General features: G+C 42.9%; 36 protein-coding genes and 1 tRNA gene. 5 read left to right on the top strand and 32 right to left on the bottom strand.

The genetic code is table 11. The features are described from left to right. Positions 1-13: 13 nt before the first annotated feature. From WKT01_RS03355 to glf, 9 genes are all read right to left on the bottom strand, one after another. Positions 14-1,303 (bottom strand): glycoside hydrolase family 3 protein, encoded by a 1,290-nt coding sequence (locus tag WKT01_RS03355; RefSeq protein WP_340311442.1) that lies wholly within the window; start codon positions 1,301-1,303, stop codon positions 14-16. Then, positions 1,293-2,120, bottom strand: a complete 828-nt coding sequence (locus tag WKT01_RS03350) for a lectin-like protein (protein WP_117974127.1) — start codon at positions 2,118-2,120, stop codon at positions 1,293-1,295. Before WKT01_RS03350 ends, WKT01_RS03355 begins: the two co-directional genes overlap by 11 nt. A 12-nt stretch (positions 2,121-2,132) precedes the next feature. After that, on the bottom strand, positions 2,133-2,774 hold the full coding sequence (locus tag WKT01_RS03345; protein ID WP_117974030.1) for a zinc ribbon domain-containing protein: 642 nt from the start codon (positions 2,772-2,774) through the stop codon (positions 2,133-2,135). 42 nt (positions 2,775-2,816) lie between these two features. Further along, positions 2,817-3,083 (bottom strand): zinc-ribbon domain-containing protein, encoded by a 267-nt coding sequence (locus tag WKT01_RS03340; RefSeq protein ID WP_117974028.1) that lies wholly within the window; start codon positions 3,081-3,083, stop codon positions 2,817-2,819. Positions 3,084-3,262: 179 nt separating this feature from the next. Beyond that, positions 3,263-3,910, bottom strand: a complete 648-nt coding sequence (locus WKT01_RS03335; protein WP_117974026.1) for a zinc ribbon domain-containing protein — start codon at positions 3,908-3,910, stop codon at positions 3,263-3,265. Between the two features lie 32 nt (positions 3,911-3,942). Continuing rightward, on the bottom strand, positions 3,943-4,590 hold the full coding sequence (locus WKT01_RS03330) for a zinc-ribbon domain-containing protein (RefSeq protein ID WP_117974024.1): 648 nt from the start codon (positions 4,588-4,590) through the stop codon (positions 3,943-3,945). Positions 4,591-4,601: 11 nt separating this feature from the next. Continuing rightward, positions 4,602-5,624 (bottom strand): hypothetical protein, encoded by a 1,023-nt coding sequence (locus WKT01_RS03325; RefSeq protein WP_117974021.1) that lies wholly within the window; start codon positions 5,622-5,624, stop codon positions 4,602-4,604. A gap of 77 nt (positions 5,625-5,701) precedes the next feature. After that, positions 5,702-9,439 (bottom strand): S8 family serine peptidase, encoded by a 3,738-nt coding sequence (locus tag WKT01_RS03320; RefSeq protein WP_059068002.1) that lies wholly within the window; start codon positions 9,437-9,439, stop codon positions 5,702-5,704. Positions 9,440-9,491: 52 nt separating this feature from the next. Beyond that, positions 9,492-10,592, bottom strand: coding sequence for a UDP-galactopyranose mutase (gene glf / locus WKT01_RS03315; protein WP_117974020.1), 1,101 nt, complete (start codon positions 10,590-10,592; stop codon positions 9,492-9,494). 182 nt (positions 10,593-10,774) lie between these two features. Between glf and WKT01_RS03310 the strand changes: the two genes are divergently transcribed. Together WKT01_RS03310 and WKT01_RS03305 are read left to right on the top strand one after the other, a co-directional pair. Further along, complete coding sequence (locus WKT01_RS03310; protein ID WP_117974018.1) at positions 10,775-12,007, top strand: 6-phosphofructokinase; 1,233 nt, start codon at positions 10,775-10,777, stop codon at positions 12,005-12,007. A gap of 234 nt (positions 12,008-12,241) precedes the next feature. Beyond that, positions 12,242-12,315, top strand: a tRNA-Arg gene (locus tag WKT01_RS03305). Between the two features lie 110 nt (positions 12,316-12,425). Here WKT01_RS03305 and trpS read toward each other — a convergent pair. Continuing rightward, a complete protein-coding gene (trpS, locus tag WKT01_RS03300; protein ID WP_117974016.1) occupies positions 12,426-13,511 on the bottom strand; it encodes a tryptophan--tRNA ligase in 1,086 nt (361 codons plus the stop codon). 458 nt (positions 13,512-13,969) lie between these two features. Between trpS and WKT01_RS03295 the strand changes: the two genes are divergently transcribed. Then, positions 13,970-14,266: a helix-turn-helix transcriptional regulator gene (locus WKT01_RS03295; RefSeq protein WP_147337194.1), complete on the top strand. Its 297-nt coding sequence runs from the start codon at positions 13,970-13,972 to the stop codon at positions 14,264-14,266. A 57-nt stretch (positions 14,267-14,323) separates the two neighbouring features. Here WKT01_RS03295 and WKT01_RS03290 read toward each other — a convergent pair whose 3' ends face one another. The 10 genes from WKT01_RS03290 to WKT01_RS03245 all read right to left on the bottom strand — a co-directional run bounded on the left by WKT01_RS03290 (position 14,324) and on the right by WKT01_RS03245 (position 23,779). Beyond that, positions 14,324-14,998 (bottom strand): phosphatase PAP2 family protein, encoded by a 675-nt coding sequence (locus WKT01_RS03290; RefSeq protein ID WP_059067990.1) that lies wholly within the window; start codon positions 14,996-14,998, stop codon positions 14,324-14,326. Positions 14,999-15,127: 129 nt separating this feature from the next. Continuing rightward, positions 15,128-15,943, bottom strand: coding sequence for a glycerophosphodiester phosphodiesterase family protein (locus tag WKT01_RS03285; protein ID WP_059067983.1), 816 nt, complete (start codon positions 15,941-15,943; stop codon positions 15,128-15,130). Positions 15,944-15,952: 9 nt separating this feature from the next. Next, positions 15,953-16,876 (bottom strand): diacylglycerol/lipid kinase family protein, encoded by a 924-nt coding sequence (locus tag WKT01_RS03280; protein ID WP_117974014.1) that lies wholly within the window; start codon positions 16,874-16,876, stop codon positions 15,953-15,955. A gap of 16 nt (positions 16,877-16,892) precedes the next feature. Continuing rightward, entirely contained in the window at positions 16,893-17,507 is a 615-nt protein-coding gene (locus tag WKT01_RS03275; RefSeq protein WP_059067978.1) for a TetR/AcrR family transcriptional regulator, read from the bottom strand. 135 nt (positions 17,508-17,642) lie between these two features. After that, complete coding sequence (mutY, locus tag WKT01_RS03270; RefSeq protein ID WP_267304057.1) at positions 17,643-19,376, bottom strand: A/G-specific adenine glycosylase; 1,734 nt, start codon at positions 19,374-19,376, stop codon at positions 17,643-17,645. A 140-nt stretch (positions 19,377-19,516) separates the two neighbouring features. After that, a complete protein-coding gene (locus WKT01_RS03265; RefSeq protein ID WP_059067974.1) occupies positions 19,517-20,344 on the bottom strand; it encodes an amino acid ABC transporter ATP-binding protein in 828 nt (275 codons plus the stop codon). Further along, positions 20,328-21,038 (bottom strand): amino acid ABC transporter permease, encoded by a 711-nt coding sequence (locus WKT01_RS03260; RefSeq protein WP_059067972.1) that lies wholly within the window; start codon positions 21,036-21,038, stop codon positions 20,328-20,330. The genes WKT01_RS03265 and WKT01_RS03260 overlap by 17 nt, the downstream gene beginning before the upstream one ends. Before the next feature lie 77 nt (positions 21,039-21,115). Next, positions 21,116-22,000 carry a transporter substrate-binding domain-containing protein gene (locus WKT01_RS03255; RefSeq protein WP_059067970.1) on the bottom strand — a complete coding sequence of 295 codons (885 nt, stop codon included), beginning with the start codon at positions 21,998-22,000 and terminating at the stop codon, positions 21,116-21,118. A 111-nt stretch (positions 22,001-22,111) separates the two neighbouring features. Continuing rightward, complete coding sequence (locus WKT01_RS03250; RefSeq protein ID WP_340311441.1) at positions 22,112-22,939, bottom strand: undecaprenyl-diphosphate phosphatase; 828 nt, start codon at positions 22,937-22,939, stop codon at positions 22,112-22,114. A 12-nt stretch (positions 22,940-22,951) separates the two neighbouring features. Further along, positions 22,952-23,779, bottom strand: coding sequence for a Cof-type HAD-IIB family hydrolase (locus tag WKT01_RS03245; protein WP_282924003.1), 828 nt, complete (start codon positions 23,777-23,779; stop codon positions 22,952-22,954). 217 nt (positions 23,780-23,996) lie between these two features. Between WKT01_RS03245 and WKT01_RS03240 the strand changes: the two genes are divergently transcribed. Further along, the gene (locus WKT01_RS03240) at positions 23,997-25,079 is read left to right on the top strand and encodes a cell wall hydrolase (RefSeq protein WP_340311440.1); all 1,083 of its coding nucleotides are present in this window, start codon (positions 23,997-23,999) and stop codon (positions 25,077-25,079) included. A 195-nt stretch (positions 25,080-25,274) separates the two neighbouring features. Here the strand turns inward: WKT01_RS03240 and WKT01_RS03235 are convergent, their stop codons facing one another. The 7 genes from WKT01_RS03235 to WKT01_RS03205 all read right to left on the bottom strand — a co-directional run bounded on the left by WKT01_RS03235 (position 25,275) and on the right by WKT01_RS03205 (position 33,697). Beyond that, entirely contained in the window at positions 25,275-26,141 is an 867-nt protein-coding gene (locus tag WKT01_RS03235; RefSeq protein WP_340311439.1) for an Rpn family recombination-promoting nuclease/putative transposase, read from the bottom strand. A gap of 640 nt (positions 26,142-26,781) precedes the next feature. Beyond that, positions 26,782-27,423: a beta-phosphoglucomutase gene (gene pgmB, locus WKT01_RS03230; protein WP_059067963.1), complete on the bottom strand. Its 642-nt coding sequence runs from the start codon at positions 27,421-27,423 to the stop codon at positions 26,782-26,784. Between the two features lie 10 nt (positions 27,424-27,433). Continuing rightward, a complete protein-coding gene (locus WKT01_RS03225; protein ID WP_059067962.1) occupies positions 27,434-28,255 on the bottom strand; it encodes an alpha/beta hydrolase in 822 nt (273 codons plus the stop codon). A 12-nt stretch (positions 28,256-28,267) separates the two neighbouring features. Further along, entirely contained in the window at positions 28,268-30,565 is a 2,298-nt protein-coding gene (locus WKT01_RS03220) for a glycoside hydrolase family 65 protein (RefSeq protein WP_340311438.1), read from the bottom strand. Between the two features lie 58 nt (positions 30,566-30,623). After that, positions 30,624-31,472, bottom strand: a complete 849-nt coding sequence (locus tag WKT01_RS03215) for a carbohydrate ABC transporter permease (RefSeq protein ID WP_059067960.1) — start codon at positions 31,470-31,472, stop codon at positions 30,624-30,626. Next, positions 31,472-32,341, bottom strand: coding sequence for a carbohydrate ABC transporter permease (locus WKT01_RS03210; RefSeq protein ID WP_205408533.1), 870 nt, complete (start codon positions 32,339-32,341; stop codon positions 31,472-31,474). The genes WKT01_RS03215 and WKT01_RS03210 overlap by 1 nt, the downstream gene beginning before the upstream one ends. Before the next feature lie 102 nt (positions 32,342-32,443). Next, positions 32,444-33,697, bottom strand: a complete 1,254-nt coding sequence (locus WKT01_RS03205) for an ABC transporter substrate-binding protein (protein WP_117973992.1) — start codon at positions 33,695-33,697, stop codon at positions 32,444-32,446. A 322-nt stretch (positions 33,698-34,019) separates the two neighbouring features. On the opposite strand from WKT01_RS03205, the gene WKT01_RS03200 reads away from it, so the two are divergent. Beyond that, complete coding sequence (locus WKT01_RS03200; protein ID WP_117973990.1) at positions 34,020-34,397, top strand: TnpV protein; 378 nt, start codon at positions 34,020-34,022, stop codon at positions 34,395-34,397. 65 nt (positions 34,398-34,462) lie between these two features. Here the strand turns inward: WKT01_RS03200 and WKT01_RS03195 are convergent, their stop codons facing one another. From WKT01_RS03195 to WKT01_RS03175, 5 genes are read right to left on the bottom strand one after another with little or no spacing between them, the layout of a single operon-like run. Continuing rightward, positions 34,463-36,784, bottom strand: a complete 2,322-nt coding sequence (locus WKT01_RS03195) for a DEAD/DEAH box helicase (RefSeq protein ID WP_340311437.1) — start codon at positions 36,782-36,784, stop codon at positions 34,463-34,465. Then, positions 36,781-37,470, bottom strand: a complete 690-nt coding sequence (locus WKT01_RS03190) for a hypothetical protein (protein ID WP_117973986.1) — start codon at positions 37,468-37,470, stop codon at positions 36,781-36,783. Before WKT01_RS03190 ends, WKT01_RS03195 begins: the two co-directional genes overlap by 4 nt. Positions 37,471-37,480: 10 nt before the next feature. Next, complete coding sequence (locus WKT01_RS03185; protein WP_117973984.1) at positions 37,481-39,667, bottom strand: DEAD/DEAH box helicase family protein; 2,187 nt, start codon at positions 39,665-39,667, stop codon at positions 37,481-37,483. Between the two features lie 3 nt (positions 39,668-39,670). Then, a complete protein-coding gene (locus WKT01_RS03180; protein ID WP_117973982.1) occupies positions 39,671-41,293 on the bottom strand; it encodes a site-specific DNA-methyltransferase in 1,623 nt (540 codons plus the stop codon). Positions 41,294-41,312: 19 nt separating this feature from the next. Further along, on the bottom strand, positions 41,313-42,236 hold the full coding sequence (locus WKT01_RS03175) for a Fic family protein (RefSeq protein ID WP_117973980.1): 924 nt from the start codon (positions 42,234-42,236) through the stop codon (positions 41,313-41,315). Positions 42,237-42,347: the final 111 nt, after the last annotated feature.

Here is a 42,347-nt window from a genome sequence, read left to right as displayed (position 1 = left end):
TTTTTTATGAATACTATAGTTTTAATTTTAACTCTATAATCCTTTTGACCGATTCATCCAGGCGCTCCTCTGAAATTTCTCCGCTGGCCACCGCACTTAAGATTCCCTCGTATGCGCCATAAAAATCTGCCGGCATTAAAATCATATCTACGCCTGCTTTTACCGCCTCTGCCGCTGCTGTATCCGAGGAATAATTTGCGGAGATTGCTCCCATATTCATGGCATCTGTGACAATGATCCCTTCATATCCCAGCTCCTTGCGCAGAATGTCTGTCACCATATTTCCAGAAAGCGTTGCCGGTGTGCCCTCTCCTGTTATTTCCGGCACCGTTATGTGCCCTATCATAACGAATTCACTTCCCGCTTCTATACCTGCCTGAAAAGGAAGGAATTCGCACTCTCTAAGTTCTTCCGGACTCCTCGCCGCATAAGCAAAACCCTCATGCGAATCTTCGGCAGTCCCGCCATGTCCCGGAAAATGTTTCAAAGCTGTGCAAATACCTGCGCTATGAAAGCCCCGCACAGCCGCTGCTGTCATATCGGACACAAGCTGTACATCCGATCCAAAGGAACGATACCGGACAACTGTGTTCTCCGGATTCAGCCATATATCCGCATCCGGCGCAAAATCCAGGTTAAAGCCATATTCTGCCAGACAACCACCTATATAAGCCCCAGTCTCATATGCCTTCATCGGATCACCGGTACTTCCTACATCGCTCATGTTCCCCCTATTTTCCACAGGGAACGTCTCATTTCCCGCGATCCTTGCGACTGTCCCGCCTTCTTCGTCTACCGCGAGAAAAGGCTTTAATCCAACCGCATTGATACTCATTCCCTCTATCGTATGATTCAGCTCAGTGATCTGCTCGGGAGATACGATATTTCCCTGCATCATGATAAAACCGCCTACCGGATAAGATGCGAATGCATTTTGCAATACGTCTCCCGCCTGCGTTAAAACTTCTTCCTGGGTCAATGTCTCCGGCGTAATGATAAAAAGCTGCGCCGCTTTTTCTTCCACTGTCATTTCCAAAAGAATTCTTTCTGCTTCAGATACGCTTTTTTTCGGCTGTTGTATCTCCTCGTTCTCTTTTTTCTCCGGTCGTTTTTCCTGCGTATGCCCGCTGTCTTTTGTTGTCTTCGGGCGGGATCCTACAGAAGATGTTTCTGCGCTTTTCTCTATGATCTCTCGGATACTCATTCCAATCACCACTATGCAGATCAGGCACAGCAATACTGCCGCAAAAATAAGAAACTTCCTCTTTTTATCCTGCTTCTTCTTTCCTTTATCAGTCTTCATACTCACAGATATATCCTATTTTCCCGGAAAAATCAGGTGCTACAGCCAGAATATCGTTCGGCACGTCGTTAAAGACCCATTCCCCGCTGCCCTGATAGTAAAAAATATCCAGACAGTCTTCTTCCGTCGTTCCATCCTTAAAACTCGGCTCGTTATCCATCCACTCATTCGCGCACCAGTATGTGTCCGTATTGATCTGCTCCCCATACAGCTCATTTTTCTCATTCACCCAATAATATTCTTCGGAACCCGGATTCCGTCTTCCTCCGATCCGAAATTGGATATCCTGCATATTTAGCCTAAGTATCTCCGACAGGATCATATCATATTCTTCTTTACTGTTTATGCGGGCAAGATACCCTCCCGCATTTAAACAATACTGGTATGCCTCACTCCATGTACAATCCGAAATAAAGAGTTCATATCTGTGGACTCCGCCTTCTTCAGAATCATACACTTTTTTCTCTTCTGCCGGCTCCTTTTTATTCTTGTCCTCATCTGCTTCTTTTAAATCCTTTTTATCCTCATCCTCTGGATCTTCTTCCTCTTTCCCGGAATCTTTTGTTGTTTTCTTGTCTGCGTCCGGCGCTCCTTTATACTCTTCTATCCGGGCAGACAATTCTTCTTTCGAATCTTTCACATGGTATTCGTCTGTCACGATCCATACGCAGATACCAGCTAAAATCCCCAGTATAAGAACCAAAGAAACTATGACTGCCGGAAGTTTTGACTTCTTCTTTTTTACCAGAGACGCGCCGCACTTTTCACAAAAAACATCCCCTTCATTGACAGGGCTGTTACATTTCGGACATCGCATGTTTACTCCTCCCTATCCTATCGGTGTTCCACATCCCGTACAGAACTTTTGCCCCTCTTTTAATTCCTTTCCGCAATTCGGACATACGGATTTCTGCACTTCCTCCTGCGCCTGCTCATATGGCTGTGCTTCTGTATATGCCTCTGTCTGCGCCTCTGCGTCTACTACCTCTTTTTCTACTTTAGCGCCGCAGTTCACACAGAATACCTGCCCTTCTTCCAGAAATGCGCCGCAAGAACTGCAAACTCTTCCAGATGGAGCCTGCTCAGGCGTTTCTGCAGTTTGCTCTGGGAGTTCTATTTTGGCTCCGCATACATTACAAAACTTCGAATCCTCCGAAATCTCCGCATTACAATTTGGGCAAAAAATCGTGCCTTTGATCTTGCGCAGCTGTTCTTTTAATTCCTCTGCCTGTATATCTAACTCTCGAATCCTTGCCGCCACTTCTGTGCCAGTAGGTATGATATCCTGTCCCTGCTCTGCACAAAAGTCATAGTATGCCCTTCCAAGCTGCTCAAAAGCTTCCTTTTTCTGGCTTTCCAGCCCCCGCAGATTTGCTGATATCTTTACAGAATCTGTTGCTTCTTTTGTCTTTTGCAGTGCCCCCTGTCCAAACATAGAAATTTTCTTATCCAAATCATTTAAAAATGCCATTTCATGTATCCTCCTCTTCCCTGTAAATTTTCTGTTCTTCTTTTATCCTATCTTTCTTCCACATCCTCCACAGAAAACAGCCCCCGGTTCGAGTACAGCTCCACATCCGGGACATATGCCGGTATCTGCCTGTGTATCCTCAACTTCCTCTATTGCCCTCTTTAGCCTAGTAATCCTGTCAAAAAGAGAAAGAAGCTGCGGCAGCGGATCTTCAAAACCGCCTTCATAATATTCTTTTCCTAATTCCAGATATGCTTCTTTTAACGCATTTTCCAGTTCTTCTCTTTTCTCTCTTTCTTCGCTGCTCATGTGCCTCGCCTCCTTACTTTAGGATTTATGATACCATTATTCTATATGCCGGTCAACCAACCCTTACGCACCTTTTCCATATCTTTTCCCTCCTCATAGCAGCCTGCCCGAGTCATGGGATCTTCCCCTTTCTATACGACAAAAACCTGCCGGATCCACTCCGGCAGGCTCATCCGTTTTTAGAAACTTGATGGACTTAAGTACCATTTTCCGTCTACCTTGATCACAGTCAAAGTTTCTTCTGAATCTTCCTCTTCCTCTCCGTCCACATAAACTGTAAGCGTTACGTCCAACTCTCTCGCAGCTTTAATATCCTCCCGGATATTATAGTAATCTTTCAATTCATCTTTTATGTCTTTGATGTCGTCTTTGTCCAGCTTTTCGTTGTCTTCAATCTTATATTTGAATTCCAGATCTTCGTCTTCATATTCCTCGTCTGAGAACATATACTCAAATTCTTCTTCCATCATGTCTTCCAGATCTTTTCTGTCCACGCCCATCTCGTCTTCCAAAGCCTCGATGGTTTCATCGGAAAAAGCAGACAAGATCATCTCTCCGTCCTGTTCTTCCACACCTTTGATCAGATTTTTAATTGGTTTTTCGTATCCCTTTCCAAACACGGTCTTTCCCAACACCACGGCCAGGATGATCACCACGACCGCGATCACCGCGATCAGTCCGATGGCAAGATACGGCGGCTTCTTTCCCGTCTTTACCTGCCCGGTTTCTCCGTTATTCCCTGCATTTGCATTTCCTGCAGATGCACCGCATTTTGGACAGAATTTTGCCCCCTCCGCTATCTGCGCGCCACAATTTTTACAAAACATCCTCTTTTCCTCCTGTTTCCCTTTTTTGTATTTTAATATTCAAAGCTTCCCCAGTTTAGATACCATTTCCCGTCCACTTTGATCACTTCCATTGTAACATCCACTTCGTCTTCTTTGTCGCCGTCCTCGTAAATGGTAAACGCGACTTCCAGTTCCCGCGCCGCACTGACATCCTCCCGGATGTCCATGTACTCCTTTAATTCCTTTTCGATATCTTTGATGTCATCTTTATCCAGTTTCTCATTGTCTTCGATCTTATATTTTATTTTAATATCTTTTCCTTCCAGTTCTTCGCTCGTCAGCGCATAGATAGCATTCTTTTCCCAATATTTTTCCAGTTTTCTGCCTTCTAAACCATAGTTGTCCTCCATCTTTTTGACCGTCTTTTCACTGTAAGCAGATAAGATCTTTTCGCCGTCTTCCTGCTCGATCCCTTTTACAAATGCTTTCAGCGGCTTTACATAGCCTCTGCCAAACAAAAATTTCCCTGCCAGCAGCAACACGATCACGCCTAACACAATTGCGCCGATCGCCAGATACGGCGGTTTCTTAGCAGACTGGGTCTGCGCATTGGAACCACTTTGCTGACTGCTATTGCCGCCGTCTGCTGCCGGTGTTCCACATTTAGAACAAAATTTTGCCCCCTCTTTTATCTGTGCTCCACAATTTTTACAAAACATATAAGTCCCTCCTATACTAAAGTAAATATATTTTCTTTATTTTTTATATATATTTTGGTTCCTCTGGGAACATAGTACTTACGTCCTTTTCCCAGCGGCTGTCCGCTTTCCAGAAATACTGTCTTCACCGCGAACGGCGCCACACAGTATTGTCCCTCTTCCGCTTCATAGCGGACAGATACGAGCGCCTGCGGACTCTCAAAAGTACTTAAGACCGCGCTTTCTTCTGCCCAGAGGAAGAAGATCTCCGGCACGCCTTTTAACGCATAGCGCTTTCCGCTGTGCAGACCGGCCTCCCCGCATATTTCCCCGGAAAATCTTTCTGTATCTTTTCCGCTTTCTTCCTGCTCCTGTATAAAAGCCGCACGTTCCTTTTCCTGCTCTTCCTCAAACAGCTCTTCTTTTAACATCTGCTCTGTCTGTCCGGGAAACTCCATTTTTTCTGTCTCATATTCCGGGAATGTATCCTCCATATAAGGCATCGCGATCGTTTCCTCTTCCGCTCCGAAGACTTCTTCCATCTCCGGCTCTGCATCCTCTTTTCCCCTGCTCCACAGTAAAATCCCGATCAGTGATAAAAGGAAAAGAAACACATAACATACGGCAAAGATCAAAAATGTCAGGATCTGCAGTTCAACCGCATTTTCCTTTCCCACGAGCAGCGCTGTCTTTTCCATCTCTTTTAAGGAACCACAAAGCAAAAACAAAATTCCTCCAAGCGCCGCGCCGTCTAAGATACTTGAGATCATCCCGACCACATAGGGAATGCGTCCCGGCAGTATCGCAATGAGAAAAGCGCCCAGCAGAATCGCCAATACAACGCCTGCTATCCCCCATATAGAACTTTCTGTATACGTCCGCACAGCCGAAAACAACAGTTCTTCTGCTTCTGTCCCCGTATAAAAGCCAAGTCCCGTTTTAAAGATCTCCAGAAAAGACAATCTAAGAGTCCCGATTTTCACAAATGGTACAAAGCCCAAACCCACGGTCCCTGCCGCTAAAACAGCTATGATATACTTTAATTTTTCTTTCATGCCTGCATCCACCTCCCTGTCCCTTACATATTATACTGGATTCTATCTGGTTTTTCCATCTTTTTCAGCACTTTCTTTTATTGTGTTTTTTTCTTTTTCTTCCAATGACGCAGCGCCAAAATACCGAGCAGAGCAAAAATAACTCCTGCCGCTCCAATGATCACATAGCGTATCCAGCTGTGATCTATCAGTTCTCCATTTTCATTTTCTCCTGCCCTGTATTGCAGGTCATATCTGCCGTCTCCGTCTTCATCCACTTTGAGTACAGTCTTAGAAGCATTTTCTGCCACTGTATCGATCTTTGTATCCTCGTTGATCTCTATATCTTCAAATTCCCGGAAATCGGCATATTCGCCATCCTCGTCCATGAAACCGATCGTATAATCCATGCTGCCGTCTCCGGTGCCTTCTATCTGTACGTCATATTTTGTGCCTTCTTTCAAACGGAGGATCTTCACCCTGTCATCTTCCTTAGCAGCCTCTTCTGCACCAGTGTCCCCGATCTGTGTTTGACCGAAGAAGCCACTTCTCTCTTCACCGGCGCTTTCTTCTTGAACGCTTTCTCCGGCATCTCCTTCTTCAAACGTCAATGTACCAAAAGCGGTCCTGGTATTGAAGTCTTCTTCCTTGGAACTCAGTGTCTCTCCGCCGGATCTCACAGTCACATCCACTGGGCAGGCAATCTTAATATATATATACTGCTGGCCATTGATCGCATCCGCGATATCCTCAAAGAAGAATACCAGATTCTCTGCGTCATCCACTTCATAGTGATGTCCCTCGCTTGCGATCTGAGACAACAGCGACTGCGCCGCCGCTTTATCTTCTGACTCCAGGCTGCTGAAAAATCCCAGTGTATAAATCTCAATATCCTCTCCTTTCAGAGAATCTGCATAGGATATGAGCTCTTCCCCTTGTTTTCCATCGTTTGGCATGCCGTCGCTCATCAATACGATGCTCTTCTTCTTTGCGCTGCTGTAGGAAAGCATCTCTTGTGCCGTGCTTAAGCCTGCCTCTATATCCGTGCCGCCGTTTGCCCGGATACTATATGCCGCCGCTTCCAGAAAGCTCTGGTCTTTTGAAAAATCCGAGCGCATAGCTGCATCATTATTGTATGTTACGATACCAATACTCGCATCTTCCTTAAGAACCGTATCTACAAATTTCAGCGCCGCCTCCCTTGTTTCTTCGATCGGCACTTCAGAGGAACTGCCTTCTGCTACAGACTCCGCCATACTTCCGGAGTTATCCAGTACAAGTACAATATCCCTTTCCTCTGACATATCCCCATTGCCCGGCGTCAATTCCCCGTAGTCCATCTCTTCCGCCTCAAAGGCATAGTCCAGTACACATTCTGCTGGCTGTTCACTTCCTTCATACGCTATCGTACCTGTGATCTCGATGGTCTGTCCTAAGAGCTGGCCGCTGGACGGATCGATCCTGGCTGTCACCGCCGCCTTCTCATACGCAAACCCGTCGTCTTGAAGCAGCTGTGTCAGCGTAGTCCCTGCGGCTGCCTCCAGGGATTCCCGGCTCAGCCAAAAAGTGATCTCGTCTCCGTCTATTGCGCCATCCAAAAGAGAAGATTCCTGCAGATTGAAGAAATCAAAAATCTCCGGCTGTATCTCCTGCTCCATCTTCTGCTCTGTCGGCTCCGAGTACACATAGGACGCTACCCCCTTGGCATACGTCATCTCCCAAGAGGTATATTCCTTTCCGCTGCTGTATCCTTCTCCTTTCAGCCGGACACTGCTTATATCCTCTCTGTCATAATCGGAGATCTCGGTCTCCATCTGTGCGTTGATCAGGACCGTATCCCGATCACTGCCGTCAGGAACCTGTATTTCCATATCCAGATATACATTTTCCGTCCATTTGCCTTGCACTGTCGTGACCTTGGCTGCTTTTATATACTTTTCATAGATCCCTTTATCTGTATTTTCTGCTTCTATTCCCAGCGCCTTTTCCACAGCCTCCCCCACATTCAGAAGTGGAAGCGCATCTTCTTTGGAAGCTTCTGTTGCTTTATTCGGAGCGACCTGGGTCTGGGCGGTGTCCAGAAGTATACCCTTGATCTGCGCGCCGCTTAAGCCGGGCTGCGCGCCCCAGACTGCCGCAGCAGCGCCTGCAGTGATAGGCGCCGCCATAGAAGTCCCGGACATTTCTCCATATTTGCCTTTGACCGTACTGTAAATATCATCCCCCGGCGCCGCCAGCGTAGTCCTGTCTCCATAATTGGAAAAATCACAGAGTGTATATTCCCCGTCCTTATTTGGCCGCTCTGCCGCCGCCACGATGATGATCCGGTCCAGTATCGCCTGCGGCTCTACCTTTCCCCCGAAAGTTTCACAGTTTTCTTCTGTTACATTACAGAAAAGACCGTTATTTTGAGAATCATATCCTATGTCTTCTGCATTTCCGTTTCCTGCGGACTGTACGATCACAAAATCATATCCCCTTATAAGTAAAGCGGACATATACGCGGATGCTCTTGCGCCATGAGCCCATCGCTGTTCATCGCTGAGTATATCGCTCCCCGTCTCTTCCTTCAATCCTCCCGGGCTCAGTCCCTGGGATAAATTCACGATCGTGCGGGCGCCGCCTTCTTCTACAGAAGCGACTATCCCAGACAGAAGAGAACTGGTTGTATCCCATCCACCTTCTTTTTGCTGCGCATCTGACGGCTGCAGGTCCCAGCCCAGCATCCTGGCATTGGGCGCCACCCCTGCGATTCCCTTCTCATTATCCATGGCAGCGCCAATCAGCCCACTGACATGCGTCCCGTGATCGCTTTCGGAAGGAACATTCAGTTCTTCGTTGAGCAGAGTGATCGATAGGTCCTCATGTCCGGCATCCACGCCACTGTCTACGACTCCTACACTGACAGGAGACAGTTCCTTTCTGTGGTCCCAGGCAGCCGGTGCGTCGATTGCCTCCGCCCACCAGTTATTTCCGGAAGGAGCATCCACATCCCATGTATTATCTGTCCACAGCGCATTATACCAATATTTTCCAAATGGATCGTTGGGCTCATAATTCGATGTCACAGGGGCTGCCAGATCTGTCGTCGCCTCCTGCACGCCTTCCATCTGGCGGACTTCTTCGCAAAGGGCTTCCAGCTCCGCATAAGAGGAGGCTTCCACCCGGATCATCATGAGATCGATCACTTCTTCTTCCCCTGCGGCTTCTCCGTTCAGCGCCTCTACTACCGCCTGTTTATCATCCTTAGAAGTATCCGGCTCAAAGAACACCATGACGATATTGTTCACATAGAAGATCCCCGTCTCCTCATCCTGCGAGATATCCTCCTGCGTGTAGTCATACGGCGCAGCGCTCCCTCCCTCTTCCGGGGAAGGATCCGGACTGCTCATTCTGTCCATGATAAAAACCGCGCCTGCGGCGAGCAGACATACTACAAATACAGTACCGGCGATCAACGCAGGGATCATACGTTTTCCCGCCTTCTTTCCTGCAATCGCCATAAACAAAAGGATCCAGAAAAACAGCCAGGTCAGCCACACACCCTGCAGCATTCTAAATTCTGATACGCAAAACAAATATGCCGCTCCATAGTTAAGAGCCGCCGTAACCAGCAGAAAAGACATGCCAAGGATCCCCAGCACTGCCGCCAGACAGGTAAGCAGTACATGCAGGATCCTGTTTTTTATAAAACTTCCGCCAAATAAAATCCCCACCGGAACAACCGCAAACACAACAAAGGTAAACCCCCAGCGGTTCAGCTCGCCGCCCAGGGGAACAAACGCCAGTCCAAGCAGCGCAAGGACCGATACGATCCGCAAACTCATCTTTCTCATTCCCTTTTCCTCTTCTTCCTCTCTTTTATATCCCGTTTACCTTCTTATACACTTAAACGATCTCTTCGACTTTCGCAAGCGCCGCGGCGACGACTTTATCCATATCATAATATTTATACTCGCCGAGACGCCCCCCAAAGACAACGTCCCGCTCTTTTACCGCCAGCTTTTTATACGCTTCATAGAGCCGCTCATTCTTCTCGTCATTCACCGGATAATACGGTTCCATTCCGACTTTCCACGCAGAAGAATACTCTCTGGAAATAACCGTTTTCTCCTGTTTTCCGAAAGCGAAATGTTTATGCTCTATGATCCGGGTATAGGGAATCTCCCTTTCTGTATAATTGACGACCGCATTCCCCTGATAGTTCTCACAGTCCAGCACCTCTGTCTCAAACCGCACAGAACGATATTCAAGAGCGCCCAGACAATACTCGAAATATTCGTCGATCATGCCTGTAAAGATCACCTTCTCCGCAATTTGGGGCTGCTCCTTTTTCAGAGCAAAGAAATCGGTTCCCGTCTTTACTTCTATACCGTCTAACATTCTTTCTACGACAGCGGTATATCCGTCCACCGGTATGCCTTGATAACGATCATTAAAATAGTTATTATCGTAAGTAAAGCGAAACGGAAGCCGCCGGATGATAAATGCCGGCAGTTCTTTACAGTCACGCCCCCATTGCTTCTCTGTGTACCCTTTGATCAGTTTCTCATAGATATCTCTGCCGCCGAGAGACAATGCCTGTTCTTCCAGATTCTTTGGATCGGTGATCCCGGATTCTTCGACCTGACTTTGGATAATGTCCCTCGCTTCCTGTGGTGTACGTATCCCCCACATTTTGCTGAATGTATTCATATTAAATGGAAGATTATATAATTCATCTTTATAAACCGCGATCGGAGAATTGATATAGTTATTAAACTCTGTAAACTGCTTCATATATTCCCAGATTTTTTTATCAGACGTGTGAAAAATGTGCGCTCCGTACTTATGAACTTGGATCCCTTCTATTTCTTCACAATAAATATTTCCTGCGATGTGCTCTCTTTTGTCGATCACAAGACAGCGCTTATTTCTCTTTGTCAGTTCATGCGCCATAACCGCACCATACAGTCCCGCGCCGACGATCAGATAGTCATACTTGCTCATCTTCTCTTTTCCTTTCCAATATGGGATTGTTTCACACTCGTGAAACATCTGAAAATATTATATCATTTTTTTCGCTTGATAATTTTCGTCATTTTAACGATTTATTCCATTTATGCGTTTACAAATTAGGCAAAATGCACTAAAATATAAATTAATAATCTATTGAGACGGAGGTATTCTACATGAAAGGAAACATAATCGTTGGCCAATCCGGCGGACCCACTGCCGCGATCAATTCCAGCCTTGCAGGCGTATACCGTACTGCAAAAGACAGGGGCGCTGAAAAAGTATACGGCATGCTTCACGGAATACAGGGACTGATGCAGGAACGATACATCGACTTGTCCACATTTATTACCAATGAACTGGATGCCGAACTTCTAAAGCGTACGCCGGCGGCATTTTTAGGTTCCTGCCGTTATAAACTGCCGGAGATCCATGAAGACAGGGAGGTATATGAAAAGATCTTCAAAATTCTGGATAAATTAAATATCGAGGCATTCATCTATATCGGCGGCAATGATTCCATGGACACGATCAAAAAACTGTCCGACTATGCCATCGTAACCGGACATCCTACACGTTTTGTCGGCTGTCCTAAAACAATCGACAATGACCTTGCCCTGACCGATCATACTCCTGGCTATGGCAGTGCCGCGAAATATATCGGCACTTCTGTAAAGGAGATCATCCGTGACAGCTTCTGCCTGGAATATAAAAACGGACTTGTATCGATCGTGGAGATCATGGGACGAAACGCAGGCTGGCTGACAGGCGCCGCAGCGCTGGCAAAAGGCGAAGACTGTTCCGGTCCCGATCTTATCTATCTGCCTGAACTTCCCTTTGATATAGAGACGTTCGGCAATAAGGTGAAAGAACTTCTGAAGCAGAAACCTTCTGTCGTTGTGGCAGTCTCTGAAGGGATCCGCCTCGCTGACGGACGGTATGTATGCGAACTGGGACAGAGCATTGATTTTGTAGATGCATTTGGACATAAGCAGCTGTCCGGTACAGCGAATTATCTGGCAAGTTATATTGCCGGAGAGATTGGCTGCAAGACGCGAGCCATCGAATTAAGTTCCCTGCAGCGTTCCGCTTCTCACTGCGCATCCCGTGTAGATATCCTGGAAGCATATCAGGTAGGCGGAGCCGCAGTAAAAGCCGCAGATGAAGGCGATTCCGGCAAGATGGTCGTTCTCAAGCGCCTGTCCGACGATCCTTATCAAAGCGGAACAGAGGTAAAAGACGTACACAAGATCGCCAATGATGAAAAATTAGTTCCAAGAGAGTGGCTGAATGAAGAAGGAACTTATGTGACAGATGAATTCGTCAACTATGTACGGCCGCTGATACAAGGAGACGTGTCTCCTATCATGGTAGACGGAATTCCAAGACATCTGTTCCGTTCTTATTAATTTTTTCAGTTATGTATAAAAGTACGCCGGGCAGGAAAAAGAGTGCCTTGCCCGGCGCTTCTATTCATTTCCTGGCTGCATATACGGACTATAGATATCAGACTGCAAATATTGGGTGAATTTGACAAAATAAAAATTTGCTGCAGAAAAATAAATAATTTTTCTTCCGGTACTTGACAACATCCATGCAATATTATATACTAATATCTGCTGTGAACGAAACATTTCACATGTGTGCGATTAGCTCAGCTGGATAGAGCGTCTGGCTACGGACCAGAAGGTCGGGAGTTCGAATCTTCTATCGCACGTAGAAAAAACTGTTCTGAATTTCAGAACAGTTTTTTTATTGCATAAAATGTGGAACTGTCATGAATCTCTTTTCACACAGTCCCACTTAAAATATGTTCTCTTCTGCCGTTTATTCAGCAAACCTTTCTGCCTGCATAGCGATCAACTCTTGATCTTCAAAATAATTGATCTTCATTGCCTCTTTTACATCATGTAATGTCTGCGCAGCAGTCTCTTCCGCCTTTTCGCTCCCCTTTTTCAAAATCTCATATACATATGGTATATCTTTCTGATATTCTTTCCTGCGATTACGGATCGGTTCTAATTCTGCCTGCAGTACTTTATTTAAGAAACGCTTCACCTTCATATCTCCTAAGCCGCCACGTTTATAATGTGCCTTCAGTTCATCCAGGTCTGTATAGTCCGGCAAAAATTCTGGAAAATACTCTGGTCTGCAAAATGCGTCCAAATACGTAAAGACAGTGTTGCCTTCCAGTTTTCCCGGATCCTCTACACGGATATGTTCCGGATCCGTAAACATACTGAATACTTTCTTCTGTATCTCTTCTGGCTCCTCTGACAGATAGATGCAGTTGCCCAGTGATTTACTCATCTTTGCCTTACCGTCTGTTCCCGGCAGCCGCAGACATGCCTGATTCTCCGGCAGAAGGATCTCCGGCTCCACCAACGTATCCCCATACACGGAATTAAATTTCCGCACGATCTCTTTTGTCTGTTCCAGCATCGGCAGCTGATCCTCTCCTACGGGAACTGTCGTCGCCTTAAATGCCGTGATATCTGCTGCCTGGCTGATCGGATAAGTAAAAAATCCTACCGGGATACTTGCTTCAAAATTCCGCATCTGTATCTCCGACTTCACCGTTGGATTTCTTTGAAGCCTTGATACTGTAACCAGATTCATATAATAAAAGGACAACTCACACAATTCCGGTATCTGAGACTGAATGAACATTGTACATTTCTCCGGTTCCAGACCACAGGCAAGATAATCCAATGCCACCTCTATAATATTCTGACGCACCTTCTCCGGATTATCCGCATTATCCGTCAAAGCCTGTGCATCCGCTATCATTACATACATCTCATCAAGATCATTTCTATTCTGCAGCTCCACCCTGCGCTTTAAAGAACCTACATAGTGCCCCACGTGCAGCCTGCCTGTAGGCCTGTCGCCTGTCAGCATTATCTTTCCCATCTTTTTTCCTCCTGCGCTTCTGAACTTTCTCACCATACAAGGCGAGACACTTTTATTATTATAACACTATCCTTACCTTTTGGGAACGACTATTTCTCTCCAAAAGAAGCTGCCGCACTCTGTTTTTAGTAAATTTAGACATATTTAAGGCTTTGTTTTTATACATCCAGTCACAAATATTCAGTAAACTAGTTTTTCTTATTCTCTTAAGTTCTCCTGGGATACTGCCAGTAATTCCAGTTTTACTTTCGGCTCACCATCATACTCCTTGTCGTTTGCCACGTCATATGCCACCTACTTTTACATTTGCGATCTTGCCCGCTTTCTTTCAATACGTTCACAGAAGCATCCTGCGGTGCTAATACTAATGCGTCAATCCCTGAAGAGATTATACTCTCTCAGTGCCAGAATGCGCCGCCCCTTGAAGAACTGGATATACATATAGCACTCTGCAAATTGTGGAAAGAATTATATACACATCGAACCGACCTGGTCACTCTGGAAACATCGGGGATATCTCTGCGCATGGAATGATGACCTCTCCCATTGAATCTCTGAACCACTATCGGTTAAACCAGGCCAAAAGGCTTCTGGAAACAACAGAAGACTCTGTCACCAACATTGCCTTCAGCGTTGGTTTTGATAATTGCAGTTATTTTAACCGCTTATTTAAACGTACCTTTCATATGACTCCCGGCGAACTGCGCAAATTTTCTGTTCAATATACCGGGACGCACGCAAAAAAGATCCTGTAAAGACCGGGTACAGCTTTACAGAACCTTTTCATCTTTTTATGCGATTTTCCTGTGTACTTATACTGTCTGTTTACTCACATTCGGAGCTTTCCTGCGTTCTGCTGCGTAGACAAACTGATACAATGTATACGCCATTAGACAAGCTCCCATCACATCGATCACCGAATGCTGCTTTAAAAACATCGTAGCCAAGATAATGGATCCGGCCAGAACATATGCGCACGAACTGATCATTTTATGTCTCTTAAGCGTCTTGCTTTCATAAATAGCGATACACGCCGCCAGAGAGTTAAACACATGCAGACTTGGGAATACATTTGTAGGTGTATCCGCCATATAGAGCATCTTCACCATATCTGTAAATATATTATCCCGCGGGAACACGATCGGTCTAAGCGCCAGACCGTTTGGAAACAGCGTGGAGATGACAAGAAAAAGCGTCATCCCTATAAAACTTAACTTTGCCAGCTTATAGAATCCATTTACATCGGTAAAGAAAAAATATAGAAAAACCACAGCAATAAACACGAACCAGAGCAGATAAGGCACGATAAAAAATTCTATAAACGGGATCTTATCGTCCAGCGCCGAGTGGATCACATGATACTCCGATTGTACTGTAATATGCTTTTCCAAATACATAAACCACGGCATGTAGATCAGCACGTAAAGAAATACCCATGCATGTTTATATTTCTTTATAAAATTAAAAACTCTTTCTTTTACTGCCATATAAGCAACTTCCTTCTTTATTAAATTCCTTCAATGTTTTACCGATTATATCACGATTCTATTTTCACAACAATACTCTTCATAAATCCTTAACAAATCTTTTGAATTTCTTTACTACTTCCCCCGTTTCTATCGGCCACGCTCAAAAATATACATTTGAAACCTTCTCTTTGCCTGTCTTATTTCCTTTTCGCCGTGAAGAGTCCACACAGCGATAGGCGCACGAAACAGATACTGATTCAGCCAAAGACTTATATTCGCCGTATCAGACATTTTGTAGGAAATAAAATCCGGACGGCAAAGTGCATTTGTCAATAAATTTTTCACCAGAAAGCGAAATACATAATGCGGATGCTTCCCCGTCCGTGTGAGATTTTCAGACAGCTGGCCTCGTAAAACGTCCGAATGATATTTTTTTATCCAGTGCAGCACAAAACAGTTAAACGACTGGATCATATATCTTCCCTTATATTCTTTCAGCTCTCTTTCCAGATATTCGCATATCTTTGTATCGGTTGTAGGTAGCTTCACTTCGATCAAAAGCGGAACACGCCCGTCCACAAAGGACAGTACATCTCTAAGCAAAGGAATCTTCTCTTTTGTATCCAAAAGGCTGTATGTCCGCATCTCTCGGTAGTCTGTTTCTTCTACCGTCCCGCTTTTTGCGCATACTCTATCGAATGTATCATCATGGAACACAACAATCTTATTATCTTTGGATAAATGGACATCCAACTCGATTCCATACCCTTCCCGCACCGCTGCTCGAAAGGCTGCCATAGAGTTCTCCGGTATTCCCGACTGTGCGCTGTGCAGTCCACGATGCGCCCACCGGACTCCCAAAAACGGATGCATCCTCTCTCTGCCGCCCAAATGCGGTGCTATAAGAAACAGATACAATAGCAAGCAAGACACAAGTATTCCGATTATCAACAACCACTTCATGCGCTCCTCCTAGCAGCCTGCGATCACCCTGATCTTGTCCGGCATCAGACATACTTTCATTTCATCTCTTAAAAATACAGGTTCCCCATCTGTATGGATCGGCAATGGACTCTCCAAATGTACCTCCATACTCTTACACTGCCGTACGCTCACTCCTTTAAATCGCACATGACCGCCCCAGAACGCAGTCGGAAGCAGACAGAGGATCTTCCATTTGGAGATTCCCTCCACTATGATCACATCCAATTTTCCATCCTGCGCCGAGGCCTGCGGACAAAAACGAAAGCCTCCGCCTTCGTATTTCTGATTCATACCAGCAATGAAATATGTTCTGTCACAGACCATCTCTTCTCCGGTATCCAGACAGATCCTGGCACGTACTGTCGGATCCTTTATCAGGCGCCTAAGCGCCACCACTGCATAACTTAATTTTCCCAGATGGAATACATTCAGTATTCTTTTCCACTTGGACAGACAGACCTCATGGCAGACCGCCGCATCAAACCCTATCCCTGCACTTACAGCAAATCTCCTCTGCTTCTCCTTTCGACTCATCACGCCTACATCCATTTCCCGTATATGCCTGCTCTCCAATATCAGTTCCAGTGCTTCTTCCGGTTCTCTTGGAATCTGCATCCCTCTGGCAAAATCATTGCTCGAACCAATCGGTATATAACCAAGTATGGACTTTCGTATATTACAAATCCCATTTAATACTTCATTGACTGTGCCGTCGCCCCCAAGTACCGCAAGAATATGCTCTCTCCCATCCTCTGTGATCCTTCTGGCTATATCTGCCGCGTCTCCTGCACATCTGGTCAGATAGGCATGGTAAGCGATTCTTTTCTTTTTCAACACGGGTTCCAGTCTGTCCCAAATAAGTTTCCCTTTTCCCGATCTAGCGCATGGATTCACAATAAAATTATATTCCATACTTTTTCTCCCATTCCTATTCTTTTCCTTCCTGCAGCGTACTGTCCAGATATCTCTCCAGAGAACGGCTCATATTTCCCTCAAAATCGGTATGTCCGTTTCTAAGGCACCACTCGAACACATTGCCGATCACGATCATACGAATATCTGTTGTAAATTCCTCGATCTCTCCCCGAAGGGAAATAACGCCGGTCTGTACCGCCTTTTCTACATAATTCTGTACCGTTACGATCGGGTAAGGGCGCTCTGTCCGGATCGCCGGGTTCAGCGCCTGATTTTTTGTATCATAATATCCCGACATAAACTCCACGCCCAGCTTGCGGCAATACTGCACATAATTGAGATAAACTTCCACGATTGCCCGACTAGCCTCCCGTGCACTCTTTGGCGCGGCCAGATAATCCGGGTTTACTCTGGGCTGATCTTCTATATAATAAGACAGCAGATCATCCTTTGTTTTAAAATGATGGTAAAAACTTCCGTTAGACACACCGGCTTCTTCACATATATTTTTGATAGAAAGTTCCTCATACCCCTTCTTCTGCAAAATATTCTTTGCCGCCTGGAAAATCTTTTCTTTCGTTTCCTTTGATTTCTGCTGCTGCTTGGACAGCTCCGCCTGTTCTCCCATTGGATACACCCTTTCTTATACGCATTCACGAAAATTTTCTACTTTAATAACTGTTCTTATTTTTTAGTGTAGCACAAACATAGTATAGATTCAAGAAAACAGAGCGGGCTCTAATATCTTTGCAATACCTCTCTGCTATCCTTCCAGCGCACATCTGTATGCCTCAAACGCGGATGGAATCGGATATTTTGCGTCTATTTCTTTTCGTTTGGCGAAAATCATATCCGAACCAGTATTTTTTTCCAGTTCATCTACCAATATCTCATACCCTTTCATATGCCATTCTACATGGCTGAAAATGTGTTTTGCATCCTGCAGCTTTTTCACCCGGATTGGAGACAATCCGACAGATTGACTGTAAGCGATTACTTCTTTTCTTCCCAAATGTCCTTCCACATTAGGAAATTCATACAAGCCCGCCAGGAGTCCTTTGTCCGGCCGTTTTCGGATTGCCACCGCGTCTGTGTCCCTGAACACGAAAACCGTACGTTTCTCTCCCTTTCTTCCTTTTGCTTTCTGTCTGACAGGCAGGAGATCCTGTTTTCCCTGCTCAAAGGCAAGACACCATTCCTTCACCGGGCAAATAGCACATTTAGGTTCTTTTCCCGGAATACATATAAGGGCTCCTAGTTCGATCAAGCCTTGATTAAAATCTGAAACAGCATCTTCCGGGATAACTTCCTCCACCAACTGCTCTATCCTCTTTCTCACACCTGCCTTCATAATATCTTCCTCATTGGCAAGTATCCTAGAAACCACTCTTAGCACATTTCCGTCTACGGCGGGTTTGGGTATTCCATATGCAAAAGAACTGACAGCTCCCGCCGTATAACTGCCGATTCCTTTCAGAGCCGCGATTTCTTCAAAATCACGAGGGAACTCACCATCATGCTTCTCCATGATCTGCCGCGCCGCAATCTGCATATTCCGTACACGATTATAGTATCCAAGGCCCTCCCAAAGTTTCAGAAGTTTCTCCTCTTCTGCTTCTGCCAACGCCTTTACATTCGGAAGCGCTTTTAAAAACCTCTCATAATATGGCTTTACCGCCTCCACCCGTGTCTGCTGAAGCATAATTTCAGAGACCCATACCCGGTATGCGTCTGCCTGTTCCCTCCAGGGCAGTTTTCTTTTATTTTTCCGATACCAGCTTACAATAGGATCTACCGTTTCTTTCAGCCGAGGGCACTCTAATATGACCGGTACTTTCTTCCTGATCTCAATACAGTCTGTTCCCACCTTGCAATCATATGCCACAACATGGACGCCTTTTTGTACTGCTTCTTTTAATGCTTCCGCAAATGCGGGATGGGTGTCTGTATTCGGTGTGAAGTAACGTACACCCTGCATCTGAACGACAAAAAATATATATGTCTCGTAACCTTCTTTTTTTGCCTCGCACAATTCCCGTACATGCTTCACAGCCCTCTCACTGGGAGCGTCCGGAAAACGGCATACACCGTTTTCTTCCAGTGTCACCCCTTTTACTTCTATAAATATCTTTCGTTTGCCTGTCTCCACATATAGATCAAACCTAGAGTTTTTGTAGGTCTTTTCCGGCTGTACCAATGTCACGTCTTCAAACATCCCGCCTGCTTCTATCCATTCTTTTACGACTTTATTCGGAATCTGCGAATCCATATTTATGAGGCGGCTTTCCTTTTGTACGGCGATCAGATCCCACTTTGTCCTGCGCTTTTCACTCTCATTTTCCTGCACATAGACTTTCGTGCCCACTTTTAGAAGTTCTGCGCACCTCCCTGTATTCTTTACATGTACCGTCTCCTGCTTTCCATGCAGTTCCACATAAGCTATAAACCGGTTCGGCCTTTCCAGAAATGTCCCTGTTTCTATTCTCTCATATTTCATTTTGTCTCTCACCCGCTCCTTTTTCCTCGTGCTGTTTGCATAATACGGCTTAGGAACCTGTCTTTTCTGCAAAAATAAAGAAAAGGAACTACGTACATATTCGTCATAGTTCCCTTTTCGTCAGCCTCTTTCCATTAAAACTATAGAATTTTGGATAAAAATTCTTTCAGCCTTGCATCTTTCGGATTTCCAAAGAACTCTTTTGGAGGCGCTTCTTCTACGATACGGCCTTCGTCCATAAAGATCACCCTGGAAGCCACTTCTCTTGCAAACCCCATTTCATGCGTGACAACTACCATTGTCATGCCATCCTGAGCAAGTTTTTTCATCAATTCCAAGACTTCTCCGACCATCTCCGGATCCAATGCGGAAGTAGGCTCGTCAAATAAAATAACATCTGGATTCATAGCAAGTGAACGGATGATCGCCACACGCTGCTTCTGTCCGCCTGACAAAGTAGAGGGATACGCATCTGCCTTATCATCCAGTCCAATTCTTTTCAAAAGTTCCAATGCCTGCTGTTTTGTCTCTTCTTTTATCTGCTCCTTTGTCGTATCGACTAAGATCAGTTCTTTTTTATTTTTCCCGCGGAAAAGATTGGTCATCCGGGTCATCCTGTTTTTTCTCTTTATCTTTTTTAGATCTTTGCATCTTAAATACGCCGGAGCCATCATGATATTCTGCAGCACTGTCTTATTATTAAAAAGATTAAAATGCTGAAATACCATGCCCATTTTACGGCGATGCAGGTTAATGTCCACTTTTATATCCGCTATGTCCACCCCATTAAAAATGATACTGCCTCCTGTGGGGTCTTCCATACAGTTTAAGCAACGCAGAAACGTACTTTTTCCAGAGCCTGATGGTCCGAGCACAGCTACAATATCCCCTTTATTGATCGTGATATTGATATCTTTGAGTACTTCTATATTTCCAAAACTTTTCTTAAGATTAATTACGTCTATCACTCTTTTGCAGGCTCCTTTCCAATAATTTCACGAGCAGAGAGATCAAAAGTACCAGCGCGATATAGATCAGTGCCATTACCAGATAGGGAACCATAAACTCATAGCTGTTGGTTCCGATATAGTTAAACGCCACGTAGAGGTCTGCTGCCCCTACAAAGCTTACGACAGAAGTCTCCTTGATCAACGCGATAAATTCATTGCCCAGTGTCGGAAGAATGTTCTTGACAGCTTGTGGGATAACGATTTTTGTCATACTGGCACCAAAACTCAATCCCACTGCACGTCCTGCTTCCATCTGACCGGGATCTACCGACTGGATTCCACTTCGCATGATCTCCGATATGTATGCCCCGCTGTTCAGCCCAAACACCAACATAGACACCTGTACCCCTGTCAGCTTCCAGCCGATGATCGGAAGTAATACATAGTAAAAGACCAAGAGTTGCACGACCACCGGTGTCCCTCGGAACAAAGCCACGTAAAATCCACATATACCGTTTAGGATCCTCGGCAGTACTTTATACTTCGGCAGCACACGCACGGTCGCAATGATCGTACCGATAAGAATACCGATGATCAGACCACATACCGCTATCATCAAGGTATTCTGCAGCCCTTCTATCACTTTTACATAGCCATTCTGCTCCAGAAAAATTTCTATAAATTTGTCTATTTTCTGACTAAAATTGCCCATTGTTTTCCCTTCTCAAAAGAAGGAAGGCGTTTTCCAATCTATTTCGCCTTCCTTTTTTCTTCATCCTGTTTTATGTATTAAAGCATTTCGTTGATAGATTCTGAAATAGCTGTTGCCGGAGCAGCGTCGATGATCACATACTGGATGTTGCCGTTCAACATATCCTGCACAGCTAAAGACCCACTCTTATATGTCTGACATTTTGCCGGAAGTCCCGGAAAACCAAGGTCTTCACTTCCTTCCACATAACTTTGTCCTGTTGTTCCCTGCTGTACTCCGATAACATCAGATTCTTTCAGTTCGCCCAGCTTTGCAGCTATTGCTTCCGCATCTTTCAAATCATCAAATTCTGTATTATCGCTCGGTACAATCAGACGCTGAGAAGCCTGATAATAAGAATCCGTAAAGGTTACATATTCCTTTCTGTCTTCGCTGATCGTCAATCCGGCCATAGCAATATCACATTTCTCTTGTCCTACAGAAAGACATACCGCATCAAAATCCATATTCTGGATAACCAATTCTTTTCCTAATTTATCAGCAAGTAAAGAAGCGATCTCCATATCGATCCCGTAGTAATCTTCGCCCTTTGTATACTCAAATGGCTCAAACGCAGCATTTGTCGCAACTACCAGCTGGTCTTTTGCTTCATCCAGCTTCGCGGATTTTACTGCTTCCGGCTCGCCGCCGCCAAAATATTTGTCACAGATCTCATCCAGAGTACCGTCTTCCTTGATCTCGGCAATGAAAGCATTTACTTCTTCCAAAAGCTCCGGCTGATTTTTATCTACTCCAAAGGCATATTCTTCATTTGTAAGATCAACATCGATCACCTTCGCAGATACAGCGCCGCCCTTTGCGTCATCAGAACTGTTCTCTTTTCCTTCCTCTTTGCTTCCACATCCGACAGCCATACCTGTTACTAAAGCTGCCGTCAGACACAGTGCCAAAAACTTCTTCATTATTATCTCCTCCAATTTTATCTTTCATTTTGCATAATAATACAATTCGTGCTTATAATTTTAACACGTTTCCTGTAAAAATCAACCCTTACATTACATTTAATTTATTTTTTATGCAAAAAATGCCACAAGCCCAAAATACAAAAATACAATGATACCCAGGACGATCCTATAATATCCGAATGCTTTAAAATCATGATTCTGTATGTATTTCATCAAAAATTTAATAGCGAATATAGAGACAAGGAAAGAAACGAGCATTCCCAGAAGCAAAAGAAATACTTCCATTCCGGTAAATCCCAGACCAAAATAACGTAATTTTACCAGGCTTGCCCCAAACATCGCAGGGATTGCGAGAAAAAAAGTAAATTCAGCGGCAACACTTCTAGCTGTCCCCAAAATCAGCGCTCCTACGATCGTCGCTCCGGACCGTGACGTCCCCGGGATCATTGCCAGCATCTGAAATACGCCGATAAGCAATACCGTAGGTATCGTAAGCTGGGATATTTTATTGATCTTCGGAGTCTTGCCCTTATGATAGTTTTCTACTACAATAAAGAGAACGCCGTATAAGATCAGCATGGCCGCGACCACATAAGAATTGTTAAACTTTTCTTCTATAAAATCATTGAATAAAATTCCTACGACTCCCGCTGGGATAGAGCCGATCACGACTTTTATCCAGAGCTGCATGGTCATCATCTTCTGTTTCTGCGTTTTCCGCGGTGAAAAAGGATTCAGCCGATGAAAATAAATAACCACTACTGCCAGGATCGCACCCAGCTGTATCACTACATTAAACATATCAATAAATGCCTGGCTTACATCCAGTTTGATAAATTCTTCTACCAGGATCAAATGTCCTGTACTGCTGATTGGAAGCCACTCTGTAATTCCCTCTACTATTCCCAGTATGATGACTTTTAATGCCTCTAACATGTTATTCCTCCTTTAAAGAACAAACTTTTCGATCGCTTTTGCCACACCTTCTTCTTCATTTGTTCCTGTAATATAATCTGCTGCTTTTTTCACCTGTTCTTCTGCGTTTCCCATGGCAACACCAAAGCCTACTTCTCTGAGCATCGCCTCATCATTGTCTCCATCACCGCATGCCATGATCTCTTCCCGTTCTATTCCAAGTAATTGCCCCAGTTCCACGAGTGCTTTGCCTTTATTCACACCCTGGCCATTTACCTCTATATTATATCCCAGAGAACCGACAAGTACAATTTCTTTGTCCTGCCCTAACTCTCTCAAAGCTCTTTCTCTTTCGTCCATATCCGCAAACAAAAACTGCATCTTGTCAACAGGTCCGTTGATCTTTTTCAAAAACTCCGTAATATCCGGCACTGTTGTCCTTGTAGAACGGACATATTGCCACATATTGGGATTCTTATGATACTGGCATATTTTTTCAAACTGTTCCTTTTCTATATACCCTTTGCCCTCAAAATATACCTCTTGTAATGTATCATATTTCCGTGCGATTTCCAATGTTTTTTTCGCCTTTTCAAATGGAAGCAGATGTTCTATCAGCGCCTTTTGTGTTTTCGTCTCGATCACTCTCGCTCCATTGGAGGTCAGTGCATAGGACATACCGGATAGATTTTTAAGTTCTTCAGGCACGCCTATCCATGGCCTTCCTGTAGCGATCAGTACTACCACACCTTGATCGATAGCTTTTTGAAGTATATCTCTTGTATATGGCAATATTTCTTTCTTATCATTAAACAACGTACCATCCAGGTCCAAACCAATCATTTTGATCTTATGTCTCATCTTTCTTTTTTCCTTTCCTGTGTTCTAGGAGTAAGGCAAGAAAAAATATCTTATTTCCCACCCATTTCTCTTTTTCAATTCCCTGTCCTATATTGGATATTTATTAAAAATCTATAACATATTCTATCAAAATTTGCCTAACAAAGCAATTTATAGTATAATAGCTTGCGTACAAGTTTAATTTATGAAAAACGAAACTCAGAAAGGAATTAAAAATATGGAATTGCATTCAAAGCACAGACGGCTGACTGGACTCTGTATCATATGCTGTCTCGTACTCACACTTTCCCTTTTTCCCGCTTACGCAGAAGATTCGGAAAGCCTGGAAAGCAAAACCTCCGAACTTGAAAGTCAACTAGCTGGTATCAACCAGGAAATGGTTTCTATCAGTGAAGAGATTTCTACCATAGAAATGCAGGTTGCGATCACCAGCGGTGAAATCCAAAGAACAGAAGAATCGTTAGAAATAGCAGAGGAAAACGAAGCAGAGCAATACGCCAACATGAAGACTCGTATTAAATATATGTATGAAAACGGGGATGCAACACTATTAGAATGGCTTTGCTCTGCAGAAAGTCTGTCAGATTTTTTAAACAAAGCAGATTTTATCCAGAACATCAGTGATTATGATCGAAATATGCTTCTGGAGCTTCAGGAAACGCAGCAACAGATCGCAAATGAAAAACAAACTCTGGAAAATCAGCAGACTTCTCTGACAGAACTGCAGAGCAGTCTGGAAACACAGCAGGCAGAATTACAGGCCAAGGCAGAAGCCACTTCTACAGATCTGGCGCAGTTCCAGGTGAAGCTGGCGGAGGCGAAAGCCGCGGAAGCTGCAGCGGCACAGGCAGAAGCCCAAAAGCAGGAGTCCCAGGAGACGATCTCTCCGGGCGGAAATTCAAATGGCTCCTATGACGACTCCATCATAAACGGCGGCGGCTCTAATGTCTCAGAAAATGAAGTCACTCTACTGGCTGCTCTGCTTCAATGTGAAGCATATCAAGACTATGATTCTCTTCTCGCCGTAGCAACCGTCGTGATGAACCGAGTCGCTGACCCCAGATTTCCAAATACGGTTACAGATGTGATCTATGCAGGCGGACAGTTTGAACCTGTGTGGACTGGGCGGCTGGAGGCAGTCCTATCACAAGGACCCACTTCTCTGTCCATGCAGGTAGCTCAGGACGCAGTAAACGGCGCTCGTCTTGCTGCCGTAGCGGACTGCTATTATTTCCTGTATGCAGGTACCGGACATGCGGGAATCAATATAGGGAACAATGTATTTTTCCCAAGTTGGTAAATAAAAATGCGTAATAAAAGAGGACGATAGCACTTTCAACTATCGTCCTCTTGATTATTTGTCTTTCTGCCGATATATTGGAAAAAACTTCCGGCAATCTTGCTGACAGAGCCCTCCTCGTATCATTGACAGCAAATATCCGCAAAACAGTCACTAATATACGACTTCTTTTGGTATTAGAACAATATCTTTTACCTACATAACTTTCTGCTCTTCTATCAATGTCAGAACAGTATCGATATCTGTCTCCAGTATCTCCGCTATCTCTTCGGCTGAATATCCCTTTTGAACTTTCTTTTTTATCAATTCCTGCAATGTTTGCTTACCACCCTGTGCCAGTCCCTCCTTTAATCCGGCGGCATGCCCTTCCTCACGCGCTGCATTTTGCTCCATGATTTTTTCTTCCCAAGCCTGCATATATCTCACTCCGATCTTTTCACTGGATTTAATCGCCCGGATGCGTTTCTGGATCTTATGGATCCGCTCACTGGCGCAGTTCCTGCTCACTTCCTCCGTGGTGTGCTCCATATATTTGAGGAGTTCCACCAGTTCTTCCGGCACACCTTCTGTATTCTTTCCGTGTGTGTTCAGAAAGATACGGACAGCGTCGTCTCCCAGAGAGAGTTCCGGCACTTCTTCACACTGCATGCGAAAGGTATAGCGGTACAATCCATATCCGAACAGATCAAAGGGACAGATCAGGATGATATACACGGGATTCAATTTCTGGAAGCTAACTTCTCCCGGCGCTAAAAGATTGGAGTCGATCAGCGCCTGGTAGAAGCGGCTCCGTTTCGGAAGGTTTCCTGTATTGTTCTGTTGGACTTCTGTATTATAGACTGTGTCCTTCTCATCCATTGCCCATACATCCAGCCGCACATAGCGATTCAGAGGATGGATGCGCAGTTCCTTCTCCGTCTGGGGAAGCAGTTTTAATACGACTTCTTTGCCTAAGATAATCTCCAGTATATCCTGCATAGTATCCGGGTCTTCCGCCGCCTGCGCGAATAAAAAACGATCCAGCAGGTTCAAATCCTGCAATGGTTTTTGTTTTTGTTCCATATGTACTTTTCTCCTTTCATTATAGGGAAAAGCCCACTGGTTTACAACACTTTTCCTAAATTGCCTGTGACATACTGCTGAAAATTTCCGGCACAGGTATGTGATTTTACTTATTTGGGTAAATGTTTACGAATATCCAAGATAAAATTCCGGATATATCGACGCTCCAGTAACTGGATAAATAGAATGTTCTGCACAGAACAGATCCTCAGACTGTGTTTTAGAAAAACACAAGACTCTTTTTTCTAGATGCGCATCTAAAGAGATACTATTACCTTAACACACCAGAAGATAAACTACAACAAAATAATATAGAAACTTAACGAAGCAACAAGCAGTGCGAAAAGAACAGATCATGCCATGTGTCATGCTTGCATGTAAACAGGGTGTGATCTGTTTCTTTTCATTCGGCGACTGCCTATAGCGAAATGAAGCGAAAGCGAAATTGAGGAATCTGCCTTCTAATAGTGGAGTAAAACTTCTGATTGGAGGAGACAGCAAAGAACCACTGTGTCAGATAAACAAGGCATTGACAGGAGCGTTCCGAATACAGTTCACCTGGTTCTTGGCGTACCTTCCCTAAATAAATTTGACTTTTTCTATAAAAGACAATTCGTCAGTTAAATTTCTATTTTTTCGTCTAGTATATAGTTTGCAATTCCGTAAATGTTGTTATATGGTAGTCTGCCTTCTCGCACTGACAGGCTGCTCCTATCCCGACCGCTTCCATCCCACCTGCCTTTGCGGCGCAGATTCCAGCTTCTGCGTCTTCCACTACCACGCATTGCGCAGGAGACAAATCCAAAAATTGTGCTGCCTTTAAGAATACTTCCGGATCCGGTTTAGAATTTTTGATATTATTTCCATCAGATATCGCATCAAACCAATCTGTCAGTTCCGTTTGCCGGAGAATAAGTTTTGCATTCTTGCTGGAAGAACCAATCGCCAGAAGATACCCTTGTTTTTTTAAATAGTATAATGTTTCTATTACGCTGGGAGATACATCTTTTTTCCCCATAGTCTGCAAAAACTGTACATAATATTGATTTTTTTCTTCTGCCAGTTTTATTTTTTCCTCCAAACTCATGTAAGCCCTATCCACATACTCTTCTAAAACAATTTCCAGACTCTCCATCCTGCTTACCCCGCGCAGTCTGTCATTCTTCTTTTCATCAAAAGCAACGCCTAATTTATCTGCAATCTTTTTCCACGCCTGATAATGCAGGCGATCTGTGGACACAAGCACGCCATCTAAGTCAAAAATAATTCCTTTTATTTCCATATTTCCACCCTTACTTTTCCAACTCTTTCATCCAGGCCTCTGATAATTTCAGCCAATCCTGACAATGCTTTTGTATTCCAAATCCGGTTTCTTTTACCTGTGTCTCCTCATTGGCCAGGGATAAACCATGTGGTCCATGAGGGAAAATGTGTACTTCCATCGGAATTCCAGCTCTTTGCAGAGCTTCAGCAAAAAACAACGTATTTTCAACAGGTACTGTCTCGTCGTCATATGTATGCCATAAAAAGGTGGGAGGTGTGTCCGCACTCACCTGTTTTTCCAGACTCAAACTATCTGCTTTTTCTTTCGTATAGTGTGTTCCCAGCAGATTTTCAAAACTTTCAGCATGCCCTTCTGGTCCGTAGAGTATCACCGGATAACTTAAAATCATCCCATTTGGCCGCATTTGCTCTCTATCTATGCCTGCCGCATCTTCCAGCCATTCCTTATTCCAGAACACACCTAAACTTGCAGCCAGATGTCCGCCTGCCGAAAACCCTAGTACGATCATCTTATCTTTATCTATACCATACTCTTGTGCATGCTCTCTTAAATATGCCATGCTCCAAGCCAACTCGCAAAGAGCCTGCGGAAATTCTGCCGGTTTTACGCTGTATTTCAGCACACAGGCATGATATCCCATTGCTGTATACTGTATGGCAACCGCTTCTGCCTCCCGGTCTGAAGTCATCCTGTAGCCTCCGCCGGGACAGATCACGATCATTGGACGTTTTCTGCTCGCATCTATTTCTTCATAATTATCTAAAATATACGTATGCAGCTCTGCCTGTGAAGATTTTTTTGTTTTTATCGCAATCGTATTACATCTCATAGTCTCACCTTCTTATTTTTCTATTCGCAGCGGTTTTCCCGGAACCGCTTTCTTCTTTTCACCGTAGATTTCCAGCTGAACCGGCGCGCCTTTCAGAACTTCTATTGTGCATTTCTCTTTTTCTACGTTTACACGCAGTAAAGATTGCCTATAAGAGATTCTGAAAGTATACCCTTCCCATGTTTCTGGTACATAGGGATTTAGTATCAGTTCATTTTCTGTAATACTCACTCCCGCAAATCCATAGATGATCGCCATATAGCATCCGCCCATATTTGCAGCATGGATTCCGTCTTTTGTATTTTTATGTGTATCCAGCAGATCCATCTTTGCTGAATCCCCCAAATATCGGACGGCTTTTTCTCTCATCCCAAGAACGGACGCCACAATACTGAACACGCAAGTCGATAGAGAAGAATCATGGGTCGTTATCTTTTCGTAGTAAAGAAAAGAATTTTCTACTGTTTCTTTGCTCTGATACTCCGGAAATAAAAAGTGCGCCAACACAGTATCCGCCTGCTTACATACCTGATAACGATATAAATGCAGCGGATGGTAATGCAGCAAAAGAGGAAATTTTTCCTGTGGTGTTTCCTGCAGATTCCATATCGGCTTCTTCAAAAACGAATCATCCTGCGGATTTATTTTTAAATTTTCGTCATACGGCAGATACATCCTTTCTGCCGCCTGCTCCATTTCCTCAAGCTCTGTTTCAGTCAGCTTATGTACAGAACAAAATGTATTCCAAGCTTCCACTTCCTCTGCCAATTGCTTCGTCAGCTTCAGAAATTGTTCTATATTATACTTTGCCGCAGCATTTGTGTAATAGTTGTCATTGACCATACAAGTATATTCATCTGGTCCTGTCACACAATGGATATGAAATCTTCCTTCATAAAAGTTTCCTACATCCATCCACAGTCTGGATGTCTGCAGCAGCATTTCCAATCCTTTTTCTTTGATAAACTGCCAGTCTCCCGTGGCCTTATAATATAAAACGACTGCATAAGCAATATCTCCGTTTATGTGGTACTGGGCAGTTCCCGACGGATAATACCCCGAACATTCTTTCCCAGCTATCGTCCTCCACGGATATAACGCCCCCTTTTTATGCCCCAGCAAAGCCGCGTTCTCTTCCGCCTGCGGCAGCGTCTTATACCTATACTCTAAAAGCGCTTTTGCGATCCCTGGATTGGTCAATACAAAGTAGGGAAGCATAAACATTTCTGTATCCCAGAAATAATGCCCCTCGTACCCTTCTCCACTCATGCCTTTTGCCGCAATGCTGGAACAGCCGTCTGTACCTGCTGACTGTAAGAGCTGATACATATTAAAACATACCGACTGATTCAGCTCTTTATCCCCCCGGATTTCCAACTCTGAATTCTCCCAGAATGTTGTCAGATATCGCTTCTGCTTTTCATAGTAGTAAGAAATTCCAGTCTGACACACTTCATCCATACAAGCTCTTGCCGCTTCCCTGCAGTCTGCATGCCGGATCGAATCCTGAAACACCGTATATTTCATAATGCGGATCGTATCTCCTGGACACATCGGTATACAAAACTTCACGCGCATTTCGTGTGTATCTTCTATATATTCCGGCAGGATCCCGTCCATTTTCTTTCCATTTACATAAACTTCATGCGCCACCCCGCTTACGATCGTCAGCGCGCTGCTTATCGTTTCACTTACAAGATAACTCTTTGCTCCTTCTGTCCATCCTACTTTCTTTTTCAGATGCATATGGCTTTCACCCGCCAATCTGGGATCATGCGGATTACAATAATTTTTCACAAGTCCTTTGTGCAAAGACTCTATACATACCTCTCCCTCAAAGTCTTCAGAATGGATCTGATAATCAATGGTAAATAACGATTTTTCTACAAATGATGTCATCCTGGTAATAGAAAGATCCACGGTTCTTTTATCCGGCATTTCCCATTTTACATTTCTTGTCGTCGTCCCGGCCTCCATATCCAGGATTCGTTCGTATCCGGTCACTTTCCCTGTAAACATAGAGAATCTTTGTCCGGAAAAACTAGAGAGAATCGTCTGTGTATCCGCTACATTCAGCATGGTTTCTTTTTCTTCTATTAAATTACACAGCTTCTCCGCCTGCTTCATCGGGGCTATATCATAGATCCCGTTTATATACATCCCTCGCATTGTATCAAACGCTTCCGGACAACCTTCCTCCAGTGTTCCGCGGACACCGATATATCCATTGGCGTTATGGAAAAGTGTCTCCTGGAGACTTATTGTTTTTTCATCGATCCGGCTGTCTCTTACGCAATATCTTTTTTCCATCTGCTGCCGTTCCTTTCTTAAATTCCTGCTTCTTGATCCCACTGTCTATTTTGTAGCATTACCCTTTCACGGCGCCTGCTGCGACACCTTTGATAATATGCTTTTGACAGAGCAGATAAAAAATGATCACAGGTACTATGGTAAATGTAAGCGCTGCCATCGCCATATTCCACTCGATATTATATTGCCCGAAGAAAAGGGACATTGCCAGCGGTATCGTTTTATTATCATTGCTGGTCAGCGTCAAAGAAGGCAGAAGATAATCATTCCATATCCAGATAACATCCAGAATCATTACCGTCACTGTGATCGGTTTTAAGATTGGAAATACAATCTGCCAAAATACACGCCATGTACTGCATCCGTCTATAATCGCCGCTTCTTCTAAAGATACAGGTACCGATGCCTTGACAAATCCATGATATAAAAATACGCCCATACCTGCTCCAGCTCCAATATACATAAAAATCAGCCCGCCTATAGAATCTTTAAACGGAATACCGAAGATCTTCCCAAACAAATTCATCTCCTGCATCAAGGGCATCATGATCGTTTGAAAAGGAATCAGCATGGTAACGATCAAAAGATTAAAAAGCAGCTTGCTGAGCGTATTGTTTGAACGCACAAACATCCACGCTGTCATAGCACTTAAGACAACAATGATCGCCACAGAGACAACGGTAACAATGATGGAATTTTTGAAAGCCAGGATAAAATCCATCTTATCCAAAGCGCCTTTAAAATACTCCAGTGTAAATTCTTTCGGAAACGCAAGTATATTTTCATATAGCTCCGCTCTGCTTTTAAAGGCGTTTACGATGATCAAATACACCGGGAACAGATAGACACAGCAGCAGATCACGACTATACAGTTGACGATTATTTTCCCTATGGTTTTTCCTTTCATTACAGTGTTACCTCCTTATCCTTTGTAACTTTTACCTGTATCAGCGTAATAATCGCCACAATAACAAAAAATAGCACTGCCTTTGCCTGCCCATAGCCGAAATTACTCTTTGTAAATATCTCATTAAAGATATTCATAGACACCATCTCTGTAGAGTTATTAGGTCCTCCTCCGGTGAGAGATACATTGACATCATAGATTTTAAAACAATTGGAAAGTGTCAAAAAAAGACAGATCGTGACAGATGACATCAAAAGAGGCAGTTTTACATGCAGCAAAGTCTGCCAGAATCCTGCTCCGTCTGTCTGGGCTGCTTCGATGACATCATCCGATATAGACTCTAATCCCGCGATATAAACGATCATCATATAGCCTGCCATCTGCCATGTAGCTACAACGATCATTGCGTAAAACGCAAACTCTTTATCCACCAGCCAGTTAAAAAAGATATTTTCCATACCGGTCATCTCACTTAAAGAAGTCATAGCTTCTCCCAGTACATATTGCCAGATATACCCCAGGATCAATCCTCCGATCAGATAAGGAAGAAACAACATCGTCCGCGCTACATTTCTCACTTTTAATTTTGTTGTCACAAGCAATGCGAATGCTAGCGCCAATATATTGACGATAAGAACTGTCACAAGAGTAAACACCGTGGTCCTTACGATAGATGCAAGAAACTGTGTGTCTGAAAACAGCTTTGTATAATTACTCAGTCCCACAAATATCTTTTCGCTTTTAGCCAACCCATCCCAAGAAACAAAGGAATATCCGATTCCTGTTATGAACGGCACTATCATTATGATAAAAAACATGAGCATCAAAGGTGCCGTAAATAGAACATACCATCTCTTTTTTATCTTCATTTCTGTCTTCTCCTCTCATACAGACAGGATTTTTCCTTTGAAAACCCTATTTCTTTGAATGAAAAAGGGCGCCCGATAAAAAGCGCCCTCTTTGATTTTTTCTTATTCATTTGCCGCCGTTACAAATGACTCTGTCAGCATATCCAAAAATTCATCCGTACTCATATCACTGGTGAAATATTCCTCTGCGTTTTGTACAAGATATGTCGTAATGATCCCTGCCGGCCATTCTTCGTTGAATGTCCAAGGAAGGATATTTCCTTCAGCAATAGCATCTGATACAATCGTGGAGATGGGATCTAAGTTTTCTGAAGTCATGCCGTCCACGACCGGAATAAAGCCGAATTTGTCCATTAAATAGCTGATTCCGGTCTCGCTGGTATACAGCCAATTTAAGAAATCTTTTGCCAGCTGCTTTTCTTCATCAGAAGCATCTGTATTCACACACCATACGGAAGGAACACCTACAGATATGGACGTATTACCTGCGATCGGCAATGGCGCAAGTCCCATATCAAAAGATATGTCATAGCTGGAAAACAGGGAATAGCACCAGTTGCCTTGATGGATCGCCGCTGTTTTTCCTGTCGCGAAATTACCGCAGTTTGCGTCATATGTCACTTCCAGAGGGTTCTGTTCATTCTCTCTGATTGCCTCATAGATCTTTGCAAATTCCTGAAACTCTTCTACATCTTTCAAATTAATTTTTCCATCATACAGATCCTGACAGAACTGTACCGGATCTTCCTGCATAGCAAACGGCACATTCATGATCTGTCCGATCAGGAAAAATGCTTCCTGTGAAAGCCCCAATCCTGTAGTCCCCTCTTTCGCGCTGCTTTCTATGTAGGAGATCAATGCATCTGTACTGCCCATATCCTCTGCACTGACCAGATCTTTATTATATACAAGCCCAAAACCTTCCGCCGTCATAGGAACTCCTACTGTCGCCTCTCCTGATTTTGCAATCAGGTCTTCATTAATCTTATCCAGAAATTCTAAATCTCCGATGTCTTCCAGATAATCCGACATTTCTTCAATCTCTGTAGAAGAAGAAAGAGAAAAAACGGTCGGACCGGATTCACTGGACATATATGTCTTTAAATTCTGATAGTAATCATCTCCGGATATCTGCCACACTTCTACTTCCACTCCGGTTTCTTCCTCATACACCTCTGCCATATCTTTCAGCTGATCATAGATCTCGGTTTTCTGCTGGAAGATCGTGATCTTTTTTGCTCCTTTTCCGTCATCTGATTTTCCCTCGTCTTTTGATGTTCCTCCACATCCCGTCACTAACAAAGATGTTCCTAAAGATGCCGCCAATAAAACAGATAAAATTTTACTCTTTTTCATTTTTACCTCCTTGATTACACCGCCTATTCTTTTGTGTATATATTACAATCATATACGCTTTAAGTCAATATTTATTATGCATTTTCCACATTTATAACAATTACAAATCATGCAATTTGTACACTTCGTCGTATATTTTAAGTAAAATTTACTATTTATAAGTAAATTTTTACGTATTTTTATCTTTTATTTTTAAATTTTAACTAAAAAAGGAAACAGCATAAGGGAGATACTTCGTAAGGAAGTTGTCTCCCTTTGGCTTTTGTAATCAGTCAGAATGATTGGATGGTAGGAAAATCAATCATATCGGAGGATCACAGAAATGAAACAGCATTACATTGATGAAAAAACAGGTATCAGTTATAGCTTGCAAGGCGATTATTATTTGCCCGACCTTGCCTTACCCGCCGAAAAAGGACAGCCTATAGGGTTATGGGGACAGAGGCATTTGCGGTATCTGAAAGAGTATCGCAGGATTACATATCTTAATCTGCTCACAAGCGGCAGGCTGAACACCTACCTTTCCGACATTGATAAACAAGCGAAGGAAATATTTTCCCGGTTGATAGAGCAGATGGCAGAACGAGAGGGTGTGACCGAGCAGCTAAAAGCGAATAATCAAATGGAGTGGATTGCACGAATGAATAACATCCAAAGCAGAGCAACAGAAATCGTGAATCACGATATAATTTACAACTAACTTAGAACGGCGGCAGGAATTTCTTCCTGCCGCCGTTGTGATAAGTTCTCAAAACTTATATAATTTTAAAAAATAAATTTTGAAATACTACTTTTCTGAGCATCGCTGAGATTTTCAATTTTTTCGTTAAATTTAATTTCCGTTTGATCAATGCTTTTAACACAAGGCTTCAACCATTCGATTTCTTCGAAAGAAAATCCATATCGTAACATCCATATTTCAGTTGAGTCTTCCGTTCCATATTTAATATACTTTGCTAATCTTTCAGCACGATCGTCTTGATATGCAAGATAATACTGATGGAAAATCGCATAGAACAAATCGCTCAGCTTAAACCCTATAAGTTTATCAAGAAAATCATATGTATCATAAACAATACGGTCGTAATCGACATCTTTACCTTTTGTTGCAGCAGGGAATAAGGGAAAAGTACGCAATTCTTTATCAGGAATATCACTATAACCTGCAATATATCGAACTGTCAGGCTATCAGCACGATCTTGTTGACCTGCTTGTGACAATAATCGCCGTTGGGTAACATTGGAAACATAAGCATATCTCTCTTGACAAATCTTACTAAATGTTTTGCCGTGCACTTTCCAGATCATTATTTTGATGGCGGAATCAAAAACGAATTTTTCTGCTGCGGTTAGTTCTCGACCTAAGTACTGCTTGTATAAGCACTGAAAGTCCTCATAGACCTCTTTTGCTACTGCATTAGGCAACACAAACCCTGCATCAGTAAACATCATATCTAACAATGTAGGGACTACCGTAGTAACGCTATCTGACTTTAATTTCTCAAGATCTTTATTTGTAAGATTATACTCGTCAGAAAATTCCCCTGTTTTGATTGCTTCTTTGTACTCCTCATATTTCTCATCAATTTTATCGTCTGTTGTATCTAATCGAGATTTTGACGAAAGAGTATTTTTCTTGCGGTACACTTTTCGGAATCTACTCATTGCATTTGGTCGTAAAATGACGCTACCAAAATCAAATACAGGTTTGTTGGTAGAGCGACCGGCTCTACCAATCAGATTTTTAACAGACAGTGTCTTACTTTCCTCGAAGCGGTCAAGATAAACCATATCGAATGGCATATTGATTCCCTGTTCCAGTGTAGAAGTAGCAAAACAGATTTTACAGAAGCCCTGCTGTGTAAAATGCTCTAATATCAAACGGGCTGTCAATGGCATTGAACCGTGATGAACAACAATACCACATCTCAATTTTTCCAGCATATCAGAGTTATAAAACGACTTATCAGTTGTTGAAGCACCAATATACTCCTTTAGCTCATCTATCATTTTTATTGCAGTAGGATCATTAATTGGTTGGCACATAGAAATATACTTCTGAAATTGCCCATATATCTGCTTACTATAAATGTGTGACTTTGGTACATAGATCAGTACACTACCACCCTTTTTTAGTGCTGATTCTATGGGATCAAAGTTTGCTTCCAGTTTTCGTTTTCCCAACGTTGCAGGATCACTCCCGAAATGATAGAATTTTTGGTTCGTGGTGTCATGGGTATAGAAAATCTGTCCTACATTTTTTAATTCATAATTGCTGTATGTTGCCGTTGTATCAATGGTTTCAATGCCGTTCTTCTGCAATTGTGCTTCAGGATTTTCAACAAACGGATGTGCAAAAACAAATTTTGCATCAAGAAAATACTTTAGTGCTCGCCTCACAATACTATCAAAATAGAGACCTCGCACCGAGTGCTCATCGCTGAGTTGGGCTTCATCAAACAGAATCAAATCAATTTTTAGCCAATCTTTATTTTTGAACAGCTCTTTTGCACGCTCAGGTGTCAGTATGAAAATATTTCTGTGAATGTGTTTTGTATTAATCCTATCAACAAAAGTCAGGACATTTACAGTTTTTCGATCCACAAGATTGTTCAATCGGTCGTAGTACTCGTTAATAAGTGCTCTTGAGGGGACGATGACAACCACATCATTGGAACATTCAGAAATAAGATGTCGAAATACAAATGATTTCCCCGTACTTGTTGGTGCCGAAAAGCTGAAATACTGCAAATTTCGTATCTTCTTGAGAATATCTGCTTGCATTGGCGTATAGTCATTGCCAAATTCATCCTTGAGTTGCTGGTGATACATCTCAAAGATTGAGCCTGTAAGACTTTCGATTTTGGGCTGTTTGAAAAACAGCCCCATAGTGGCAATGATTTCTTGCTCGTCCTTTTTGAAAAATTCTGGTTGGAACAGTTTGAAATATGATACTATTTCTAAAACCAGCGAGTTATTGGGTCCATTTTGATAAATCTCAGATTTGACATAGTCTATAATCTGCTCCAGATCTTCCCCTTTTCGAATTTTGGTAATGATATTGCCCTTTTCTAAAACAGAATTCATAAGTCCACCGCCACCAAAATGAGTTCTTCATATTGAAGTAATGATTGAAAGTCCGGGCGCTTCGTGATATTAGCGATTATTCTATCTGTATTGGTAGTTTTTGCTGAAAACGCAGCAGAAAACCCCTTTCTTCCATCGGCTGCCCTTTGCAAAGCTGACATTGTACAGAACGGTTTTAATTCAGGAAGATCTTCAACATCTTTTCCATCTTTAATAAAATCAACGATTTGTGGCAATGCCGATGAATACGCTGTTGTAGTGGCAATATATTTCGCTTCACCGAAAATAACTGTATCCGTAATCTTATTCTGTGAATGAAAATCAAACCCAGGATTTCCAGAACGCTTTTTACCAACAAGTTCATCAAGAGGAATATCTAAATAGTCCAATTTCGATACCATAGTTTCTCTGGCTAATTCAGATACTACATACTCACCAGCATCTTTGCTGACATTGTCACCAACGCATTTGTCAAACTTTTCTTTAATATCATCAATAGTTTTCTTTGCACGGGATGCAAAAGCTTTCTGTTCAAAGTCTTGATCGAATTTACTGAGCCAAGACAAGTCCATAAGAGCACGCAAAATATCTGATAATGTTGCTGAAATATCTTCAGGATCTATTCTGAAAAATTGAACTTTTGCAGGAGTAAACTCGGTTAACACCCTATGGTCAGTTATCTTCAAGACTTTCACCTCACTTTAAAATATCACTCAGCACAACCCAACTATCGCTGTTAATATCCTCGGAATAGCTGTCCATACAAATGCACAGTTCTTCACTTTTTTCATCATAGCGGACAATGCCACCATTTAAACTGTAGCGTTCCAAATAATCTTTCAGCACGGCGAATTTTTTCGGCGTGAAAATGTCAATATCTTGGCTATTGCCACTACGGTCAAAGCCGCCCTTAGTCTCCACGACCCAAATTTCACCGTTTACACTGATAATATAGTCAGGATAAAAATTCTTTTGCTTGCCTGAATTATCCGCATATACGATGGACAAATACTCATTGCCTTTATCACCATTTTTATATACCCATTCCACGGCATTACACTTTTCGCATAATTTCTCGAATTTGCGTTCCGAAGATGATCGGACTTCCGCAGAGGAAAGGTAGCCCTGATATACATTTTTCTTCATTTCCAACTGTGTTTTTGCTGTACCGTCGTAGGTAAACAGGCAGGATTGCGGAATATGGAACGACACCTTTGATACTTGGTTAATATCAAGAGTAAGCTGTTCAAGTTCCGCCGCCATCGCCTCACGCACCGTATGGCGTAGCAGATCGGCGTTGTTGATAACAAATGCGTAGACTTCTCTCGGCTCCATTGCGAGGATTTTACGGCTATATGTAAAATTGCGATCAAATAACTTACGAATAATCGTATTCATATAGCTGTATTCCATTCCAATCTCCATACCGATTTTACCCACCTTCTGATGGTACATATGACCATGATCGTGGGTATTTAGCCTTTCGGTAATGATGACCGTATTCATATCTGCCGAAGCAAAATTCAAGGTTGCAGTTTCACCCGAAAGGGTGTGACGCAGAATATCAGCGCTAAATTCAAAACCCGCCGCCTGCAAGCGTGCCTTGTTCTCCGTCTTGTTCGATCCAGTCTTGAATTTTTCTTCAAAATACTTTGCTACAGAGAGCATAGCCTTTTTAGGATTGCGGTGATCTGTCACCATTGTTCTCTGTTCGGAGGTCAGGGTGATGCCTTTATACTCATTTTTAAGGAACAGAGTAGCTGCTTCTAACGCCCCTTTGCCGAGACTCAACTTAACACCGGCGGTGAATTTTTCATCGAAAGTGTAGAGATAACAGCTATCCAGCAAATCTTTGCCGTAGTGGTGTGCCTCCGGCATACGGCGAATACGTCCGATGGTCTGAATTTCAAAGGTTTCATCCATATTGTCACGGAGCTTTACCAAAATGGCGGCTCTCGGACAGTCCCATCCCGTGGCAACAGCTTGCTTGATAATAACAGCAACAGAGGGAGCATTGATTTTTTCGATGCCCTCCAAGTTTTCGTGCATATCAGAAAGCCACACCGCAAGTTGACCGTTTTCATAGGTTACGCCCTGCGTTTCAAACCAGCGTTCCACGTCGTCCTGCAATTTCTCCGATTTGTTTGGAATCTGCACCACGATCAAAGGATTAATATCCTTCCCATTGGAAAGAAACTCCGCACGGATTTCACGTTGCTTAGCATAAGCCTGTTTTAATAGATAGCTGGTTGCATTCTCCATTTCTACCTGCTGGGGAAAATCCTCATTAATTATAAGCATTTTCTTGATAAGTCCCTCGGCAATAACATCCGCTTCAGGAATTTCTATGATTTCCGCATTTTTAATCCCTTTCGGCGTAGCGGAGCAACGAATGATTTTGTCCGTATGAAAATACTGGATGATTTCATCCGCCTTCACCGTGTTGTTCTGATGGCTTTCGTCCACAATAACAACAAAATGCAAACCGGCGTTCAGAGCATGTTCAATATGCTCTAAGAAGTTGGTGCGTTCGCTGTCTTTCAGGGCGTTGTTGCCCTTTTTCGTTAGCTTTTCCCAGTTGATGAAACAGTTATCGTTTTCTTCAAAGCCGCCCGTCATTACATCGGAGAGCAGCTTTGTCTGAGCAGAGTGAATATACTTATCCATCTTTTCCTTGCTCTGCTCCTCCAAATTGCCCTTGCCGGGGGTGAGCCATACAAACACGGTATGACAGTAGGATTGCACATACTGGTGCATAAAATATGTAAGAATAATTGTCTTTCCGCTGCCCGTAGGGCTTTTTAGAATAATGTCACGGGCAGGCTTTTCCATCGCCTCAAAAAGCGATTTTACAGCCGATAATTGAAAGTTTTTCAGTTGCACCGCTTACACCTCCTGTAAATCCCGATAATAGTAGTCGGGAATGATATTGATTTCGATACCGTGGTCAGCAAGGGACTGTTCCTGTTCCTCATCGGGCAGCAAATCGTGCCCCATATACAGTTTGTGGCACTTGTCGTAGGCTTCGATATTTGTCATAAAATCATCAAGTTCTTCTTCGGTTAGCACGATAGCAATTTCGGCGTTGCCGATGAAATTTACGCCGTTTTCAAGTTCTACAAGTTCACGGATATGCCTTAATAACTCGTCCGCATATTCGTAGTACATACGCTCTGAAATCGGCACATATTCTACCTTGTAATATTTCAGGCTCGCAGAATAATTTTCCTTATCGATAACACGTTTAATTCTCTCATATGTAACATCACGGCAGATATTATTTTCATTGTTGGTGCAAAGAATGAATTTGCGATTGCCGCCATCTTCTGCATTCAATTTCATAACTGCATGTCCAGTTGTTCCGCTACCTGCAAAAAAATCAAGGATTGAAATATTTTTATTTTGAATAAATTTAATTAAATATTCAATCAGTTTTACTGGCTTTGGATTACTGAAGATATTAGTAGAATTAAATAATTCCTTTAATTCTGCAGCACCATCTGAAGTCGTTCCGTATTCAGTTATAATAGAACGAGGTTTGTATCCTTCAGGTTGTCTTTGCTTAAAATGTACTGTCCATTTTCCTTTGACTTTTATAATTCTTGCTTCTCCCTCTGCTAAATCTGAAAGAAAACGTTTTTCTGAACGCAACCATGAAATAGGTTCTCCATTTTCATCTTTTTCAAGGACTGTACCATCTGGACAAGTAATTGCATAATACTGTTTACCTGATTTTCTTTTGAAAGTATCCCAAAAGAACCTTCCTTTTTCATCTTTCTCCTTATAACGAGCAACATATTCTTCGCCATAAGCAATAAAAATATTATTAAGTAACTCTTTGTTTTTTGAATACATAAGAATATATTCATGTTCAGTAGCAACATGTCGAGAATCATTGCTACCACCTTTTTTCTTTTGCCATATCATTTCTGATATAAAATTATGTTCACCAAAAATATAGTCAGCAATCATACGAAGCTCAGCCTGTTCGTTATCATCAATGCTCATAAAAATCACGCCATTCTGAGTAAGAAGATTGCGTGCAATTTTTAAGCGTTGAATTAAAAAACTAATCCATTTACTATGGCGATAACAATCATTATTGTCAATATATGCATCATCATATATGAAGTCTTTGTTTCCTGTATTATACGGTGGATCTATGTATATGAGGTCAATTTTTCCTTTATGTGTTTTTTCGAGCAATTTAAGAGAAGCAAGGTTGTCCCCCTCGATGAGAAAATTCATTTTTCCGCCGTTGTCAATGAACAGTTCTTTTTCTTCGGTAAGTACCGGGGTATGGGTATCAAGCACCTCGTCAATTTCCTCACGGTGTTCCTCGAATACAAGTCCATATTTCTTGCCGTTTACATCTTTCTCTAAATCAGAAAGATAAGAAAGCAGGTTACCAGTATTCTCATCCTGCGGTGCAGCAGAAATAAAGGTTCGGATTTCTTTTATTTTATTCAGCAAGTCCTCACGCTTTTGTTTTGATATATTTGTACTCATTTTGTTTCTCCTAATGCTTTTACTCTTTCACAATTTCTAAATATCGGTCAAGGCGTTCGTTTACATACTCTGCAACAAGTAACACCATATCGTCTGCTTTGCCGTCACGATAAAATGCATCAAAAGCATCATAATAGCGTTTACGGTCAGTAAACTTCACATTGATTGCGGGATAGCCGTTACGGATAAGCTCAAGATTTAAAATCAATCGACCTGTTCTGCCGTTACCGTCTATAAAAGGGTGTATTCCTTCAAATTCGAGATGAAAACGGGCAATGCGTTCAATCGGATGCATTGTCTTTTTACGCTCTTCATTTTCGGCAAGTAACTCCGTCAATTTCGGCTCAATGAGAAATGGTTGTACCGGTTCGGTATATGCACCTGCAATTGTGACAGGAATACGGCGGTAAACTCCTTTATCTTCAGGTCTATTCATTAGTACTAATGAATGAATCGCCTTGATTTCCGTATCTCTCAATCTTGCCTTATTTTGTGCAATATCTTCAATATAAAGGAATGCGTCACGGTGCCCGACAGCTTCAAGATGATCTTTCAAGGGTTTACGGTCTATGGTCATTCCTTCAAGCACCATAGCGGTCTCTTTCAAAGTAAGCGTGTTGCCTTCAATAGCGTTTGAATTATAGGTGAAGTCAACCATAAATTCATCACGCAAACGCTGTGTTTCACCTGCAGTAAGCGGACGCATATCGTCAAGTTTAACTTTTTTAATATCAATTTCAGTTAGTATATCTGCAAATCTGCCGCGTTTTCTTTTGTTAGGCAATTTTCGTTTATCCAACGGTTTTTCTGTTTCTGCAGGTATCATATATAATTTTCCTTTGCGAATAACTCCGTCAATTTCACCATTGGCACAAAGCAAACGAACACGACGGGTAGAGATACCCCATTTTTCCGCCGCCTGTGTAACTGTTAAATATTCCATCTTTCATACCTCCTGATTTGAGGGCTACTTATATAAATTTAGTATATCACAATATCGGAATAATTACAATGTGATTCAAAATTATTTTAACATATATTTGCCGATAATAGG

The organism is Mediterraneibacter sp. ICN-202921 (assembly GCF_037890075.1).
Lineage (GTDB): Bacteria > Bacillota > Clostridia > Lachnospirales > Lachnospiraceae > Mediterraneibacter > Mediterraneibacter massiliensis.
This window is presented reverse-complemented; position numbering and strand designations above follow the sequence as displayed.

What these genes read in the sequence shown, in the direction of transcription:
- WKT01_RS03355 (WP_340311442.1), bottom strand. Translation starts at nt 1,303, where the DNA reads ATGAAGACTGATAAAGGAAAGAAGAAGCAGGATAAAAAGAGGAAGTTT.
- WKT01_RS03350 (WP_117974127.1), bottom strand. Translation starts at nt 2,120, where the DNA reads ATGCGATGTCCGAAATGTAACAGCCCTGTCAATGAAGGGGATGTTTTT.
- WKT01_RS03345 (WP_117974030.1), bottom strand. Translation starts at nt 2,774, where the DNA reads ATGGCATTTTTAAATGATTTGGATAAGAAAATTTCTATGTTTGGACAG.
- WKT01_RS03340 (WP_117974028.1), bottom strand. Translation starts at nt 3,083, where the DNA reads ATGAGCAGCGAAGAAAGAGAGAAAAGAGAAGAACTGGAAAATGCGTTA.
- WKT01_RS03335 (WP_117974026.1), bottom strand. Translation starts at nt 3,910, where the DNA reads ATGTTTTGTAAAAATTGTGGCGCGCAGATAGCGGAGGGGGCAAAATTC.
- WKT01_RS03330 (WP_117974024.1), bottom strand. Translation starts at nt 4,590, where the DNA reads ATGTTTTGTAAAAATTGTGGAGCACAGATAAAAGAGGGGGCAAAATTT.
- WKT01_RS03325 (WP_117974021.1), bottom strand. Translation starts at nt 5,624, where the DNA reads ATGAAAGAAAAATTAAAGTATATCATAGCTGTTTTAGCGGCAGGGACC.
- WKT01_RS03320 (WP_059068002.1), bottom strand. Translation starts at nt 9,439, where the DNA reads ATGAGAAAGATGAGTTTGCGGATCGTATCGGTCCTTGCGCTGCTTGGA.
- glf (WP_117974020.1), bottom strand. Translation starts at nt 10,592, where the DNA reads ATGAGCAAGTATGACTATCTGATCGTCGGCGCGGGACTGTATGGTGCG.
- WKT01_RS03310 (WP_117974018.1), top strand. Translation starts at nt 10,775, where the DNA reads ATGAAAGGAAACATAATCGTTGGCCAATCCGGCGGACCCACTGCCGCG.
- trpS (WP_117974016.1), bottom strand. Translation starts at nt 13,511, where the DNA reads ATGGGAAAGATAATGCTGACAGGCGACAGGCCTACAGGCAGGCTGCAC.
- WKT01_RS03290 (WP_059067990.1), bottom strand. Translation starts at nt 14,998, where the DNA reads ATGGCAGTAAAAGAAAGAGTTTTTAATTTTATAAAGAAATATAAACAT.
- WKT01_RS03285 (WP_059067983.1), bottom strand. Translation starts at nt 15,943, where the DNA reads ATGAAGTGGTTGTTGATAATCGGAATACTTGTGTCTTGCTTGCTATTG.
- WKT01_RS03280 (WP_117974014.1), bottom strand. Translation starts at nt 16,876, where the DNA reads ATGGAATATAATTTTATTGTGAATCCATGCGCTAGATCGGGAAAAGGG.
- WKT01_RS03275 (WP_059067978.1), bottom strand. Translation starts at nt 17,507, where the DNA reads ATGGGAGAACAGGCGGAGCTGTCCAAGCAGCAGCAGAAATCAAAGGAA.
- mutY (WP_267304057.1), bottom strand. Translation starts at nt 19,376, where the DNA reads ATGAAATATGAGAGAATAGAAACAGGGACATTTCTGGAAAGGCCGAAC.
- WKT01_RS03260 (WP_059067972.1), bottom strand. Translation starts at nt 21,038, where the DNA reads ATGGGCAATTTTAGTCAGAAAATAGACAAATTTATAGAAATTTTTCTG.
- WKT01_RS03255 (WP_059067970.1), bottom strand. Translation starts at nt 22,000, where the DNA reads ATGAAGAAGTTTTTGGCACTGTGTCTGACGGCAGCTTTAGTAACAGGT.
- WKT01_RS03250 (WP_340311441.1), bottom strand. Translation starts at nt 22,939, where the DNA reads ATGTTAGAGGCATTAAAAGTCATCATACTGGGAATAGTAGAGGGAATT.
- WKT01_RS03245 (WP_282924003.1), bottom strand. Translation starts at nt 23,779, where the DNA reads ATGAGACATAAGATCAAAATGATTGGTTTGGACCTGGATGGTACGTTG.
- WKT01_RS03240 (WP_340311440.1), top strand. Translation starts at nt 23,997, where the DNA reads ATGGAATTGCATTCAAAGCACAGACGGCTGACTGGACTCTGTATCATA.
- WKT01_RS03235 (WP_340311439.1), bottom strand. Translation starts at nt 26,141, where the DNA reads ATGGAACAAAAACAAAAACCATTGCAGGATTTGAACCTGCTGGATCGT.
- pgmB (WP_059067963.1), bottom strand. Translation starts at nt 27,423, where the DNA reads ATGGAAATAAAAGGAATTATTTTTGACTTAGATGGCGTGCTTGTGTCC.
- WKT01_RS03225 (WP_059067962.1), bottom strand. Translation starts at nt 28,255, where the DNA reads ATGAGATGTAATACGATTGCGATAAAAACAAAAAAATCTTCACAGGCA.
- WKT01_RS03220 (WP_340311438.1), bottom strand. Translation starts at nt 30,565, where the DNA reads ATGGAAAAAAGATATTGCGTAAGAGACAGCCGGATCGATGAAAAAACA.
- WKT01_RS03215 (WP_059067960.1), bottom strand. Translation starts at nt 31,472, where the DNA reads ATGAAAGGAAAAACCATAGGGAAAATAATCGTCAACTGTATAGTCGTG.
- WKT01_RS03210 (WP_205408533.1), bottom strand. Translation starts at nt 32,341, where the DNA reads ATGAAGATAAAAAAGAGATGGTATGTTCTATTTACGGCACCTTTGATG.
- WKT01_RS03205 (WP_117973992.1), bottom strand. Translation starts at nt 33,697, where the DNA reads ATGAAAAAGAGTAAAATTTTATCTGTTTTATTGGCGGCATCTTTAGGA.
- WKT01_RS03200 (WP_117973990.1), top strand. Translation starts at nt 34,020, where the DNA reads ATGAAACAGCATTACATTGATGAAAAAACAGGTATCAGTTATAGCTTG.
- WKT01_RS03195 (WP_340311437.1), bottom strand. Translation starts at nt 36,784, where the DNA reads ATGAATTCTGTTTTAGAAAAGGGCAATATCATTACCAAAATTCGAAAA.
- WKT01_RS03180 (WP_117973982.1), bottom strand. Translation starts at nt 41,293, where the DNA reads ATGAGTACAAATATATCAAAACAAAAGCGTGAGGACTTGCTGAATAAA.
- WKT01_RS03175 (WP_117973980.1), bottom strand. Translation starts at nt 42,236, where the DNA reads ATGGAATATTTAACAGTTACACAGGCGGCGGAAAAATGGGGTATCTCT.